72 protein-coding genes (1 of these 72 running past the window's edge) are annotated in these 53747 nt (G+C 69.8%); 52 read left to right on the top strand and 20 right to left on the bottom strand.

Annotated elements, in window-relative coordinates; translation table 11 throughout:
• From ABZY12_RS22830 to ABZY12_RS22795, 8 genes are all read right to left on the bottom strand, one after another.
• Window positions 1–864 carry the 5' portion of a hypothetical protein gene (locus ABZY12_RS22830; protein ID WP_356893132.1) on the bottom strand. It extends 270 nt beyond the left edge of the window, so only the first 864 of its 1134 coding nucleotides appear in the window; it begins with the start codon at window positions 862–864; its stop codon lies beyond the left edge, outside the window.
• On the bottom strand, window positions 861–1367 hold the full coding sequence (locus tag ABZY12_RS22825) for a hypothetical protein (RefSeq protein WP_356893130.1): 507 nt from the start codon (window positions 1365–1367) through the stop codon (window positions 861–863). The genes ABZY12_RS22830 and ABZY12_RS22825 overlap by 4 nt, the downstream gene beginning before the upstream one ends.
• On the bottom strand, window positions 1367–1714 hold the full coding sequence (locus tag ABZY12_RS22820; protein WP_356893128.1) for a hypothetical protein: 348 nt from the start codon (window positions 1712–1714) through the stop codon (window positions 1367–1369). The genes ABZY12_RS22825 and ABZY12_RS22820 overlap by 1 nt, the downstream gene beginning before the upstream one ends.
• Entirely contained in the window at window positions 1711–2016 is a 306-nt protein-coding gene (locus ABZY12_RS22815; RefSeq protein WP_356893126.1) for a hypothetical protein, read from the bottom strand. Before ABZY12_RS22815 ends, ABZY12_RS22820 begins: the two co-directional genes overlap by 4 nt.
• A complete protein-coding gene (locus ABZY12_RS22810) occupies window positions 2013–2618 on the bottom strand; it encodes a hypothetical protein (RefSeq protein ID WP_356893124.1) in 606 nt (201 codons plus the stop codon). The genes ABZY12_RS22815 and ABZY12_RS22810 overlap by 4 nt, the downstream gene beginning before the upstream one ends.
• Entirely contained in the window at window positions 2615–2929 is a 315-nt protein-coding gene (locus ABZY12_RS22805; RefSeq protein ID WP_356893122.1) for a hypothetical protein, read from the bottom strand. The genes ABZY12_RS22810 and ABZY12_RS22805 overlap by 4 nt, the downstream gene beginning before the upstream one ends.
• Window positions 2926–3414 (bottom strand): NUDIX hydrolase, encoded by a 489-nt coding sequence (locus ABZY12_RS22800; protein WP_356893120.1) that lies wholly within the window; start codon window positions 3412–3414, stop codon window positions 2926–2928. Before ABZY12_RS22800 ends, ABZY12_RS22805 begins: the two co-directional genes overlap by 4 nt.
• A gap of 97 nt (window positions 3415–3511) precedes the next feature.
• Complete coding sequence (locus tag ABZY12_RS22795; RefSeq protein WP_356893118.1) at window positions 3512–3985, bottom strand: hypothetical protein; 474 nt, start codon at window positions 3983–3985, stop codon at window positions 3512–3514.
• Window positions 3986–4194: 209 nt separating this feature from the next.
• On the opposite strand from ABZY12_RS22795, the gene ABZY12_RS22790 reads away from it, so the two are divergent.
• Entirely contained in the window at window positions 4195–4452 is a 258-nt protein-coding gene (locus ABZY12_RS22790) for a hypothetical protein (RefSeq protein WP_356893116.1), read from the top strand.
• Here ABZY12_RS22790 and ABZY12_RS22785 read toward each other — a convergent pair.
• The 6 genes from ABZY12_RS22785 to ABZY12_RS22760 form a co-directional block, all read right to left on the bottom strand.
• Window positions 4445–4987, bottom strand: coding sequence for a DUF6042 family protein (locus ABZY12_RS22785; RefSeq protein WP_356893114.1), 543 nt, complete (start codon window positions 4985–4987; stop codon window positions 4445–4447). The two genes, ABZY12_RS22790 and ABZY12_RS22785, sit on opposite strands and share 8 nt — an antisense overlap.
• Window positions 4988–5087: 100 nt before the next feature.
• A complete protein-coding gene (locus ABZY12_RS22780) occupies window positions 5088–5345 on the bottom strand; it encodes a hypothetical protein (protein WP_356893112.1) in 258 nt (85 codons plus the stop codon).
• 102 nt (window positions 5346–5447) lie between these two features.
• Window positions 5448–5702: a hypothetical protein gene (locus ABZY12_RS22775; RefSeq protein ID WP_356893110.1), complete on the bottom strand. Its 255-nt coding sequence runs from the start codon at window positions 5700–5702 to the stop codon at window positions 5448–5450.
• Window positions 5702–5914, bottom strand: coding sequence for a hypothetical protein (locus tag ABZY12_RS22770; RefSeq protein ID WP_356893108.1), 213 nt, complete (start codon window positions 5912–5914; stop codon window positions 5702–5704). Before ABZY12_RS22770 ends, ABZY12_RS22775 begins: the two co-directional genes overlap by 1 nt.
• 144 nt (window positions 5915–6058) lie before the next feature.
• Window positions 6059–6664, bottom strand: coding sequence for a hypothetical protein (locus ABZY12_RS22765; protein ID WP_356893106.1), 606 nt, complete (start codon window positions 6662–6664; stop codon window positions 6059–6061).
• 125 nt (window positions 6665–6789) lie between these two features.
• Complete coding sequence (locus ABZY12_RS22760; protein ID WP_356893104.1) at window positions 6790–7044, bottom strand: hypothetical protein; 255 nt, start codon at window positions 7042–7044, stop codon at window positions 6790–6792.
• Window positions 7045–7160: 116 nt separating this feature from the next.
• Here ABZY12_RS22760 and ABZY12_RS22755 point away from each other — a divergent pair, with 116 nt between their 5' ends.
• Window positions 7161–7613, top strand: coding sequence for a hypothetical protein (locus ABZY12_RS22755; RefSeq protein WP_356893102.1), 453 nt, complete (start codon window positions 7161–7163; stop codon window positions 7611–7613).
• A gap of 157 nt (window positions 7614–7770) precedes the next feature.
• Here ABZY12_RS22755 and ABZY12_RS22750 read toward each other — a convergent pair whose 3' ends face one another.
• The 5 genes from ABZY12_RS22750 to ABZY12_RS22730 all read right to left on the bottom strand — a co-directional run bounded on the left by ABZY12_RS22750 (window position 7771) and on the right by ABZY12_RS22730 (window position 13578).
• Window positions 7771–9711 (bottom strand): hypothetical protein, encoded by a 1941-nt coding sequence (locus tag ABZY12_RS22750; protein WP_356893100.1) that lies wholly within the window; start codon window positions 9709–9711, stop codon window positions 7771–7773.
• 83 nt (window positions 9712–9794) lie between these two features.
• A complete protein-coding gene (locus ABZY12_RS22745) occupies window positions 9795–11267 on the bottom strand; it encodes a hypothetical protein (protein WP_356893098.1) in 1473 nt (490 codons plus the stop codon).
• A gap of 182 nt (window positions 11268–11449) precedes the next feature.
• Entirely contained in the window at window positions 11450–11701 is a 252-nt protein-coding gene (locus ABZY12_RS22740; protein ID WP_356893096.1) for a hypothetical protein, read from the bottom strand.
• 264 nt (window positions 11702–11965) lie between these two features.
• The gene (locus tag ABZY12_RS22735; RefSeq protein ID WP_356893094.1) at window positions 11966–13231 is read right to left on the bottom strand and encodes a helix-turn-helix transcriptional regulator; all 1266 of its coding nucleotides are present in this window, start codon (window positions 13229–13231) and stop codon (window positions 11966–11968) included.
• On the bottom strand, window positions 13228–13578 hold the full coding sequence (locus tag ABZY12_RS22730; RefSeq protein ID WP_356893092.1) for an antibiotic biosynthesis monooxygenase: 351 nt from the start codon (window positions 13576–13578) through the stop codon (window positions 13228–13230). Before ABZY12_RS22730 ends, ABZY12_RS22735 begins: the two co-directional genes overlap by 4 nt.
• A gap of 193 nt (window positions 13579–13771) precedes the next feature.
• Between ABZY12_RS22730 and ABZY12_RS22725 the strand changes: the two genes are divergently transcribed.
• The 13 genes from ABZY12_RS22725 (at window position 13772) to ABZY12_RS22665 (ending at window position 22650) form a co-directional block, all read left to right on the top strand.
• Window positions 13772–14050 carry a hypothetical protein gene (locus ABZY12_RS22725; RefSeq protein ID WP_356893090.1) on the top strand — a complete coding sequence of 93 codons (279 nt, stop codon included), beginning with the start codon at window positions 13772–13774 and terminating at the stop codon, window positions 14048–14050.
• Complete coding sequence (locus ABZY12_RS22720) at window positions 14047–14226, top strand: hypothetical protein (protein WP_356893088.1); 180 nt, start codon at window positions 14047–14049, stop codon at window positions 14224–14226. Before ABZY12_RS22725 ends, ABZY12_RS22720 begins: the two co-directional genes overlap by 4 nt.
• On the top strand, window positions 14226–14648 hold the full coding sequence (locus tag ABZY12_RS22715; RefSeq protein ID WP_356893086.1) for a hypothetical protein: 423 nt from the start codon (window positions 14226–14228) through the stop codon (window positions 14646–14648). Before ABZY12_RS22720 ends, ABZY12_RS22715 begins: the two co-directional genes overlap by 1 nt.
• 83 nt (window positions 14649–14731) lie before the next feature.
• Window positions 14732–15040: a hypothetical protein gene (locus ABZY12_RS22710; protein ID WP_356893084.1), complete on the top strand. Its 309-nt coding sequence runs from the start codon at window positions 14732–14734 to the stop codon at window positions 15038–15040.
• 46 nt (window positions 15041–15086) lie between these two features.
• Window positions 15087–15329, top strand: a complete 243-nt coding sequence (locus ABZY12_RS22705; protein WP_356893082.1) for a hypothetical protein — start codon at window positions 15087–15089, stop codon at window positions 15327–15329.
• A 68-nt stretch (window positions 15330–15397) separates the two neighbouring features.
• The gene (locus tag ABZY12_RS22700; RefSeq protein ID WP_356893080.1) at window positions 15398–15700 is read left to right on the top strand and encodes a hypothetical protein; all 303 of its coding nucleotides are present in this window, start codon (window positions 15398–15400) and stop codon (window positions 15698–15700) included.
• A complete protein-coding gene (locus ABZY12_RS22695) occupies window positions 15697–15840 on the top strand; it encodes a hypothetical protein (RefSeq protein WP_356893078.1) in 144 nt (47 codons plus the stop codon). The genes ABZY12_RS22700 and ABZY12_RS22695 overlap by 4 nt, the downstream gene beginning before the upstream one ends.
• Window positions 15841–15886: 46 nt before the next feature.
• Entirely contained in the window at window positions 15887–17398 is a 1512-nt protein-coding gene (locus ABZY12_RS22690; protein WP_356893076.1) for a DUF2637 domain-containing protein, read from the top strand.
• A 16-nt stretch (window positions 17399–17414) separates the two neighbouring features.
• Complete coding sequence (locus ABZY12_RS22685; RefSeq protein ID WP_356893074.1) at window positions 17415–17597, top strand: hypothetical protein; 183 nt, start codon at window positions 17415–17417, stop codon at window positions 17595–17597.
• Between the two features lie 180 nt (window positions 17598–17777).
• Window positions 17778–19457, top strand: coding sequence for a hypothetical protein (locus ABZY12_RS22680; RefSeq protein WP_356893072.1), 1680 nt, complete (start codon window positions 17778–17780; stop codon window positions 19455–19457).
• A gap of 105 nt (window positions 19458–19562) precedes the next feature.
• Window positions 19563–21815 (top strand): hypothetical protein, encoded by a 2253-nt coding sequence (locus tag ABZY12_RS22675; RefSeq protein ID WP_356893070.1) that lies wholly within the window; start codon window positions 19563–19565, stop codon window positions 21813–21815.
• A gap of 12 nt (window positions 21816–21827) precedes the next feature.
• Entirely contained in the window at window positions 21828–21992 is a 165-nt protein-coding gene (locus ABZY12_RS22670) for a hypothetical protein (protein ID WP_356893068.1), read from the top strand.
• A gap of 22 nt (window positions 21993–22014) precedes the next feature.
• Window positions 22015–22650 carry a hypothetical protein gene (locus ABZY12_RS22665; RefSeq protein ID WP_356893066.1) on the top strand — a complete coding sequence of 212 codons (636 nt, stop codon included), beginning with the start codon at window positions 22015–22017 and terminating at the stop codon, window positions 22648–22650.
• 232 nt (window positions 22651–22882) lie between these two features.
• Here the strand turns inward: ABZY12_RS22665 and ABZY12_RS22660 are convergent, their stop codons facing one another.
• Entirely contained in the window at window positions 22883–23581 is a 699-nt protein-coding gene (locus ABZY12_RS22660) for a hypothetical protein (protein WP_356893064.1), read from the bottom strand.
• 107 nt (window positions 23582–23688) lie between these two features.
• On the opposite strand from ABZY12_RS22660, the gene ABZY12_RS22655 reads away from it, so the two are divergent.
• The 37 genes from ABZY12_RS22655 to ABZY12_RS22475 all read left to right on the top strand — a co-directional run.
• Window positions 23689–24249, top strand: coding sequence for a hypothetical protein (locus ABZY12_RS22655; RefSeq protein ID WP_356893062.1), 561 nt, complete (start codon window positions 23689–23691; stop codon window positions 24247–24249).
• On the top strand, window positions 24236–25840 hold the full coding sequence (locus tag ABZY12_RS22650) for a terminase family protein (RefSeq protein WP_356893060.1): 1605 nt from the start codon (window positions 24236–24238) through the stop codon (window positions 25838–25840). Before ABZY12_RS22655 ends, ABZY12_RS22650 begins: the two co-directional genes overlap by 14 nt.
• A gap of 594 nt (window positions 25841–26434) precedes the next feature.
• Complete coding sequence (locus ABZY12_RS22645) at window positions 26435–28321, top strand: hypothetical protein (RefSeq protein WP_356893058.1); 1887 nt, start codon at window positions 26435–26437, stop codon at window positions 28319–28321.
• A gap of 65 nt (window positions 28322–28386) precedes the next feature.
• Window positions 28387–29238 carry a hypothetical protein gene (locus tag ABZY12_RS22640; RefSeq protein WP_356893056.1) on the top strand — a complete coding sequence of 284 codons (852 nt, stop codon included), beginning with the start codon at window positions 28387–28389 and terminating at the stop codon, window positions 29236–29238.
• A 104-nt stretch (window positions 29239–29342) separates the two neighbouring features.
• Entirely contained in the window at window positions 29343–30077 is a 735-nt protein-coding gene (locus tag ABZY12_RS22635; protein ID WP_356893054.1) for a hypothetical protein, read from the top strand.
• Window positions 30078–30090: 13 nt separating this feature from the next.
• Entirely contained in the window at window positions 30091–31155 is a 1065-nt protein-coding gene (locus ABZY12_RS22630; protein ID WP_356893052.1) for a major capsid protein, read from the top strand.
• A 3-nt stretch (window positions 31156–31158) separates the two neighbouring features.
• Entirely contained in the window at window positions 31159–31560 is a 402-nt protein-coding gene (locus tag ABZY12_RS22625; protein WP_356893050.1) for a hypothetical protein, read from the top strand.
• A 91-nt stretch (window positions 31561–31651) separates the two neighbouring features.
• Window positions 31652–32254 (top strand): hypothetical protein, encoded by a 603-nt coding sequence (locus ABZY12_RS22620; RefSeq protein ID WP_356893048.1) that lies wholly within the window; start codon window positions 31652–31654, stop codon window positions 32252–32254.
• Window positions 32251–32580, top strand: a complete 330-nt coding sequence (locus ABZY12_RS22615; RefSeq protein ID WP_356893046.1) for a hypothetical protein — start codon at window positions 32251–32253, stop codon at window positions 32578–32580. Before ABZY12_RS22620 ends, ABZY12_RS22615 begins: the two co-directional genes overlap by 4 nt.
• Window positions 32577–33422 carry a hypothetical protein gene (locus ABZY12_RS22610; RefSeq protein WP_356893044.1) on the top strand — a complete coding sequence of 282 codons (846 nt, stop codon included), beginning with the start codon at window positions 32577–32579 and terminating at the stop codon, window positions 33420–33422. The genes ABZY12_RS22615 and ABZY12_RS22610 overlap by 4 nt, the downstream gene beginning before the upstream one ends.
• Window positions 33422–33643 carry a hypothetical protein gene (locus ABZY12_RS22605; protein ID WP_356893042.1) on the top strand — a complete coding sequence of 74 codons (222 nt, stop codon included), beginning with the start codon at window positions 33422–33424 and terminating at the stop codon, window positions 33641–33643. Before ABZY12_RS22610 ends, ABZY12_RS22605 begins: the two co-directional genes overlap by 1 nt.
• 3 nt (window positions 33644–33646) lie before the next feature.
• Window positions 33647–33850: a hypothetical protein gene (locus ABZY12_RS22600; protein WP_356893040.1), complete on the top strand. Its 204-nt coding sequence runs from the start codon at window positions 33647–33649 to the stop codon at window positions 33848–33850.
• The gene (locus ABZY12_RS22595; RefSeq protein ID WP_356893038.1) at window positions 33847–34248 is read left to right on the top strand and encodes a hypothetical protein; all 402 of its coding nucleotides are present in this window, start codon (window positions 33847–33849) and stop codon (window positions 34246–34248) included. Before ABZY12_RS22600 ends, ABZY12_RS22595 begins: the two co-directional genes overlap by 4 nt.
• Window positions 34248–34685, top strand: a complete 438-nt coding sequence (locus tag ABZY12_RS22590) for a DUF6093 family protein (protein WP_356893036.1) — start codon at window positions 34248–34250, stop codon at window positions 34683–34685. Before ABZY12_RS22595 ends, ABZY12_RS22590 begins: the two co-directional genes overlap by 1 nt.
• Window positions 34682–35080, top strand: coding sequence for an HK97 gp10 family phage protein (locus tag ABZY12_RS22585; protein ID WP_356893034.1), 399 nt, complete (start codon window positions 34682–34684; stop codon window positions 35078–35080). The genes ABZY12_RS22590 and ABZY12_RS22585 overlap by 4 nt, the downstream gene beginning before the upstream one ends.
• Window positions 35077–35529: a hypothetical protein gene (locus tag ABZY12_RS22580; RefSeq protein WP_356893032.1), complete on the top strand. Its 453-nt coding sequence runs from the start codon at window positions 35077–35079 to the stop codon at window positions 35527–35529. The genes ABZY12_RS22585 and ABZY12_RS22580 overlap by 4 nt, the downstream gene beginning before the upstream one ends.
• Window positions 35530–35635: 106 nt before the next feature.
• Window positions 35636–36427: a hypothetical protein gene (locus tag ABZY12_RS22575; RefSeq protein WP_356893030.1), complete on the top strand. Its 792-nt coding sequence runs from the start codon at window positions 35636–35638 to the stop codon at window positions 36425–36427.
• 97 nt (window positions 36428–36524) lie between these two features.
• A complete protein-coding gene (locus ABZY12_RS22570; protein WP_356893028.1) occupies window positions 36525–37079 on the top strand; it encodes a hypothetical protein in 555 nt (184 codons plus the stop codon).
• Window positions 37034–37477, top strand: coding sequence for a hypothetical protein (locus ABZY12_RS22565; RefSeq protein WP_356893026.1), 444 nt, complete (start codon window positions 37034–37036; stop codon window positions 37475–37477). Before ABZY12_RS22570 ends, ABZY12_RS22565 begins: the two co-directional genes overlap by 46 nt.
• Before the next feature lie 18 nt (window positions 37478–37495).
• Complete coding sequence (locus ABZY12_RS22560; RefSeq protein WP_356893024.1) at window positions 37496–40951, top strand: hypothetical protein; 3456 nt, start codon at window positions 37496–37498, stop codon at window positions 40949–40951.
• The gene (locus ABZY12_RS22555) at window positions 40944–41846 is read left to right on the top strand and encodes a hypothetical protein (protein WP_356893022.1); all 903 of its coding nucleotides are present in this window, start codon (window positions 40944–40946) and stop codon (window positions 41844–41846) included. Before ABZY12_RS22560 ends, ABZY12_RS22555 begins: the two co-directional genes overlap by 8 nt.
• A 12-nt stretch (window positions 41847–41858) precedes the next feature.
• Window positions 41859–42797, top strand: a complete 939-nt coding sequence (locus ABZY12_RS22550; RefSeq protein WP_356893020.1) for a hypothetical protein — start codon at window positions 41859–41861, stop codon at window positions 42795–42797.
• Complete coding sequence (locus ABZY12_RS22545) at window positions 42794–43885, top strand: hypothetical protein (RefSeq protein WP_356893018.1); 1092 nt, start codon at window positions 42794–42796, stop codon at window positions 43883–43885. The genes ABZY12_RS22550 and ABZY12_RS22545 overlap by 4 nt, the downstream gene beginning before the upstream one ends.
• 2 nt (window positions 43886–43887) lie before the next feature.
• A complete protein-coding gene (locus tag ABZY12_RS22540; protein ID WP_356893016.1) occupies window positions 43888–45189 on the top strand; it encodes a hypothetical protein in 1302 nt (433 codons plus the stop codon).
• Between the two features lie 144 nt (window positions 45190–45333).
• Window positions 45334–45459, top strand: a complete 126-nt coding sequence (locus tag ABZY12_RS22535; RefSeq protein ID WP_356893014.1) for a hypothetical protein — start codon at window positions 45334–45336, stop codon at window positions 45457–45459.
• Window positions 45459–46541, top strand: coding sequence for a peptidoglycan-binding protein (locus ABZY12_RS22530; protein WP_356893012.1), 1083 nt, complete (start codon window positions 45459–45461; stop codon window positions 46539–46541). Before ABZY12_RS22535 ends, ABZY12_RS22530 begins: the two co-directional genes overlap by 1 nt.
• A gap of 34 nt (window positions 46542–46575) precedes the next feature.
• Entirely contained in the window at window positions 46576–46935 is a 360-nt protein-coding gene (locus ABZY12_RS22525) for a hypothetical protein (RefSeq protein WP_356893010.1), read from the top strand.
• Between the two features lie 35 nt (window positions 46936–46970).
• A complete protein-coding gene (locus ABZY12_RS22520) occupies window positions 46971–47291 on the top strand; it encodes a hypothetical protein (protein WP_356893008.1) in 321 nt (106 codons plus the stop codon).
• Window positions 47288–47995, top strand: a complete 708-nt coding sequence (locus tag ABZY12_RS22515) for a collagen-like protein (protein ID WP_356893006.1) — start codon at window positions 47288–47290, stop codon at window positions 47993–47995. The genes ABZY12_RS22520 and ABZY12_RS22515 overlap by 4 nt, the downstream gene beginning before the upstream one ends.
• 14 nt (window positions 47996–48009) lie before the next feature.
• A complete protein-coding gene (locus ABZY12_RS22510) occupies window positions 48010–49845 on the top strand; it encodes an SGNH/GDSL hydrolase family protein (RefSeq protein ID WP_356893004.1) in 1836 nt (611 codons plus the stop codon).
• Window positions 49846–50001: 156 nt separating this feature from the next.
• Complete coding sequence (locus tag ABZY12_RS22505; RefSeq protein ID WP_356893002.1) at window positions 50002–50208, top strand: hypothetical protein; 207 nt, start codon at window positions 50002–50004, stop codon at window positions 50206–50208.
• Between the two features lie 63 nt (window positions 50209–50271).
• The gene (locus ABZY12_RS22500) at window positions 50272–51249 is read left to right on the top strand and encodes a hypothetical protein (protein ID WP_356893000.1); all 978 of its coding nucleotides are present in this window, start codon (window positions 50272–50274) and stop codon (window positions 51247–51249) included.
• 109 nt (window positions 51250–51358) lie between these two features.
• Window positions 51359–51619 carry a hypothetical protein gene (locus tag ABZY12_RS22495; RefSeq protein ID WP_356892998.1) on the top strand — a complete coding sequence of 87 codons (261 nt, stop codon included), beginning with the start codon at window positions 51359–51361 and terminating at the stop codon, window positions 51617–51619.
• A 173-nt stretch (window positions 51620–51792) separates the two neighbouring features.
• Entirely contained in the window at window positions 51793–52023 is a 231-nt protein-coding gene (locus ABZY12_RS22490) for a hypothetical protein (RefSeq protein ID WP_356892996.1), read from the top strand.
• A 3-nt stretch (window positions 52024–52026) separates the two neighbouring features.
• On the top strand, window positions 52027–53190 hold the full coding sequence (locus ABZY12_RS22485; protein ID WP_356892994.1) for an integrase: 1164 nt from the start codon (window positions 52027–52029) through the stop codon (window positions 53188–53190).
• Window positions 53187–53522 (top strand): hypothetical protein, encoded by a 336-nt coding sequence (locus tag ABZY12_RS22480; protein WP_356892992.1) that lies wholly within the window; start codon window positions 53187–53189, stop codon window positions 53520–53522. The genes ABZY12_RS22485 and ABZY12_RS22480 overlap by 4 nt, the downstream gene beginning before the upstream one ends.
• On the top strand, window positions 53519–53747 hold a 229-nt coding region (locus tag ABZY12_RS22475), incomplete at its 3' end, for a hypothetical protein (RefSeq protein ID WP_356892990.1). The genes ABZY12_RS22480 and ABZY12_RS22475, both read left to right, overlap by 4 nt.

Genomic DNA, 53747 nt, shown 5'->3' with positions numbered 1-53747 from the left:
CGCTTCGAGGGAGGTCTTGGCGCCGAGGAGGGCGGGGACGGCCTGGCTGTAGGCGAGGAGCGACGCCCGGGCGATCTCGCGGGCTTCGGTCCCGTCGGCTTCGGCGTCCCAGAGCCGGTCGTACAGCTCGGCGAGGGACTGTTCGGTGTGGTCAGCGAGCGGGATGCGGTGCTCGGGGTCGGTCAGCGGCGGCGCCGGGGGCAGGTCGCCCTTCACGGTCAGGAGGTGCTCCTCCCACAGGGCAGCGACGAGGCCGTGCCAGCGCTGCGGCGTGGCCATCCATCCGCAGGCACAGTCCACGGTCCACCGGCCGGAGACGGTCTCCACGCGGCGGGGAGCGTGCGCGGTGACGAGGTCGGTGTGGTCGGGGCAGAAGTAGCGGCCGCCGCGGGGGTGGATGCTGCCGTTGCCGAGCTGCCGCCATCCGTCGCCGGACCAGGACGACCGGGCGGGGGGTTCGCCGGCCATCCGGGCCATGAAGTCGAACTCGCGCAGACACCCCGGAACGAGGCAGCGCCGAAGCTGGGGCGCGTTGAGGTGGGCTGCGAGGGCTGCTTCGGCTTCCTGGAGCTGCTGGCGTAGATCGGCCTGCTCAGCGTCGGCGACTGCCATGAACGGTTCGACGTACGACTCGGACGGGATCCCGACGATCTTCTCGACGGCGCGGGTGTAGCGGGCGAGGCGGTCGGGGTCGAGGACGGAGCGTGCGTGGTGGGGGCAGTTCTGGTTTCGTTCCCAGCCGACGATCATGTCGTCGGTTTCGTTGCCCCACAGGTAGCGGGTGCCGCCGTCCTCGTCTCGGGCCAGGGGGCTGCACTGGCAGCCGTCCGCGCCGAACGGAGCGGGGGGTGTCGGCTGGGTCACGGCTGCTTTCCTTCCCAGCGGTCGATGTGGGCTCGGGTGTCGCCGAGGATGTCGGCGGTCGGTTCGGCCCAGGGTGTGGCGGCTCCGGTCGGCACGGTGGGGGTGGGTTCCCAGAACTGGACCTGGACGTCGTGCAGGACGTCGACGGGCGGGGTCCACAGTCCGAGCGCACCTGAGGCCGGCACGGGCCGGGGGAGCGGGCGTACGTCGCGGAGCTGCCAGTGCCAGCCGTCCGGCTCGCCCCACGGCGTGCAGCAGTCGCCGGCGGCCTGGTGGTAGGAGTCGAGGACGGCGGTGCCGAGGATGGCGCTGCGGGTGTCCGGCCACGGTGTGCTGGTGAAGTCGGAGGCGACGACCCCGGAGGCGTGCGGGTCCTTCGCGGCGTGGATGAGGATCGTGGTGCCCAGGTGGGCGGCGGGAATGGGCCGCGTACGGTTCTCGGTCCGCTTCGCCCCCCACACGATCGCGTCGGCGTACGGCTGCCGGACGGTCAGGGCGCGCATCACATGCCTCCCTCGTCGGCGAGGTGCTTGCGGTAGGCGATGAGCGCGGAGGCGAGCGCGGACTGGTGGATGTCGGAGAAGAAGACTGCCGCGTGCTCCCCGAAGGCGTTCCGGGCGTCCTGGAGGGTGACGTTGTAGGCACCCCACGCCGCTTCGAAGGAGTCATTCTCGCGCTCGTCCTGGATGGCGGCGCGGTGCTCGGGGGTGAGAAGGGCGCGGCATCCGGAGCAGGGGACGCCGTTGGGGTGGCCGGGGCTGCGGCAGGGGCGGGTGCCGTCGGCCTGGAGGTCGTGAGCTTCGATGGGGTGGGAGCACGCCCAGCAGTGGGTGGGGGCTTCGTCGGTCACGGGGTGGGCTCCTCGGTATTCGGGTCGATGCGTCGGATACGGAGTTGCGGGGCGGGTTCGGCGGCGCGGCGTTCGGCTTCGCGCCAGGAGCGGACGTTGTTGAGTGTCCGGCGAGGGTGCACGGTCCACATCCAGGCCAGGGCGACAGCGAAGATGACCTGCGCGGCCCAGTTCGCGGGGTTTCGCCAGCCGCCTCGGGCGTGGGCCTCGGCCCAGGACAGGAGTCGCGGCCCGGGCCCGTACCGGCCGGCGACATATCCGACAGCGAGCGCGGCACCTGTGGCGACCAGGGCGGCGGTCACAGGGCGGCCGCCGCCTCAGGAGCGACAGTCCACGGTTCGCCTTCGGCGTCACGGTAGACCAGCTCTGGTGTGCTGTACGCCGAGGAGAGGCCGATGTCGCGAGCCTGCTGTTCGTTGCGGTACTGCTGGATGTGCTCGATGCCGTGGGATCGGATGCGGGTGGCCCACTGGCGCTGGCCGCGCCACAGGTACCAGCGCAGCTCGACCGGCAGGTGGTGGAACCAGGTGCTCTCGGGGGCGTGGGACGGGTATCGGCTGACCATGGTGGCGGCCGGGGCGCGGCCGCGCAGCGCGCCGCAGGAGCAGCTGACTTCGACGCTGGCGTTGTAGCCGTAGCCGTTGGTGATGGGCTGGTGGCCAGCGAAGGCGTCGGGGTGTTCGGGGCACAGGTGGAGGCTGAAGCTTCCGTAGCAGCGTTCGCTGTAGGACAACTCTCCACGTCGGCGTCGGGCCGGGTAGGGGCTGATTTTGGTGACGGGGATATGGGCGGTGGACTTCAGCTTGGTCCAGCCGTCGGGCGGGGTGATGTTGTCGTGGCCGATGCCGTTGGTGTGGCAGCGCGGGGCATCGCAGAGGAAACGGGTGAGTGTCTCAGTGCTCATCGGGCGTTCCAGTTGTCGGTGGCCCAGACAAGGACTCGGATCAGTCCTGCCAGGACAACAACGGAGGCCCAGACCACAGCCACGGCAGCCCATCCCCCTGCGTCGTAGTAGGCGCCGGCCGAGACGCCCACGATGAACAGCAGGGTGATGGCGACGGCCAGCGTCCGGGCGGTGATCCGCTTTAGGTGGGCGCGGTTTTCTGCGCGGTTCTCGCGGTGCCGGGCTTCGCATTCCGGCGAGGTGCAGTCCTCGATGATGCCCTTGTGTTCGGTGTCGCCGTATCCGGCGGGGTGGGGGCCGTAGTGCGTCACTGCTGCTCGTCTCCCCGGCTGTCGATGTCGGCGATCCACGCGCACTTGACCGCGATGTCCTGGATCAGTTCGGCGCGGAGCTTGGCCGGGTCCGACTCGGCGAGTGCCTCCAAGTGTTCCTCGTGGGCGATGTCCCGCCAGGTCACCAGGTCGCGTTCGGCCATGGACTGGCAGGCATGCCGGGCGCTCGCTGCGCGCTCGTCGTCTCCCGTGATGCCGGTTCCGTCGGGGTGATGCTGATCGCCCCACTTGGCGAGCTGTCGCTGGCGTTCGGTGTCGATCTCGGCCATGAGGGCGGCGAGGCCGGGGGTGCGGGGCATGGCGTTCTTGGCGACCCAGACGCAGGTGCGGACGGTGAGGTCGGCGGCGAGTTGGTCGGTGCCGCCGGGGCCGAGGTGGATCGAGGTTTCGCGGATGAGTCGTTCGATCTCTCGTTGGAGGTCGACGAGGGCGGCGATGGGTTCGTTGGGGGCGGAGTTCGGCACGGGGCGGCTCCTGGGGAAGGGGGAGGGTTCCAGCGTTGCGCGTTCGACGGGGCCGGTCCCTGAGTTGGCCGGGGACCGCGCCTTTGGTGCTCGCCCGTCAGGCCGTCGGACTACGGCGGGCGAGCATGCGGGACTTGATCTGTGCCGAAGTCGGCGGCACGTAGGAGTGCCAGCCGGCCTCTTCCGTGTACTGGCGGCCGTGCGTGCGCTGGTCGATGGAGCACCAGTGGCAGCTGTTGGGGTTGCCGGGTTCTGCGGCTTCTTTAGCGGTGTCGAGCTGTTCCTGCGGCTCGGAAGCGGGCGTGTGGGTGGCGGGCGGGGCCTCGGGGAGGGGGCGGCCGTCGTTGTCGACGAACTCGAGGCCGTGGAACCCGAACATGCCGAGGTTGTAGGTGCCGTCGGGCCGGTTGGTGCCAAGTTCGCCCATGTTCTCGATGCCCATGCGGTGGGTGCGCCGGAGGATGTCGCAGGCCTGGCCGTCGGGGCAGGTGGACGGGTGTGTCCAGTCGCACTCGTGGCCCTCGGGGGTGGTGGTGACGGTGTAGGGGTGGGCGTGGTGCGGTCGCGCCATGGGTCGCTCCTGGGGAAGGGGGAGGGCTCCAGCGTTGCGCGGTTCGGCGGGGTTGGTCCCCCTGCCTTGTGGCGTGCTGGCGAGCCCTAACCCTACCGTGAACATAGTGCATGTGCAATATGTTGAGGGGGTGGCTTAGCAGCTCTGCACCCCCACCTTGCTGCGTGTCAGGCCCCTTCCCGGCCCGCCCTCCCAGGACAATCAGCGCCATGACGACGGACCCCGCCGCCCACCCGGCCTGGTGCGACAGCGACTACTGCACCGCGGCCGTTCCCGACCACCCGGAGGACGCGCACCATTCGGCGCAGGTCGAACTGAGCAAGGACCTCGACGCCTACCTCCGCCAGCACGTCGGCGAGTCAGAGCCTCAGCTGGTCTTCCTTCACGACGGCGTCCCCATGGCCCACTGTTCGCTTCACACGGCAACCGAACTGGCAGACCTGATCCGCACCGCGCACCTCAGCTGAGGCGTCCTTGCATCGCCCGCAGCCGGGCCAGCCCGGCGTTCCGGGTTCGCGCGAGCGGCAGCACTTCCTCCGGGAGCGGCAGCACCTTCGGCATCGCCCACACTCCGTCTGCCTGGGAGGCGAGGCCGAGTGCGACCATCACCTCGGCCAGCTCCCGCGCGGTGGCCGGCACCTCGAGCCCGGCCGCGACGAGGACGTCGGTGCTCGCGGCCTGGAACTCGGCGACCCACGCCCGGACTCGGGCTTCTTCCTCCGAGGTGTCGACGCCGTCCAGGTCCTCCGGCTCCAGCCACATCACCGGCGAGTCGAGACCGTCGGGCATGGACTCGAACGCGCGGGGCGCGCGAGCGATGAGGGTGCGGAAGACGTCATCGATCGTTCCGGTCATCCCCTCGTGGGCGGCGGTGGCGTACAGCGTCGCGAGGGCGCCGGCCTGGTGCCGGGGTAGGACGTGGCCCCAGCCGGAGGGGTGCCAGTCGTCACGGACGACGAACTCCTCGAGCGGCGGTCCGTCGGCCGGGTCGGGTATCGGCATGCTGGGCTCCCCCGGTGCGCGCGGTCAGGCGTGTGGGGGTCATCATGCCGTCCGCGCCGGGCTGGCCGCGAGCAATCCCAGGGCCGTCTTGTGGCGGGGGCTACAGCATCGTCAGAAGCCAGGTGCCGATGGTGGTGACGGCGAAGAACGCGATCCAGAAGCCCGGCAGGTTGAGCTTCGCGTCTTCCCGGCTGGTGCCGTACCAGGCGGCGGACCGTACGACTGCCGACGGCTGAACCGGCGCGAGAGCCTTCACGAGCTCCTCGGCGCGCTCCTTCTGCTCGGGGGTGGCGACCGGGCGGAAGCGTCCCTCCGGGTCGGCGCCGGGCCGGGTGTACTTACGTGAGCGCGAGGCCATCGCTACCCCCTGATGTCGCGGATGGTTCAGTGTGCCGCCGCCCCTGGGGCCTTGTCTGCCCGAAGCCCGATCCGGTGACCACCGGCCCGCGCCTCAGAAGAGTCAGTCGACCTCGACGTAGGCGACGAGGATGACCGTGCCGATAACCGTGGGGATGTACAGCACCCGGACCCGGTCGTCGCGGTACTCCCACTCCAGCTTGCCCTCGAGCCGGGCGCCGATCCGGTGGTCGAGGGAGAGGCGAACGATCGCCGCGTCGAGGACCTCGCGCTCGGCATCGGTCATCGCGTGGATCTGCTGCTCCGCGACGTCGTGGAGGACGACGTGCGCCCGCCAGGGGCCGTGCTTCGGCGGCATCAGGCGGCGCCGGACGTACGGGCCGCGTCCGCGTCACCGAGCCCGTACCGGGCCTGGATGTCCTCGTACGGAGTGACCCTCGCCAGGTCGATTCCCTCGGCCGCGAGCTGCTCCAGCGCGTAGGCGAGGAGACCTTCGCCGGCTGCGGCCCGCTCCCGGGCGGACGCACGAAGTTGCTGCTGCTCGTCCTCGTCGAAGATGAGGTGCGCCATCGGGTCCCCCTCGGGCGGTCGGGTACGCCCCGAGGCTAGCGCAGCGGGTCCCGGCCCGGCGCCTGGTCCTCAACGAACCGGTCGATCGCCGCGCCCCTCGCCCCCGTCCAGAGCGCGGATCGGGGGCGAGGCGCGGAGGGCCGGTCAGTCGGTCAAGAGAGCGGCGATCAGTTGCCGGGCCGCTGCGATGGTCAGCCGCTTCGAGGCGGTAGTGGTCCGCTCCCTGAGTGCCCGCGGTGCGATGTCGGTTCCCTCGACCGCCTTCGCGAACTCGGCGTCGAACCGCTCTTTGCCCACCTTCTCTGCAAGGCTGGCCAGGTACTTCAACTGCTTCGCCGTGGCCGGCGTCTTCCGGGACGCAGCCTGCCGCTTGGCGCTCTCCTCCCGGATCTTCCCGTAGTAGGCGTCGTTGGCCGCCTTGCGTGCTGCCTCGGCCTCCGGGCTGCGGCAGGTGACGTGGACCTGCTCGTGCCATGTCTGCGTTCCGGGCTTCCCCGTGACGGCCTCCCACAGGGCGTTGGCCGTGAGGGCGGTCTCGTCGACCCCTTCGGTCAGGCCCGGCCCGACCAGGCCGTAGTAGCCGGTCTTCCCGCGCGGGATGATGGTGAACCCGGCCGGGATGGCATGGGCGGTGAGCCAGTCCTGTCCGCAGCCGCAGTGGGTGGCGTGGTAGCGGGACCACTTGCTCTCGAGGGGTTCGTAGACCAGGCGGTCGCCGTAATACTTCGGGTCGCGCGCAAATCCTGACATCAGTGCCTCCCCGTCAGCCGGTCTGCCGGGCCAAGCATTGCAGCACCCACCGACAGCGCGCTGGCGCTCGCCGCCAGCGCCCCCGTCCAGAGCGCGGAACGGGGGCGAGCGGTGGCCAAAGGAGGCTACTCGGAGGTGGGCTCCCCGCGCAGCGCCTGGCCCACATGCGCGGGGCTCAGGCCGATGGTGTGGGCGATCGTCTTCTGGTCGATGCCCCGACCGTGCGCGGCGCGCATGGCGGCGTTGCGGTGGGCGACGATAGCTTTCCGGCGGTCACGGGAGGCGACCGTGCGCTGGAGAAGGCGCGCCCAGTGCAGGAGCGCGCGGCCGGTCCACAGGGTGAAGGGTCGGGGTTCGGGTGCGGTCGGGTTGGCCAACATGTCCCCCTCGTGATCGACACGGGTGTCAGCACCGAAGGTGACGGGGTACCAGGTCCGGCCACAAGGGTGCGAAACCGGCCGTGGGAACGGGTGAGGCTGGTGGGATGATCCGCCGTATGAGTGAGTGGGGGATCGCCCTTATCGCCGCCGGGTCGGCCATCTTGGGCAGCATCGTGACCGGGTTCTTCGCGTGGAGGGCTGGCCACCGGCAAGCCGCTGCCGCCGAGGCCGCGGGCCTGGCGCAGGCGAACGCGCTGATAGCCACCGTCCAGGCCACCCTCGATGAACAACGCCGCGCCCGTGCGGTCGACCAGAGGCGCCAGGTCTATGTGCAGCTCCTCGACGCCTGCCAAGCCTTTCAGGTGGGCCGGGACCCAGACGCGGGCGTGCGGATGCACAGCGCACTCCACCTCGTCTCGTTGGAAGGGCCGGTGGATGTGGAGGAGACAGGCCGGCAGTACGCCGCCGTATCAGGCGTTCGAGCGCCAGACGCGGAGCAGCGCCGAAGAATTGATCGACGTCGTGATCGGTACATCGAAGCTGTCCGCCGCGCGCTCAACGAGACCTGACAGCCGCTGGCCGCGCCGCGCTCGCCGACGAAATGAGGGCCCGGCACCGGCTGGTGACGGGCCCAGGGGCGTGGCGGTCACGAGCACTCGCGGTGCCGGCTGACCTCCTCGACGCTCCGACGCAGGGCGGGGCACGTGACTGGCCCTTGGCTGTGGGTCACAGCTTCTGGCATACCTCGCAGAGGCCGGTGCCGTACATTCTGCGTCCGCATTCGACACAGTCGTTGATGTCGTCGTCGGAGTGTGCTGCTGGCCATTCGGGTCGAGAATCTTCCGGCCAGCCAGTGGTGGGAAGCGGGGCGGCGACGGGTCCTGCGTCTACAAGAGCTGTGGCTGCCCTATGTGCGGACAGGACCAGAGCCTGGTGCTCTTCGTCGAGGTTCTGTGGGTTCAGGGTGCTGCCCGTCTGGAAGAAGACGACGGTCCCGTTGACGATGCCGTAGCCGCCGCCGAGTAGTTCGACCATCCTGGTTGCCACGGGGTTCTGCCTGTGCACGGTGCTGTCGGCGAATACCGGGACGAAGGCGTCCAGGTAGTCCACACCGTCGAGGGGAAGTCGCTCCGCCATGTTGTAGGGGTGGCCGGCGACCTGCTGCATCTCGGCTCTGGTGCCTGTCAGCACGGTCAGCTTGCCCTCGGGGGCGACCGCGATGAAGGTCAGGGGGTGGCCGGTGCGCTCGGGCGTGCCAGCGAAGAGCTTGGAGAAGTCGAACGTCGGTGTGCCGCCACTGGTGTCCACCGAGGCTTCGGCCATGTCGTCGTCGAACTCGACGTGCTTCGAGGCTTGCTCGTTCATCCGTTGCTTGAGGGCACGGAACTCCCTTATCGGGGCTTCGGTCTTTTCGTGTTCGGCGAGGAAACGATGCGCGGTGGCGCGGGCGGCTGGACGCGGAACCCAGTTCGGGACGTCGTACTCGAGGACCGGGCGATCCTTGGCGTAGCCGAAGCGGCGCTCCAGGTTGGTAACGGCGGCCTTGGCGACACTTCCTGGGCGAAGTCCGCGGGTGCGCTGCCCCCAAGACACTGCGCCGGCCATCGAACTCCAGGCGACGGCGATGAGCTGTTCGAGGCTGAAGCCTTCAGAGCGGGCCTTGCGCATGGACGCGAAGGCGTCCGGCAGTCGTTCTTCCGCGATCTCGGTCTCGTTGTAGTGCCGGACCAGGTAGCCGTTCATGTAGGCGACGGCCATGTTGGCGTCGATGTCGATCAGTGCTTCATGTACGCCGTCGATGTTCTCCGTAAGGAACTGCTGCATGTCCACCCGCGCCTCCTCCAGGCGCTCGGTCATTTCCTCGCCCATCCATGCCGGGAGGGTCCAGGGCGTTTCGGTGATGTACACGCCCGTGACGTTGTCGTTCTCGTCGAAGGAGAAGTCTCCGATTGTGGCGGGGAGCGTCGGGACCGCCCAAGCCCCGCGGAACAGCTGCCGATATGCCTCTACGTCCGAGGAGCGCTGGCCGGTGAAGGTGTAGTCGAGGTTCTTCAGAGCACCGACCGAGGAGGCACTGGATTTCTCCATGATCTCAACCATGGACAAGAGCGTGAGGCCAGCCAGTACGGTGCCGGGAGACTCTGAAGCGATAGGAACGGCCATCTGCTTGGCGACCCACTGTGAGGCGTTCTCTACCTGGCGTGCGTCGCGTTCCTTCTGTCGGGCCTTGGCCTGCTCCCGCTCTGTGACAGCGGCAGCAGCCGTAGCGGCTCGGCAGTTCCCGCAGTCGATGCGCGCGTTCACCGGAGTCGTGGGGAAGTCCTCGCCCCAGTGCCCGGTCGCTGTCATGTCGGACCTAGTAGAGACGGTGGTCGGTTCGGCGCAGCTCGGACAGAGGATCGTGAGCAGCGCCAGGGTGGAGGCTGCCTTCACGCTCTTGTAGACGTGGTTGGTGGACCCGATCGCGGCCACCGGCCGCGCCCACGTACCGGGCGTCGTGAACTCCCAGTACGCCCGGCACATGTCCGCGGTCTCGGCTGGCGTTCCAGGCTCCAGGAGCAATTCCGCCAGTGGCAACTCCGTGCTTGGGTAGAAGATCCGCTGCGGCGCTGTGCTCTTGAGCCCCTGTCCGCGCTCGCGCTGCCGACGTCGATTTCGCTTCCCCATGGCGTCCCCTCCCACGACCGGAAACGTCAGCCTATCGGCGCATACCGACAACCGGACGTGATCACAGAAGAGGACGGCAGGGGTCAGAACGGTGGGCCGGTGACGTAGGCGTCCACCTGGTCAGGCGTACCGTACTGGGCGGCAAGCTGTGCCCTGATGCGGGCAGTCTCCGCAGCATCCTCGTCGACGGCGGACACGGGATCCTCGACCAGACGCTCGTGGGCAGCCTGCTCTTCCCAGGACGCCAGAACGGCTGCTGCGGCCTCTTGGGCGGCGGCTGCGTCCGCGCGGCACTCCGCGCAATACGGGTCGCCTTCCCGCGCCACGATTGGCCTTCGGCACGCCGGCTCGACGCACTCTCGGTACGACGGGCCCGAGGTGGCGCCACGCTGCGCCGGCAGCGGCGCGGAAGGCTGACTCCCGCGCTCCTGCCGCTTCCGTGCCTGCGCGGCCTTCCAGTCGGCCGCACGGACCTCGCACAGGCGGCATTCCTCACCGGTGTCGATGTCCCGTCCGTTCTCGCACCGAGGGTCTGCGCAGGCGTATCGGTCGCCGCGGCGCAGCGGCCGCACCATGCCGATCGCAGCACCGACCGGGTTCTCGAGGGTGCCGGTGTGGAACTTGTCGGCGTACCCGTGGTGAATCCACCGGTACAGGATCCGCTCGCCGATCTGCTCCGGCGTCCGGCCGTCGGTGGTCATGGCGGACAAGATCGCATCCGAGATGGTCGGCAGCTCCGGCAGGTCGTTGCCGAACTCCGGCGGGTAGTAGGCGCGGACCTGGCGCACCACGTCCAGCTCGGCCTTCGTGTGCTTCGCCTTCCGGCCCGCGGCCGCAGTCTTCTGGGTGGTGGGAGAGGGCTTCGTCTTGCCGGACGCGGCGGAGCCGCTTTCACGTGCGCCCGCGCTACTACCTGCAGAAGAAGAGCTTCGCTCGTCCACGGGGCTACGCCCCGAAGGGGCATCAACGTCTCGTTCAAGTGGGTCTGGTTGCTCTGGGTCTGGTTGTTGGGCGGTGGGCGATTCCCCACCACGCGACCTGGGTTTTTTCCCACCACCGGAGGTGGGTTTTTTCCCACCTCCGGACTGACCTGCGGGAACACCCTCCGCAGCGTCCTTGAGGGGCTGAGAGCGCTTGGCCTTCACGTCCGGGTTCGCCTCGTAGAACTCGGCCAGCGAAACCAGCCCGGAGTACCCCTCTGGCGGGTTGAACCGGACCCAGTACCGGTAGCGCCGCCGCATGCCGCCGGCGTATCGGAACTCCTCGAACCTGATCGCGCCCAGGTCGGCCAGCTCCTGCCGGTACTTGGCGACGTCTCGGTAGTCCTTGAGCACCATCGCCTTCGCGAGCGCCTTCTGGGACGGGAATGCGATGCGCTTGCCAGGGGTCCGGTTGTTGATGTGCTCGGCGAGGAAGGCGTACATCCGGTAGGCCTGCGCGCTGCACCCGCTCAGCAGGACCCACACAGGCACCGGGGTGTAGAACGTGGGCCATTCCTCAGGGATGACCTCATCCGAATCGTCGTTGACGTCGAAGCCGAACGCCTCTCCGCTCACTGGGTCACCGCCGTAATACGGAGGATCACAGAGCGTGTGCTTGCCATGGTGCTACTCACTGCGGGTACTCTCGACACCGAGATACCTCTTTCACCAGGTGGGTCTTGATGCAGCGGGCGACCACCCGCTGTTGCGCTTGAAGGGCCGGTTGAGCTGCGAACTCACCGGCCTTTCGCGTGTTCTCAGGCAGGTTCGGACGGCTGAGGGCCGTCGCTGTCGAGCTGCCGGTAGACGGTGCGGAAGAACTCGAGGAACGGTTCCGTGGCCATGAGCACGGCCTTGCCGGCCTTCCCGTACGGGTGCGGCTTGTCCGGGCCGAACGGCCACGCGGCGGCGTACCGATCGGACGTAGCGATGTGCCGGACGCCCTCGCGGGTGATGCTGTCGACGATGCCCAGCTTCATGAGCAGCTCGGCGCCGGACGTGAAAGTCACGGCGGGAGGCAGGCGTGGGTCGTCGAGGTCTTTGGGGTTGAGGGGGCTCATCGGGCCCCCTGGTTCACGCACGCACTTGGCACAGCGCAAAGTGGAAGCGTTAGGCTCACGCCTGGACCCTTCTGCTGGATGGGTTCACACATGGCCGCGGGTTGTCTTCGCAGGACAGCGGCCATAAGGGCGGTCGGCCGGTGTGATGACCGGTCGGCCGTCTTTGACGTCTGGGATGTGGCTACTGGCCCATCACGTCACTCCTCTCAACGACTACTCCAGGGCTTCCGCTCGGGCCGCCAGCTGCATCAGTTCTGGTGGGGCGCCCGGGCCTTCGACGAGGACGAGCTCCCGGATGGCTTTCCGGGAGGCGACGTGCGTACGGATCGTCTCCGGGTCCAGGGCTTCGGCGCGCAGCAGGCAGGCGAGGGCTTCGCCTGTGTGGCGCCGCTGCGCGTGGGCTCGCCCCAGGTCCATCAACAGCCTCCCTTGGCGTTCGGGGGAGAGGCGCTCGGCATCGATCGAGAGACCGATGTCGAGCGCCTCACCCGCGTCCCCCAGTTCTACCGCTGTCGACACGGCCTGGATCTCGACGTTGGTCACGCCGAACTCGAGGTTGAAGTCGTTCCGGTCCTCGCCTATCCGACGTGCCACCTGTCGGGCTGCTTCGATCTCGGTCCGGGCTCCGGCGCGGTCGTGCCCGCCGCGGGCGTGGACCAAGGCCAGGGCCAGGTGTAGAGATCCGAGGACGGACATGCCTTCGACCGCGAGTTCACCGCGTTCATCGAGGATCTTGAGTGCCTCGATGGCGGTGGTGGCGGCGTGCTCCGCCTGCCCAAGCATCCGGAGCCGGACGAATGCGTGAACCATCCGGAAGACCCCTGCGCAGACATGCAGCGGATTCCCGGACAGCTCCGCCGCCCAGATGGCGCGGTCGGCGGCGACCCACGCAGCGTCGGCAGCGTCCTGGCGGACGAAGGCCGCGGCGAGGGCCTGGTAGGTCCGCGCCAACAGCAGGTACGCCGTCTCACGCTCTTCAGGAGTCACAACCCGAACCGTCTGTTCAAGGTCCGGCAGCAGCTCGGTGAGGCGAGCGCTGACGTCAGCGAACTCCCCCGCGTGCGTGAGCTCCCACATCTCGTCGACGTCCGAGGACAACTCCTCAAGCGTTCTGCGAGGGGCAGGGCGCAGCGCACCCAGGATCGTGCCCACCGCCGGATGCCCAGAGATCAGCTGACGGGCCTCATCCAGGTCGTTGGACTTGTACACAGGCGGCTGCACCGGCGGCGGCTCGGCCGGCCCCGGAGCACCAGGCTTCAGCTGCTGGACGGAGACACCCAGAGCATCAGCCAGATCCTGCAGGACATCGAGACGCTCCACCTTCTGGACTCCGCGTTCGACCTGCGACATCCAGCTGGACGTCTTCTGCATCCGCCCGGCCAGCTCCGTCTGGGTGAATTTGCGGGCCTGTCGGAGCTTCTGAATGTGCCGGCCGAATGCGCGGTCCTTCGGGTCTACCTCCTTCCCCTTGGGCTTCACGTTGCCTCCGGTCCCGTCGGCGGCCGCTTGCCGGCCGTCTCGTGCATGAACGTCACCTCGACGTTGGTCAGGTATTGCTCGCGCTCCTTCAGCATCTGCCGCGTGTGCGGCTGCTTCTCGTGAGCCTGGAACGCCGACTCGTCCTCGTACAGCTCGTAGAAGACCCGCACCAGCGGTTCGTCCACCGGGGTGTGGCTCACGTAGACGAGCGTTCCGGGCTCTGTGCGGATGCCCTCAAGCGTGCGGGCCACGAGGGCGTCGAACTGTGCTGCTGCGTCGGCGTCGCGAGTGGTGAACCGCACGGCGAGTGCGTATCCGCTCTTCACTGCTCCTCCTGAATTCGTCATGCGCACAGTCTCACACTTGAAGCGTTAGTGCTAGTCGCACTGAAACTTCTTCGATCGTGTTGACTCGCACTGACAGTGCGAGTAGCGTCGGTCACGTCGCCACACGGCGGCAGCAGAAAGGGCCCGGTGGTAGCACACCGGGCCCTCGATGCCAGACCTGCCCTACCTGCACTACCAGGAGGCGTGATCCGACATGAACAAGGATCGCACGAGCATCACCGCCACCATCCCCCCGACTCCTCCCGACATCATGGAGGCGCTGCGCCGGGTTCGTTCGGACCGCGTGGTCCGGCCGGCCCGCCGGACGCTCGCCGAGATGGCCCCCGGCTACCAGCGGCAGCCGCTGCTCCGCCTCGTCCCGCAGACCGCCGCGTACGAAGCGCCGTGCCTGTTCTGCGACAGCTGGACCTGCCCCGGCAACTGCCAGCAGTTCGCCCCGGCCCCGGCGACCGAGATGGCGGCCGCGTCGTGACCGCGCAGCGCGGGGACGACACCCCGAACCCGTTCCTGGTCGCCGAGATCGAGGACTTCTTCGCCTCCCTCGACCCGCTGGACCTCCTCGACGACGTCTTGAACTCCGAAGTCCCCGGACGCGCAGCGGAAGCGTACGAGCAGCTCGTGACTGGCGACTGGGACGGGGAACTGTGATGGGCGTCTACCCCTGGCACCACATCCCGGGTGAAGCCGCGCCGGTTCACACCGCCGACAACGAGGTTCCGCCGCTCGACGATGAACTCGCTGGAGCGCTCGACGACCTCGCCGGGATCCACCCCGGGATCGACATGATCCGCGACGGGATCCGCCTCCTCGCCGTCGACCACCTGAGCGCCGACCAGACGCAGACCGTACTCGCGACGATCGCCGGAACCGGGGGAGTCGACGTCCTCGAAACCCTCGCGCTCCTCGTCGCCCGGCTCACCAACCCGACCAGCAACCCGGCCCTCCGCGACCTCGACCCCGAGACCGCGAAGGAAGTCCAGCGCCGAGGCGAGTTGTACGGCCACGACACCGCCGACTACGCGCCCCGCGAGCACACCAGCGAAGCCGCCGCCCTCATCGAAGGCACCTGACCCACCCCGTACGGCACGCACCACCCCTCCGGGGGCCCGGCAACGGGCCGGGCCCCCACCCCACCACTTTGAAGGAGCCTTCCATGGGCCTGTTCAGCCGTAAGGCGCCCGAGACCGCTGAGGAGCAGTACGTCCGACAGGCAGCAGCCCGGCAGGCCGAGATCGCCCACAAGCAGGCGTACGCCGCCGACCAGGAAGCGCAGAAGCACCAGATGACCGCTGACGTCTACGGGCGGCCCGACCGCGACTACACCGACACGGACAAGGCGAGCCGCGCCATCAGGGACCGAGACCGCGCTCTGGACCGTCGGGACACCTTCAGGCAGGCAGCCGCCAGGCAGCAGCAGATCGCCGATCCAGCCCCGTCGAACACCAAGCGTCGCTGGTTCTGAACCGCCACTCGCACCCTCCACTCTGCCACTTCGAAGGAGCCCCGCCGTGACCACCACCGCCGAGTCGACCCCGGCCCCCACTCCGGCTTCGCAGGGCACCCACCACTGGGTCATGACCCTGGAACACCCCAAGTACGGCTCCGCCAGCGCCAACGGAACGTGGACCCCGCCCGCCGGATACACCCGTCACGACGCGTTCATGACGATCCGGCGCGACCTCACCAGCCGCAACCCGCAGTTGGAGTCCGCCAACGTCGTCTTCTTCTCGATCGAGCGCAACACCCTCTGACCCCTCTCCCCGCGGGGTCCGGCGGGAGCCGACAACGGGCCGGACCCCCAACTTCGAAGGAGCCTTCCATGGCCTCGCGCACCGCCGACCAGATCACCCTCGTCGCCAGCACTGCCGCCGGTGCCGTCATCACCTACCAGGTGTGGACCTCCGACGCCTCCCCGTTCACCACGAGCGCGGTCGCCCTGTTCGCCCTCGTCAACCTCGCCTGGACCCTCGACGCCCTGCGCCGCAACCAGGCCAAGCACACGATCGCCTGCCCCGAGCCGGGCTGCGACGTCCAGATCACCATGACCGGCGCCAAACCCGCCGAGCAGGTCCGCCTCACCGCCCTCGCGACCGACCACTCCCGCCACGGAGGTACCCGATGAGCCCCGCCGACTTCCGCGCCGCCCACGGCGACCCCGCCGACTGGTGCGGCCCCGAGATCGACGAGTACCTCGACAACTGCCTCGCCGAACTCCCCACCCCCACGCCGGCCCCGGCGCAGGTCCTGCCGGTCGCCGCCTGACCCCCACCGCGCCGTTCCTCCCCCGAACCGGAAGGACACCGATCCCGTGACTACGACCCCGGCCGGCCCTCAGCCGCCACAGCCCCCGATCGTCGGAGACTGGCAGCCCCTGCCCACCGCCGGGGCCGCCCCCCACACCCCCGAGAACCTCACCCGCACTCAGAAGATCCTCATCGGCGTCGTCGCCACCGCGGTCCTCGTCATCGCGGCCCTCGGCTTCATCGGCTCCTACACCGCCGTCACCAAGCTCGCCCGCGCGAAGGGCTTCGGCGACTTCTCCGACGCGTTCCCCATCGCCGTCGACGCCGGCATCATCGCCTTCCTCGCCCTCGACCTCCTCCTGACCTGGCGTCGCATCCCCTACCCCGTCCTGCGGCACACCGCCTGGGGACTCACCGCCGCCACCATCGCCTTCAACGCCGCCGCGGCCTGGCCCGACAAACTCAGCACCGGGATGCACGGCGTCATCCCGATCCTGTTCGTCATCGCAGTCGAAGCCGCCCGGCACGCCGTCGGCCGGATCGCCGACATCACCGCCGACAAGCACATCGAGTCCCCGCCGCTGTCCCGCTGGTTCCTCAATCCTCTGGGCACCTTCGTCATCTGGCGCCGGATGCGACTGTGGAACATCCGCTCCTACGAGACCGTCATCGACCTCGAGCGCCAGACCCGGGTCTACCGCGCGCAGCTCCGCAAGCAGTACGGCCGCCGCTGGCGCCGCAAGGCGTCTGCCGAGCAGCTCCTTGTCCTCGACCTCGTCGCCGACGGCATGAGCGTGGAGGAGGCCATCGATCTCCCGTACCAGGAGGAGAAGCGAAGGGCTGAAGCCGAAGCGAAGCGAGTCGCCGAAGCGCAGGCGAAGTCCGAAGCCGAAGCCGAAGCGAAGCACCAGGCCGAACTCCGAAAGGCCGAAGTCGAAGCGAAGCGACGAGCCGAAGTGGCCGAAGCCGAAGCAGCCGAAGCTGAAGCGAAAGCCCGAACCGAAGCGGCAGCCGAAGCCCTTCGCCTCGAAGTCGAAGCGAAGCAGCGAGCCGAAGCCGAAGCAGCCCGCATCCTCGTAGCCGAAACCGAAGCGAAGCTCGCCGCCATCGCCCGCGAGCAGCAGCAGGCCGAAGCCGAAGCCGAACTGAAGCGGGTTCAGCAGGCCGCCGAACGGCGCCGTGCCGAAGCCGAAGCGCGCAGGCTGGAGGCCCAGGCGCACGCTGAAGCTGAGCGTCGTGCCCGTGAGGAAGCGGCCCGCCGCAAGGCGCAGCGCATCGCGGCCGAAGTAGCCACCCGAAGTGACACCACTTCGGGTTCGGGTTCAGCTTCGGGTTCGGACGTCGAGGCCGCTTCGGACTCCACTTCGGGTTCGGGGCCCCGGCCGATCGGCGGCCAGAGGTCGAAGCGCCAGGCCGAAGTCGAAGCCGTCCTCGCCCGCCTCGTCGCGGCCGGCGACCCGAAGTCCGTCTCCCTCGACGACGTCATGCGCGACTTCAACCTGAAGCAGACCACCGCCTACGACCGCCTCTCCACCGCCCAGGACCTCTACGCGAAGTCCCAGGCCCGAAGTGCCTGAACCCGAAGGAGCCACCGTGGACGCCGTGATCCCTGTACTCCCCGAAGCGCCTTCCCAGACCGGAGCCACGCCCGCTCGACGCCCGCTTCCCGTCCTGGACATGGACGAGGTATGCCGCGAGCTCGCCGAGGCGCTTGCGCACATCGAAGTCCTGCCGTTCCTGTACCCCGACGAGATCACTCCCGGTAGCAGTACGTAGCTGTTGTGGCCGGTGTTGTTGCCCACCGTCACACCGAGACAGAGCCCCCTGACAGGAGCCCGTACCCCTTCTGATCAGGCACAACAACCGGCAACAACAGGGCGACAACAACAACACCCCACAACAGCAACAACAGCCGTCTTCACGGAAAGTGACACCTAGGCAGAAGGAAGAACCGCCGTGGCCAGCACCGACTTCCAGCTCATCCCGACCCAGGACACCGCGTCCGTACCGCTCGACACCGAGCCCGGCGAGCCGGTTGCGGTGCCCACCCCCACGACGCCGGCCCCGGCTTCTGCGGCTGTGGCGGCTGCCCGTGTCGACCACACCGCAGGTGGCCTGCCGGCGATCCCGCTCGCGCTCATCGCCTCGAACTCCACCGTCGCCGGACTGTCCGCGGCCGCCATCGTCGGCGGCCCGGTCGCCCTTGCCGCTGCGGGCGCCGTGGTCGCGGCCGGGGGAGTGGCCGCCGCTGTCCGGTCACGGAAGACACCCAAGAAGACGTCCCCCCGCGGGGCCCGTGCGGGAGGCGCTACGAACCGTGCTGTCCGTACCGGTTCGCCGTCCTCTGGCTCCGGCTCCGGCGCCGGGCGCCGGGGGTCCTCGTCTGGTCGGGCAGCAGGCCACCGTGGCGCGGCCACTGCCTCCCGCTCCCGAGCGTCCAAGGCCCGTACGAGCCCGCTGAAGACCGGCCCGAAGCCTGCGTCGAAGACCAACGGCCTCAAGTCCGCTGGCGGCGCCGGGCGGCTGGGGCAGATCAAGCAGCTGCGGGCCGCCCGGAAAACCGCCGCCCCCAGCCGGAAGGACGCCCGGGAGCAGACCACCGCTGCACGGCGCGCGCTGCGGGACCAGAAGCGGGCCGCGAAGCAGGCCAGTACGGCGGCCGCGAAGACCACGGGCACAACCGGTGGCACGAGCGGCGGGAGCGGCCGGGCCGCTGCCACGCGAAAGACGCGGCCCGGCCGTGCGGTGGCAGACGGCCGGCGGCAGCAGGAACGTCTGGGCCGGATCAGCAACGCCGCCCGGCGGCGCGCTCAGCGCGCGTTCCAGCAGGCGGTGCAGAACGGGCGTGCCCGGCAGGACCAGCGGACGGCCACCCGGCAGTCCCGGATCCAGGCGGCTCGCCGCCATGCGCGGGCCGCCGCCCACCTCATGCGCCAGAAGGTCGCCGCCCGGGCCCGGTTCGCCGTCCGCGCCGCCGGTGCCGCGGCCCTCGCCGCCCCGATCGGCCTGCTCGGCTTCCTGACCAGCCCTCTCGGCCGGAAGCTCGGCTGGAGCTGGATGATCCACCCCGGCCGGCGCCTCTATGCGCGTCTCACCCGCAACGCCCGCTACGACCTGCGCGCGCGTCTCGAGGACGCCCAGAACACGTACGCGTACGACACCGACCCGGAGAACGCCGACACCCCGGCGCTGATCGCCGCCGATGTACCGCGCGGCCCCCGCCGCACCGCCACCCCGACCACGCTGACTGGAGAGCCCGCCGTGTCCGAGAACCTGAAGTTCCTGTTCGACGAGTCCGCCTCTGAGATGGAGGCCGCTGCCGCAGCGTACGAGCCGGGCGGCATGATGCACGTCTACCAGACAGTCCAGGGCATGCCCGCCGGGATCCAGTCGTGGGCGAACACCTTCAAGATCCTGGCCGAGAAGTCCGACGACGTGTTCCCGCTCGAACCCGCGGTCGGCGAAGCCCTCAGCGAGGTGTTCGAGCACCTGCAGAAGGCCGCAGCCGCCGCCGAGGAGGTCCGGGTCGTCTTCCAGCGCGAGCACGAGCACGACATCGAGCGTCTGGAAGCCCCGCGTAAGAACCTCGAGGCCGAGAAGGCCTGGGACGCCTCCTCCAACGAGGACTACCTGTAACCCGCGGCTTCCCGGTGGGGCGGATCGCCGACCGCCGCCCCACCCCGCCCCCGCCCTTCCCTCTTCATCGACCGTGACGACCCACTTCCCTGGAGAACCGGCCCCGTGACCAGCGAACCGCAGCGCCTGAACCTGCAAAAGCTCCCCGCCCCCACCGGCCAGCCCAAGCCCCAACGGCGCACCCGGAACGACTCCCGGCTGCCCCCGCTGGACTGGGCCGCCACCCACGGGCCGGTCACCGGCGCCCTGTCCGCCACCACCGGAGCCGCCGCCGTCACCCTCCTCGGCGCCGCCACCGGCATGCCCGAAGCGCTCCCCCTCGCCGTCGGCGCCGCCGGCGCGATCGGCCACGGCATCGGACACACGATCTTCCGCCGCCTCACCGCCCGCACCGGCATCACCCGCGCCGCATCCTGGCTCCTCGCCGGAGGCTGGTGCACCTGGGCCATGACCACCGGCCCCCTCACCTGGGCCGCCGCCGGAACCCTCACCGGCCTCGGCGTCGGTATCGGCGCCATGGCCTCCAACGCCGCCGCCCACGAAGAAGTCGCCGAACAGGAACGGCTCACGGCCGAAGCCCGCGCCGTGGCCGCCGAGATGGACGCCAAGCGCCGCGCGATCGCCACCGAATGGGACGAGCGGATCAAGCGGATCACCGGCGTGGACGTGCGGATCTTCGCCGTGGAGATGTGGGCCAACGGCGCCGGGTTCTCCCTCGCCGGCGAACTCCACGGCGCCACCTGGCACCGCATCGCTCATCACGGCAAGCACCTCGCCGCCGACGCCCGCCTGCCCCGCGGCTGCACCGTCCACGTCGAAGAAGGCGACATCCAGGGCCGCGTCGTCCTCGACATCACCACCGTCAACATCATGAGCGACATCGTCGACTACCCCACCGACTACAGCCCCCTGTCCATCCTCACCGGCATCCCCTGGGGCCTGCAGCCCAACTCCGAACCCGTCGTCGTACGCCTCCGCGAAGCCTGCGCCCTCATCCTCGGCCCGCCCGGATCCGGCAAGTCGACGTTCCTCGACGGCATCCTCGCCGGGTTCGCCCGCTGCCCGGACGTCATCACCTTCGTCATCGACCTCAAGGCCGGCGCCGTCGGCCGCCCCTGGGCCCGCCCCTGGATGGAAGACATGGGCTACATGAAGCCCACCACCGGAACCCAGCCCGCCCCGCGCGGCACCCGCCCGGGCGTCGACTGGATCGCCTCCACCCCCGCCGAGGCCCTGCTGATGATGCGAGTCGTCATCGCGATCAACGCCGCCCGCCAGCACGCCTACCAAGACCTCATGGACGCGAAGAACACCACCCTCCTGCCCGTATCCCGCGACATCCCCCAGATCGAGGTCGTCATCGACGAGGGCGCCGAACTCCTCTCCGCCCCCACACGCGGCGACCAGATCATGAAGGAACTCCAGGAGCTGGTGAAGAAGACCATGCGCACCACCCGCGCCATGGGCGAGCGGCTCGTCCTCACCGCGATCGACGGCAACGTCTCCGCGATCGGCAACACCGAGGTCCGCAAGTTCTCCCCCGTCGGCGTCGCCCTCACCTCCGGCGAGTCCGTCACCAGCAACATCAGCAAGCTGTTCAGCAACGTCAAGGTCGACACCGCCCAGCTCAACGAGAAGGGCGCCGGAGTCATCGGCCAAGCCGGCGCCGACGGCTTCGACCCCGGCCCGTTCAAGACCTGGCGCACCAGCCCCAACATGGTCCGCGACGTCGTCCTGGCGACCAACGACCGCCGATCAACCCTCGACCAGGTCTCCGCCGACGCCGGAGGCGACATCTACGCCCAGCGCTGGTCCCCGCAGCGAGCCGGATGGCTGTGGGGCGCCCCCGAATACCGCGACCCGGAGATCACCTTCGGCGACGACGACAACGACGACGACACCAGCACGAGCCGTCCCGCCGCCCCGCGCCGTGCCACGTCCACCGGCGGCGGACTCAACCTCTCCTACAAGCGCAACCAGCAACCCCAACTGCCCGACGACGACGCCGACGCCCTGGCCGACAAGCTCATGCAGGAGATCGACGCCAGGTTCGGCACCACCGACGAACCCACCCCCACCCCGCAGGGCCTGAACCTCTCGTACAAGAAGAACACCGACCCCGACGCCGGAATCGACCCCCGCCACGCCTTCGTCCGCCAGCTGATCCGCAGCGCCGGCACCGACGGCCTCTCCACCCAGCACCTGTGGGAAGCCCTCACCCGCAAGTACGCCGACGGCTGGGACCGCACCGTCGTCACCACCTGGCTCAGCAAGGACGTCCTCGCCGGCGTTCTGCACCGCAAGGGCAAAGGCATCTACGGCCACGGCCCCACCCCCACCACCGACACGACCGAGTAGGACCCAACCCCCGTGAACGACCCCGCGCCACAGCCCGACAGACGCCTTGAGATCACCGTCCCTCTCCCCGAGGGCCGGGACCTCGTCGCCTTCCTCGACCCCGACCTCCCGCAAGAGCACAGCCCGCTCCGCCGCGCCCTACGCGCAGCCCGCATCCCCCTCGACGACAGGGACTGACCCCCATGGAGACCCCGAACCGATGCCGACCACCACCGCACTCACCCCCGACGACCTGGACTTCGAGGCCGCCGCCCTCTACGACACCTCCGCCTGGCAGCAGATCGTCGCAGGCTGGCCCGCCACCGCCCCCGACCCCACGATCCGTACAGCGACCGAACATCCCGTACAACGCGACGAGGCAGGGGACTGGCGCAGCCTGCTGACCGTCCCCGTCGAACAGCTCATCACCACCGCGCTCGACACCCTCCCCGCGACTCCGCCCGCCGAGCGGCCCCTGCCCGGCCGCCTCGGCGCCGCCCTCCCAGACCGCCTCCACACCTGGCGCCGCATCGGCCAGAGCGACATCCGGCCCTCCGTACACCTCGCCTACGCCCGCCAGATCCTCACCGAATGGGGCTGGCAGAACCAGCCCTACCGCCTGCGGAACACCCGCGGCGCCCGCTGCCTGTGCGGCGCCCTCCTCACCGCCCACCGCCTCGGCTACGGATCCACCGACACCATGCACCGCGCCGGCGCCTGGATCCTCACCGAACTCCGCACACAGGGCTGGACCGGACTCATCGGCCCCTGGAACCGCACCCCCAGCCGCACCGCCGACCACGCCCTGGAACTCATCGGCGCAGCAACCCGCCGGGCCGCGCACGCAGGCGAATAGCCAACCGGGACCGCGCCGCCAGGGGGAGGGGGGAAGCGCCCCAGACAGATCGACGTTCATCCGTCAGCATGATTCTCGTACGGCCGGCCTGGGAGCCCCGGTGTCCCCGCGCCCCTTCCAGGCCAGGCCGTGCCACACTCCACATGCGAGCCCGTACGTCCCCCCGTCGCACCGGCTCCCGGCCCCACCAGCCACCCCCCCCCCGACTGGTGGGGCCCTTCCACATCCCGGCCTACTTCACCGGCTTCCACACCGCACAACCCTCGGACGTGAACTGCCCATCCGACGAACGGATCGTCACCGTGATCGACCGCGCCGACGTCGCGAAGTTGTTGTCGATGATCTCCCCACTCTCGGACGTCCGCTCCCAGTAGCAGTTCTCCATCTTCCCCTTCGACTGGTACGTGCCCGGCGGGATCGTCTCCTCGTCCTCCCCCATGGCCGGCTTCGACGACACCACATACGTACCGCCGGTGTACCAGCGGTCGTACTTGCCCGAGACCGCCTGCTTCACAGCGTCCGTCCACTTCGGACACAGCTTAGGGACCCCCACCTGCAGGATCGCCTTCCCGTCGCCGTCCAGGTTTCCGGACTCAGCCAGCCACTGCGGCCGCGACGCCCCATCAACCGCACTCACCGGCAGCGACTCACAAATGTCCTTCACGAACGCCGACGCCGACGTGTAGATGCCGGCGTACGTCCAGCCCTTCTCGTCCGCTAGTTTGTCGATCTCGCCCTCGGGCCCCTCCAGATACACCGGCTCCGGTGTTGTCGGCAGCGGTTCCGGCGTCCACGCCTCCGTCGTCGGCGCCGGCGTCACACTCGCTGGACCCTCCGCCTTCGCGTCACCACCCCCGCCCCCGCACCCCGTCAGCAGCACCACCGCGGCAACACCAGCCGCAACTGTCCCCACCCCACGCACGCTTCTCATACCGCGCAGAATGCCACCCCACCCACCACCGGGGGGACCGAAACCCGCACGCCGGGGGATCATGTAAACAGGCGCGGGGCCTGACCAGCAGCGGGAGCCCCACCGCCATGCCCCTGTCCAAGGCACACGAAGCAGAAGTCGCCGAACGCCGCGCCGCCCTCGTCAAGCTCCGCCGCCAAGCCGTCCCCTTCGACGACCAGCGCATCCTCGACCTCGGCTACTCCTCACCCGGCCACGCCTCCAAGGACCTCATCCGCGCGCTCGCCCAGCGCCGCGACGACCAAGCCGCCGAGGTCAGCATCTACCGGCAGCAGGAGAACGAACGCCTCGACGCCCTCCTCGAGGCCGCATGGCCCAAGGCCACCACCCCGAGTCCCGTCTACGACCGCGAAGGCAACTACATCGGCGAAGAGATCGATTTCAAGGCCGTCGACGTCGTCCTCAAGCTCATGGACCGCCGCGCCAAGCTCAACGGCCTCGACATGCCCGTCAAGACCGAGGTGTCTGGACCCGGCGGGGGAGCGGTACGCCTCGACGCGGTCGGACTGGCCGAGCTGAACCACCTCATCGCCACCGCCGGCGACCCAGACCCCGACGACCTCACCGACGACGGGGAGGACGAGGACACGGCGTACGTCGACGAAGAGGACGACGATGACGACGCTTGACGTTGCCCCGGGCATCGACCCGGACGTCGTCTCCGAGGCCGAGCAGCTGCTGCGGCTGACCGCGGCCTACCGGCAGATGAACCGGGCCGAGCGGCGCCGTGTCGCCCGCCGAGCCAGCCCCGAAGTCCGCACAGCTCTCGCCGCGGCCGAACGCACCATGGCACTGGAGCGCTCCCCGGGCTCCATGGCCGCGATCCTCACCGACGGCCGAGAGATGCAGGCGCCGCACCTCGCCCTCATCGACCAGCTGTTCAAGCGCATCGCCCGAGGCGAGCGTGTGAAGGCGCTCATCACCATGCCCCCGCGGCACGGAAAGTCCCGCCGCGCCGCCCGCTGGGCGCCGCTGTGGTACCTCGCACGGCACCCCGACCACCGCATCATGATCGCCTCCTACGGCGCGGACCTCGCCGAGGAGCACTCCAGGTGGATCCGCGACGCGATCGTCACCTACGGCCCTCAGATAGGACTCGCCCTCCACTCCGGCTCCAAAGCCGCGGGCCGGTTCGACCTCGCCGACCCCCAGACCGGGGACCGGCTCGAAGGCGGCCTCGTCGCCGCCGGTGTCGGCGGAGGACTTACTGGCAAGGGCGCCCACCTCGCCATCGTCGACGACCCGATCAAGGACGCCGCCGACGCCGAATCCCCGACCATGCGCCGCCGCCTGTGGGACTGGTGGACCGCCGTCCTCAACACCCGCATGGAACCCGCCGGGTCGATCATCGTCATCCAAACCCGGTGGCACGAGCAGGACCTCGCCGGCCGGATCCTCGAAGGCCAGGACACCTCCGACTGGATCACCCTCGACCTCCCCGCGATCTGCGACACCGAAGACGACCCCCTCGGCCGGCCCGTCGGCGCCGCCCTGTGGCCCAAGCGGTACGGCCGCCGCGCCCTCGCGAACATCCGCAAGGCCGTCGGCGAACGCGTCTGGTGGTCCCTCTACCAGCAGAAACCCCGCCCCATGGAAGGCGGCGTGTGGAAGTGGCCCTGGATCACCGACCACCGCATCACCCCCGTCCAGTTCCGCGGCGTCGACCTCTCCCGCATCGTCGTCGCCGTCGACCACGCCGGCGGAGCCGACGACACCAACGACGAGACCGGTCTCATCGCCGCAGGACGCACCACCGACGGCCACCTGTACGTCGTCGCCGACCGCTCCGGCCGCATGGGCGCCGACACCTGGGGCCACGAAGCCTGCCGCCTCGCCCTCGAAGTCGACGCCGACGCCATCGTCGTCGAGGACAACTTCGGCGGCGACATGGCCAAGCAGATCGTCACCCAGGCCTGGAAGGAACTCGCTGAGCGCGGCGAGACCAAGGGCCGGCTCATGCCCGCTGTCATCGAAGTCCACGCCAAGCAGGGCAAACGCCTCCGCGCCGAGCCGATCGCCCAGCTGTACGCCCAGGGACTCGTCCACCACGTCGGGGAGCATCCCCGCTTCGAAGGCCAGCTCGTCACCTGGATCCCCGGCATGGACTCACCCGACCGCATGGACGCCGGCGTACACGCACTCACCGAGCTCGCCGACCCCGCAGCGGCGCCGGTCACGGGGGGTACGTACGGCGACAACCGGCTCCACGGAAGGCGATGAGCGGCAGGAGCGACGTCATCCGTCATGACTGCGCCGGACTCAAGTTCGGCACTATTCGCCTGACGGACGACTTGGGAATAAGTCGTCTGCACGAGATATTCGCGAGTCTAATCAGGAGACACAAAGTTAGTTAAGACGCCCCGCAAGGTAGTACCACCCTTGTAGATTGGCATCTGCCCAACCCAGCGTACTAACCAGTGCGCTGGGGTGTGGGTACGACGAAGCCCCGAGGCGGCATGCCGCCCCGGGGCCGGGTTGAGGCCCTGAGCTGGGTCCTCAGTCGCTGTAGTACTGAATCAGCAGGTTGCAGCCTGCCGAAATCAGAAGCGACCAGAGGGCGTCCCAGTTCGGGGCCCTCTTCTTGCGCGGCTTACGATGCCGAGCCATCACTCTCCTTCCTTCGATGGGTGCGAAGGAGAGATCAGCTCATGACACTGGGTCACCGCAGCACGAACATATGACGCCGCCGTCTCCCGTGTACGGCGATCTCCGAAATTTCCCATCTCCGGTTCGGACTTGGTAGCGGGGGATGCCAGCGGAAGGTGGGCCGTACGCTGATCACATGGCGCGGGGCCTGTCAGCGGAGGCGTGCCCGTGGGCCTGTTCAGCGGCGTCAAGGACGTCATCATCGACGCGTGGGGCTGGCTCAACTACAAGCCGGTCTTCTCCGACTCCCTCGGGATGCCGAACCGGCGCGCGTTCCACGAGGCTGTGGCCTCGTGGGTGCCGGCCGCCGACGAGCGCCGCCTGGCCGCGTACAAGCTGCTGGCGGCCTACGACAACAACCAGGTTGCCGAGCTGACCGAGATCCGTGACGGCGAGGCCGCCCGTGAGCGCCGCGAGTTCGGCGACCCGTCCATGTTCGTCGAGACGATCGTGTCCAACGTGATGGGGCGCGAGCAGCACATCGTCGTCCCCGGCGCCGACGCCGACCCCGATACGGACGGCGAGGCCGCGGCGAGCGCGGCGGCCGCCGAACGTGTCCAGACCCTCTTGCGGGACTGGGCCGAGAAGGAGCTGCTCACCATGCGGGTGCTGCAGACCGAACGGAAGGCGGTCAGTCTCGGCGACGGCGTGTACCTGCTGTTCTGGGACCCTGACAAGCAGCGCGTCCGTGTCCGTACGTACGACCCCGGCTTCTACTTCCCCGTCCTCCCGGAGGATGGCGACGGCTCCGAGTTCCCCGACCGCGTCCACCTCGCCTGGGAACTGCCCGAGGACAAGAAGCGCGGCCTCAAGCCGCGGCTGCGGCGCATCACCTACGAGCTGGACTGGATCCGCCCGGCCACCGGCTCAGGCGTCGACCGGACCGGCCGGCCCGTCCGCGCGCCGCTGATGTCCGACCCGACCGACGACAGCCCCGCCGCCCCGATCCTTAGTCGCGGCGACCAGGTCGACCAGACCGGCGCGATCTCCCGCATCTACCCGTGGAACGACAGCCCGTCGTACCGCACCTGCTACCTCACCGACGCAACCTGGGACCTCGGCGACCTCAAGGGCAACGTCGACGTCGACTCCCTCCCCATGGACAAGGCCCACTTCGCCACCAGTCCGACAGGCGAGGTCCTCGACCACCTCGACCTCCTTTTCGACTTCCTGCCGATCGTCCACGTCCCCAACACCGTCCCGCCTGCCGAGGAACACTGGGGCCAGTCCTCCCTCGCGAAGGTTCTGCAGGTCTTCGACGAGATTTCCGGCACCGACACCGACTCCGCGAAGGCCTCGGCCACCACCGGCTCCCCGATCATCGCCGTCTCCGGGCGGCAGTCCAGCGGCAGGCAGACGCAGCTGTCCGTCGGCCCCGGCATGGTCCTCGAGCTCGGCGACACCGGCCGCATGGACGCCCTCGACACCTCCCCGCAGCTCGCCGAACTCCGCAACCACGGCCACGACCTCGCCGACCGGGCCGCGAACATCGCCCGGCTCCCCGCCGTCTCCCTCGGCACCATGGACCCCTCCCAGGTCCCCTCCGGCTACGCCCTGGAACTCTCCCTCGGCCCGCTCGACTCCCTCATCAACTCCATGCGCCTGGCCCGCACCCACAAGTACGCCCTGCTGCTGAAGTTCACCCAGCGCCTCCACATCGCCGGCCAGCACCCCGACTGGACCGGCGTCCGCCCCGTGCCCGCCCTGCTCGTCTACGGCCCGTACACCCCCACCGACAAGGCAGCCGTCCTCGAGCAGGTCACCACCGCCTACAAGGCCGGGGTCATCTCCCTGGAGACCGCCGTGCGCACCCTGAACGAGTCCGGCTGGGCCATCGCCGACGTCGAGCAGGAGATCACCCAGATCCAGTCCCGCCAGTTCGAGCAGGCCCGGTTCCTCGCGGATGCGACCGGCTCCACCGACGCAGTCGGCGACTTCCTCGGCCTCGACATCACCCCCGACCCGGCGCCCCCGGTTGTCCAGCTCCCGCCCGCCAACGAGGACGGCGACACCCTCACGGACCCGGCGCAGGGGAGCAGGGGGAACGACTCGTGAGATCTGTGGTGTCCTTGGATCAAGGCGCGGGGCCTGAAGAACTGTCCTTGGGAGGACCTGCCCTCATGCGTCGCCCCGCGCAGACCCGCACCCCCGCCGCCTCGGCCTGGGCCCGCCCGTACACGGGCATCGAGGCCCTCGCTGTCTTCTACAACGGCGACCCCGCCACGCCGCCCGTGGCCGTTCCCACTCCTGCCGAAGTCGCCGCCCGCGCTCAGCAGCACCAGCCTTCCGTGGCGCCGGCCGTGACGCCGCCCGAGCAGCGCGTCATCAACGACGACCGGGAACTCCTCATCGACAAGTACACCGGGCAGCCCATGACCCAGGGCCGCTTCTCCGTCATCATGACCCGCGAGAAGGAGAAGGGCCGTGCCGCCGCTCTGCGGGAGCTGTGCGAGGCGTCCGGGATCCCCTTCGACCCGGACACCTTCGACCTCAAGGAGTTTGGCAAGCTCCTGAAGGATGCGGAGGAGACTCGCAAGGCGCAGCTCAGCGAAGAGCAGCGCCGAGCCGAGGAACTCAACAACCGGGAACAGGAGCTCGCTGCCCGCCTTGCGGCCGCCGAGGCCAAGGAGCAGGCTGCGGCCGCCCTCGACCGCGAGACGAAGGTCCGTGCCGCCCTCGCCCGCCTCGGCGCGTACGAAACCGACCAGGACGACGCCTACGCCCTCGTCAAGGACACGATCGCCGCGGACGCCGACGACGCGGCCATCACCGCGGCCGCCGAGGCTCTCAAGGAGCGCCGGGCTGGGCTCTTCGGCGGCACCCTGGCCCCTCAGACCCTGCCGCCCGCTCCCGGCGGCGCCCCGGCTGGCGGGCCGCCCGCCCGCACCCCCGTATCGGGGAAGGACGCCGTCCGCGCCGCCGCCCGAGCCCGAGCCATCCAGATGGGCCTGCGCACCGACGACGCAGCCTGACCCACAAGACCAGCACCACCCGAGGGACCACGCCCTGACCCCCGTGGACGGCACCACACCAGGTGCCCGCACCTATCCCGCGCTCACGCGAAAGGGGTCACGGCGTGGACATCCAGCCGTACACCACCAGCGAGACCCTTGCCGTCGGCCGCCCGTGGCTGATGAGCATGCTCGGCATCGAGGCCAACCAGACCGTCACCCTCGACCTCACCGCCTTCGACGAGAACCTCCACTGGACCGAGGCCTCCGCCTACCAGCCCGAGCGAAAGCTGAAGTCCGGCATCCCGCTCGCCAAGATCACTGCATCGGGCCTGTACGCGCCGTACGCAGCCGTCACCAACGAGGTCCAGTCCGTCACCATCACCGGCTCGCCGACCGGCGGAACCTTCACCCTCACCTTCTCCGGTCAGACCACCGCGGCGATCGCCTACAACGCCACCGCAGCCGCCGTGCAGACCGCGCTCGAGGGCCTCAGCAACATCAACCCCGGGGACGTCACGGTCACCGGCAACACCGGCGGCCCCTACACGGTCACCTTCGGCGGCCAGTACCTCGGCGACAACGTCGCGCAGATGACCGCCACCGCCTCCCTGACCGGCGGCACGACCCCGGGCGTCACCGTCGCCACCACCACGGCGGGCGGCACCGCGACCGCGTCGGACGGCACCCAGCTGTTCGCCGGATTCCTCTTCACCGAGGTCAGCTTCTACGCCGGCTCGACCAAGGCCGGCGCGCCGCTGATGGTCCACGGCCAGATCGACGTCGCCAAGCTCCCGGTCGCCTTCGACCCGAAGGACGTCCCGGCCGGCTCCAACACCCAGTTCGTCTACAAGGTCTGAGAGGGGACCCCCCATGCCTAACGACATGCTTGAGGTCCTCCTGCGGGACATCAACCCGACCGCGATCAACGCGTTCGTCCGCGAGATCCAGACCCCGGCCGACTACCTGCTCACCCAGTCCGTGATCCCCGAGCGGACCGTGAACTCGGTGAAGTGGCAGACCCGCGGCTCCCGCCGCCGGATCGCGGCCGCCACGTACCGTGCGTGGGACGCCCAAACCCGGGTCGCGACCCGGAAGATCGAGCGCTGGGCGACCGAGGGCAAGCTCCTCCCGCTCGGCCAGAAGTACATCATCGGCGAGCTCGAGACCATCCTGGAGAACGTCCAGCGCGGCATGGACAGCCAGGACCTCGTCGACTCCATCTACCAGGACGCCGCCGCGCACGTGGAGTCCATCAAGCACCGCATGGAGCTCGCGGCCGGCGACCTCCTGACCGACGGGAAGTTCACGCTCACCGGCGAGAACGGTCTCACCCTGGAGGCCGACCACAAGGTGCCGGCGGCGAACATGCCGACCGCGCCGACCGCGTGGACCAACCCGGCTGCGGACATGCTCGGCGATGAGATGCGCTGGATCGAGGTGCTCCGCAAGAGCGGCGCCCCCCGGCCCTCCCGGGCGCTCACGTCATACAAGACGATGTCGCTGCTCATGAGCAACGACTCCTACCGGGCGGCGTACTACGGCAGCGTGAACTCCGCATCCACGATCCCGACCGCAGTCCTCGCCCCGAACGAGGTCAACGTGGTCCGCGGCCGGTACAACCTGCCGCCGATCATCGACTACGACGTCACCATCCCGCTTGAGGACGGCACTGACGTCCGTGTTCTGCCGGAGAACATGTTCTTCCTCCTCCCTCCGGACGCCCGGCAGATGGGCGAGACACAGTACGGTCTGACCGCCGAGGGGATGGTGCTGTCCTCGGGGGGCAACCCGTCCATCGACCGGGAAGAGGCCCCCGGCATCATCGTCACCTCCGGCTACCAGGACGACCCCGTCCAGGTGTGGACGAAGGGCGCCGCGGCCGCGATGCCGGTCATGTACACCCCGGACATCCACATCGCCGCGACGGTGTGGTGACCCATGGCCGCCCAGCTGAAGAGCACCGTGTACGTCCAGGACCCGGACACGCACCAGACCATCGAACTGGCCCCGGGTACGAGCCCGGAGCCGCGTCTGGCAGCGCTGGTGACGAACCCGGCCGCGTGGGTCGACGGGGAGCTGCCCCGTCTGAAGACCCAGACCAAGACGGAGGGCGAAGGCGGCCCTTCCGGCGACGGCCCGGACGGCGCCTCTGCCGACGGATCGGGACCCGATTCCGGCGACGGTGACCCCACCGACCCGGACCACACTCCCGACGACGTGAGCACCCAGCAGGCTGCGCCCGTAGTCGAGGAGAACAAGCCGGCCGCCCGCACCACGGCCAGGAAGACGGCCGCGAAGAAGACGGCCGCGACCGCCGCCGAGGGCACCGGCGGTCAGTAAGCGGAGTACGGGCCCGGACCCCGGTGGGGGCGCCGGACCGGGCCCGTACCTCGCCCACCCCTTCCCGGCCTGCATCCCCAGGAGGATCCGCATGACCGCCATCTGCCTTGAGCTTCACACCGTGCTGGTAAGCGGGGCGCCAGGGCACTCGCCCACGCGACAACTGGTAAGCCTCGGTATGGCCAGCGCAGACGGAAGGCGGTTCTATGCAGTCAACGCAGACGTACCGCTCCAAGTCGCCATCGAGCAACTTCCCCGCAAGGTGTGGAGTGCGCTTCCTCTCCTCCAGGACCCGATTCTTCTCGACCGTCTCGACCCCGATGTGGTGCCGCTCAAGGAGATGAAGGCGGCGTTCGAGGCGTTTCTAGGGCAGCTTGAGGAGCCGGAGTTCTGGTCGATGCACGGGAACGCGGATCACTCGTCCCTCACCGACGTGTTCGGCTACGACGTCGAGGCCCTCCTCCCTGACCATTTTCCTCGCTGGATCTCAAGCGTCCGGGAGTATCGAGCGCGTGTCCTGGACCGGGTCGGCCAGCAGAACCCTGAGCGTCTGCGCCACCTCCAGCAGACGGGGGAGGGCGTGCTCTGGCCCCTGTTCCTGCCGACTCGGTGCGCCTTCAAGAACGCGCACCGAGTTCTGACGATTCTCCAGCGGACAGAGCAACTGGCCGGGCAGAGCGAGGTGAGCCGATGACCGAGGCCATCCGCGCCTGGCTGCTCGCCCAACTCGGCGCCGCCACCGACCTCACCGACCTCGAGTACCGCTACGCCCGCCTCGGCACCGCCCGGGCCGTCGCCATCGAGGTCCTCTACGAGCGGATCGCCAAGCTCCGCACGCAGCCCACCTCGGTCAACCTGTCCGGCGTTGTGGCCGTCTCCTACACGGAGAACATCAAGGCGTACGAGCGGCAGATCGCCGCCCTGGAGTCCGGCCAGCCGCCGTCCCCCGACGACCCGGCCGCAGACCCGACCGCCGGGGACATCGGCACCATCCACCTCATCGCCCGGGCCCGGCGATGACCACCCCGCTACGGCGCCGCTCGCTGCGCGCCCGCCTCCAGTCCCTCATCGCCGACGCCACCACCCGGATCACCGCCGCCTGGCGGATCCTCACCACGGCCCAGACCCGGCTCCTGGCCGCGCTCGCCCAGATCCGGCCCGGCCGCAACGCCCCGGCCCGCATCCGCGCCGCAGTCCTCGTCTTCCAGCAGGCGATCGCCGCGTTCGACCGCGCCGTCGCCGCGTTCGCCGCACGATGGGCCGCCACCGACCTGCCCGCCGCCTACCGCGACGGGGGCCTTGCCACCTTCGACCACGTAGGCCGCCCGCACCGCGCCTGGACCTGGACACCCCGTCACCAGGCCGCCATCACCAGCATCACCGCCCAGTACTACAGCGACCTCATGGGCCGCCTCGCCGAAGCCGTCCGCCGCGCCCGCGCGTTCCTCCGCGCCGCCCAAGATGCTGCCCGGGCCCGCATCGGCCGGTTCACCGTCCCCGCCTTCGACCGCGCCCAGCTCACCCGTGACCACCCGCTCGGCACCGTCATCTACTCGGGCGACGCCCGGCACCCCGTCGAATCGTGGGCCCGAGCAGCCCTGTCCTGGCAGGCCGTCACCACCGCCAACGCTGGCGCCATCCGCACAGCCGCCGACGAACTGCGCTGTGACTGGATGGAGGTCCGCGACGGCCCGGACTGCGGCTGGATTGATCACCAGGACCCCGACCGTGCCCACGGAACCCTGCGCACCGTCCAAGACGCCCTCGCCCACCCCGTGGCGCACGCCCACTGCCAGCGCGAGTTCTACCCCAGGCCGGACATCATCTCCCGCCCCGACTACGCCTTCGGAGGACCCTCCTGATGCGCATCACGCTGAGCACCTCCGACAAGACCGTGCAGCTGGTGACCGGCAAGAACGAGAAGGTCAGCGTCCGCGCCGCCGAGTCCGCAGTCCTGCGCATGTTCCACGCCCTGCCCGGCCCCGCCCCCGAGCCGGCCAAGCCCCCGATTGGATTCGCCGTCGACTCCGACACCGAACGGGCCGACCCGGAACCTGCAGCAGCCGACGAGGACGAGGAATAACCCATGTCAGCCCAGTTCTGGAAACGCCTGCACCTGGCCCTCTTCGTCGTCTGGCTGCTCCTGCTGCTCCCCACAGTGCTGTGGTGGAAGACATCCATCCCCTACCTCGTAGGCATGTCCTGGTACGCCATCGCCATCGGCCACATCAGCTCCTGGCAGGCCGCGCGTGCGGAACGCCAGGAAGAGAAGAAGGAACCCACGCGATGAACGAGGTCCCCAGCGCGCCCATGAGCCTGTCCAGCACTCCCCGCCACGTCCACATCACCACCGACGGGATCACATCCACCGTGCAGATCGGTGACGCCGACCTGTCGGACCAGTTGCGCGCCTTCACCCTGGAGCAGCGTCTCGGGCAGCCGCCCATGCTCGTCCTCTACGCCGTACCGCACCGCGACGGAGCCGTCTTCGAAGGCCTGGCCCACGTCGTCGTCGGCGAAGAACAGCCCGACCCGGGCCAGATCATCGCGGACTTCCTCACTTCTCTCGACCCGCAGGCGCTGGAGCAGGCCGCGCTCTACCGCGACGACCTCGGCGACGAGCGGTACGCCCTGACCCGCGCGATGCTCGCGCAGGCCGCCGACTGGGCCCGCGGGAAGGCGACCTGATGGCCGGCCTCGATGACGTCCTCGCCGACATCGGCGCGTGGGTGGAGGAGAACGTCCTCCTCGACACCGTCCGAGTTGCCCTGCCCGGCGTTGGCGAGCCCGTCCTCAACCCCACCACCGGGCAGCTGCAGTACCCGGTGGGCAGCGTGCTGTACGCGGGCCCGGGTGCAGTCCAGCCGGCCGCCGGGCAGCCCACCAACCCGGTCGTCGACGCGAACCTGCCGTGGCCGCAGGCCACCCGTTCCGCCTACCGTCTCCTCACTCCGCTCACGGCGCCCGTGCCACCGAAAGACGCGATCGTCACCGTGACGGCCGTGCACAACCCGGCCAACACCGCCCTCCTCGGCCGCAGCTGGGTTTGCGCCGACCAGGGAAGTGCGGGTACCGCCGAGGCCGTACGGATCACCCGGCTCGACCAGCAGCGGAGCCCCGCATGACGACCATCGGCCTCGACGAGCTCGGCGACCGCCTGGACGCGGCCGCCGATGCACTCGAACCGGTCATCCAGCGCCGCATGCGGCACGTCGGCGCCCAGGGTGTGGCCGCGATCCGCCGCAATGCATCCGGTCGGCCAGGCCCCAACGTCATCACCGGCGCCTACCGGGCGTCGTGGCAGGACGCCCACCGGCCGATCCCGCACGGTGCGATGTGCACGCTGGGGACCACCAAGCCGCAGGGGCGTCGCCTGGAGTTCGGGTTCTACGACATGACCGACAGTCTCGGCCGGCACTTCTTCCAGCCCCCGTTTCCGCACGTGCAGCCCGCGCTGCCGTTCATCGGCGCCGTCCTGCGCGAGCAGATGGGTCTGGTCGTCGAGGAGGTCTTCGCGTGATCGACCGCCGTCTCGTGACGAACGCGTTCGTCGCCATGCTCGCCGCCGGCACCGGTCAGGCTGTCGGGCGGGGGAAGGCCCCGGCTGGGGTGAGCGCCCCGCCGTACTACGTCGTCGACGCGCTCACGACTGAGCTGTCCGGGGCGCCGCTCGCCGACGAACACGAGGACGCCGCGCTCGTCTACCAGGTGACTTCGATCTCCGGCCCCGACCCGGCCAAGCCCGACTCCGCCGGGGCCCTGGATCAGGCCGAGTGGATGGCGGACAAGGCCCGCCGAGTCGTCCTGCAACGCCATCCCACCACCGGCCTGTGGCTGTATCCGCTCGACATCGCCGGCTACAAGGTGAGAGGCCGTGAGCTGGAGACCGAACCGGGGGGAACGAATGATCCAGCCGATGCCATCATCAGTTACGTACAGCGGTTCAGGCTCGACCTGACCCCCGCCTGACCCACCGGTCAGGCGCGCACGACCGCACCGCGGCGGGACCCCACGCGGACGCCACCACGACAGGTGGCCGCCAGCAGCCGTACGCAGCACCCAAGGGGTCCCCACCATGCCGCGTTTCTCCCGCAAGGGCGTCACGAAGATCCTGTTCGCGGAGACCATCGCGTCCACCGCCTACATCCCCACCCGCGCCGAACTCAACGGCGCGACGAAGCTCACCAAGCAGATCGCCGCCGTCGAAGGCTTCGCCCTGGAGAACCAGGAGATCGAAACGCCGGACCTCGAGTCGACGTTCACCTCGAAGATCCCCGGCGACGACTCGGCCGCCGACTCCTCGCTGACGTTCTACGAGGACGACACCTCCTCCACGCTAGAGGAGACCCTCGCCAAGGGCACCACCGGCTACGTCATCATCCTGCGCAAGGGTGACATCCCCGCCTCCAAGAGCATGGATGTCTACCCGGTCCGCGTGGCGAGCAAGAGCGCCGCGATCACCGTCGACAACGAGTCCGCGAAGTGGACCGCCCGCTTCTCGATCACCGACACCCCGGCGCTCGACGTCGCCGTCCCGGCCGTCGGCACCGACGAGGTCCAGACCGTCACCATCACCGGATCCCCGACCGGCGGCACCTACACCCTCACCTTCGACGGGCAGACCACGACCGGCATCGTCTACAACGCGACGGCGTCCGCGGTCCAGTCCGCCCTGGAGGCCCTGTCCAACGTCGAGGCGGGCGACGTCGTCTCCGCGGGCGGCCCGCACCCGGACACCCCGGTCACGGTCACATTCGGCGGCCAGTACGACGGCGAGGACGTGCCTCAGATGACCGCATCCGGGGCCAGCCTCACCGGCGGCACCAGCCCGGCCGTCACGGTCACCACGACCACCCCCGGCGGCTGACCCCGCCCACCCCCCCAGTTCCCGGCCGGGCACGACGTGTTCGGGAAGGGGCGCGTAGCGCCCGGCCGGGCCCTTCCCCTGATGGAGGACCACCCTCATGCCCAAGACCACCCCCACCGTCGAGCCGCCGGCCGCCGCCGTGGCGAAAGACCCGCACTGGGCCGCGACAAGGCAGCGGCTCCGTGCCCGCCAGCGTCCGGCCGCCCGGCTGACGATCTGCGACGACGACACCGTCAAGCAGGCCCTCGCCGACGCCCGACGCCGCCACGACCGGGCCGCCCAGCACGCCGAGGCCAACCCCGACGACCAGGTCCTCGCCGCCGCCCTCGCCGGAGCGGAGGACAAGCTCGCCGCCGCGCAGGCCGCGTTCGACGAGACCGCGATCGTGCTGCGCTTCCAGGCCCTTCCCCGGATCGAGTTCGAGGAGATGAAGGCCGCGCACCCGCCGACCGAGACACAGGCCGAGGACGGCGCCTTCGTCAACGTCGAGTCCCTCGGCCCGGTCCTGATCGCCGCGGCGTCTCTCGACGGCATCACCGAGGACGAGGCCCGCGACTACCTCGCCACCTGGTCCGAAGGCGAAGCCACCCAGCTGTTCCAGGCGGCGTGGGACATCCAGTCGACCATCCGGGCCGACCTGGGAAAAGGCTGACCCACGATGAACGCCTGCGCGCCGAGCTGGAGCTGTGCCACCAGTGGGGCATCCCCCACTCCCAGTTCCTCGGCGCCGGCACCGGCCGATGGACCCTGCGGGACCGGGAGAAGGCACTCGCGTACCGGGACTACCAGCGGACCCTGTGCCCGCAGTGCGGCACCCGCTACGACGACTGGGACCACGGCCACGACGACGAGGAAGACGCCTACGCCGTCACCGTCCAGCGGTGCGTGGGCTGCCAGGTCATCGCCGACAAGCAGGCCGAGCTCCAAAAGGACGGCACCGACCCGCACGGGCTGAAAGTCGGCCTCCTCCCGGTCGCCGTCAAGGAGGCCATGGACAAGCAGAAAGCAGCCCGCCCCCGGCGGTCCTACGACGAAGACGACGACGAGTAGCGGAAAGGAGGCGCGGCGGTGGCCCAGTGGAATCTGTCGGTCGACCTTCGAGGACGAGACCGCAACCTCGGTCAAACCCTGCGGAACAACGCCGCCCGCGCCCGCGACCTGGGCAGCGCGATCCGCGACGCCCAGGGCAACATTCGCGACTTCGGCCTCGCCGCGCGTACCGCCCGCAACCGCGTCCGCGGTCTGGCCGACGCCGCCACCGACGCGACAGGCAACCTTCGGCAGCTCGGCAACCGCGCCGACCGGGCCGCCCGACGGATGCGCCGCCTCGCCGACGAAATCCAGGAAGTCGAAGCACGCCTGGCCGCCCTCAATGGCGACGTCCGGATCGCCGTGCAGGTCGACGACCAGACCGGCGGTACCGCGCTCGCCCTGCGGCAGGTCCAGGACGCGGCCCAGGACACCGCCCGCGCACTGCGTACCCTTCGCGGGCGCGCCGCCGCGACGGCCGCCGCGTTCGACGACCTGCGCGCGCGGGCCCTGCTGGCCGCCGGGTCCCTGCGCAGCCTGAACACCGCCGCCCGTGGCGCGGACGGGCGCCTCGACACCCTCAACGGCCGGGCCCGCACACTGCACACGTCCGTCACCGAGCTGAACGGCGCGCTCGGCCGCACCGGCAGCCTGATGGGCGGCCTCCAGGGCCGGATCGGCACCGTCGGCAACGCGACCGGGAACGCGACGGTGCGGACCCGGCAGCTGATGGTGGCCGCGGTGGCGCTGGGGACCGCGCTCCTGCCGGTCGCCGCCGCCACCGCCCCCATCGCCGCCGGCCTGACCGCGGCCGGTGTGGCCGCCGGGGTGTTCGGTGTCGCGATCGCCGGGCAGATCAAGGCCCTCACCGACGCGGCGGAGGCGCAGAACAAGTACGACGAGGCTGTACGCGAGCATGGCCCCCATTCGGCCGAGGCGGCGAAGGCGGAGCTCGAGCAGGTCCGGATCCTGAAGGACATGCCGGCCGCGACGCGGGAGGCGGCGGCCGCCTATGAGGTTCTGACCGAGGACTACAAGGCGTTCTCCAACAGTCTGGCCGGCGACACGATGCCGGTCGCGACGAAGTCGATGGCGATCTTCTCCCGGCTCCTGGAGGACGCGACCCCGCTGGCCAAGGGTGCCTCCCGCGAGGTCAACCGGTTCATGACCATCGTGGGCGGCGGGCTCGCCAGCGAAGAGTTCGACGAGTTCATGAACGACTTCACCACCTTCGCGGTGGAGACACTTGCCCGCGCGAACTCCGGCATCGTCCGCCTGTCCCGGGGCCTGAACACCGGCGAGATCGGATCAGATCTGCGCGAGTTCATGGCCTACGCCCGCCAGAACGGGCCGCTGGTCGCCGACGCCCTGTCCAACCTGTTCTCGGCGCTGATGAAGATCGTGGCCGCTGCCTCCGACGTCGGAGTCAGCATGCTCACCGTCGTCAACGTGTTCGCCCAGCTCATCAACGCGATCCCCACCGACACGCTGGCCACGCTGCTGCAGGTCGCGGTCGCGTTCAAGGCGATCCAGCTCGCCGGCCTGGCCGTCGGCGTCGTCGCCCCCGTCATGGCCGCTCTCGCGACGAACACGAGCCGATTCGTCCGAGCCGCCAGGTTCGGCGGTGTCACCTCCGCCCTGGCCGGTGTCACCCAGCAGCTCACCGCGATGCAGCGTGCCTCCGTCGCGCTCGCTGTCCTCACCGTCGTCGTGATGGGCATCAGCCACCTCGCCGACGAATCCCGCGGTGCGCCCCCGGAGGTCGACAAGCTCACGACCAGCCTCAAGAACCTGGCCACGGCCGGGAAGTTCGCAGGCGAACTGCAGAAGACGTTCGGTGACGTCGACGGACTGGTCGGCAAGATCGGGAAGCTCGACAAGGCGTCGAAGGGGATCGACGACTACGTCAAGCGCACCTCCATCGGCATCGACGCCATCGACGATCTGAGGCGGAAGATCCGCGGGATCGGCGACGACCTCATCAACGGCGAGGATTCCTTCAACGCCCTGACGGACGACTTCAAGGGCCTCGACGAGGCGATGGCGCAGCTCGTCACCTCCGGGCACGCCGACGTCGCGGCCAAGGACTTCGACATGATCGCCGCCGCCGCGAAGAGGGAAGGCCGCAGCGTCGACGAGGTCCGAGCGCTGCTGCCCGGCTACCAGGCCGCTCTCGACGACGTGGCGGCCGAGCAGGAAATCACCGCCCGCTCCATGGGCGTTTTCGGCGCCCAGGCACAAGAGACCAAGCAGAAGCTCGACGCGCAGAAGGCGTCCGCGGACGGTCTGCGGGCCGCGATCCAGGCACTCAACGACGTCAACCGGGCCGCGCTCGGCGGAATGATCGGCTTCGAGCAGGCCATCGACGACGCCGCCGAGGCCGCGAAGAAGAACGCCGGCGCGCTCACCATGACCGGCGGGCAGCTCGACCTGAACTCGCAAAAGGCCCGCACGGCTGCCTCCGCGCTGCAGGAACTCGGCACGAAGACCGACGAGGCCGCCGCCGCCGCCCGGGAGTCCGGCGCGTCCTGGAAGACCGTCAACGGCATCTACGACCGCGGCCGCACCGCGCTGATCAACACCGCCATCGCGATGGGCCTGCAGCGCGGCCAGGCGATCCAGCTGGCTGAGTCCATCCTCAACATCCCCGACGAGCACACCACCCGGGTGGAGATGGACCGCGCCGACGCCCTCGCCGGGCTCGACGCCGTCATCGCGAAGATCCGCGCCACGCCCGGCGCGAAGTCGGTGACCGTCCGCGCGCTGACCAAGGAGGCCATGGCCCTCCTGAACACGCTCGGCTACACGACCAAGACCCTCCCGGACGGCCGGGTGGAGGTCGTAGCGAAGACCGGCACCGCGCTGACGAACATCGCCGCCGTCCAGCGCGCCCGCGACGCCCTCCAAGACCGCACCATCACCATCACCACCCGCGACGTCCGGATCACCGAGTCCATCCACAGGCAGCAGACCCAGCGCAACGTCGTCCCCTACGCCAACGGCGGCCTCGTCGCGCACGCCGCCGACGGTCTGTTCGTCCCCGGCTACGCCCCGCGCGTCGACACCGTCCCCGCAGTCCTCTCCCCAGGGGAGGGTGTCCTCGTTCCCGAGACCGTCCGCAAACTCGCGGCCGCCGCCGGCATGGGCGAGGCCCGCACCATCAAGGCCCTGAACTCCTGGGGCCGCTACGGCACCGCCATGCAGCTGAACACCAGCAGCGTCGGCCCGCAGCGCTTCGCAGACGGCGGCATCACCCGGCACGCAGGCGGCAGCATCGGCTCCTCGCCCCTCGCCGTACGCGACGCGATGGCCCGCTACAGCGTCGGCATGTCCAGCCTGGCACCCGCCCACCGCGGCTCCAGCGCCGGTAGCGGCGACACCTACCACTTCAACGTATCCGTCCTGCGCACGGACGCGCCGCTGGACGCCATGGCCGCCCAGGTCGGACGGCAAGTCCGCCGCGCCCGCAGGGGAGGGGTGGCCTCCCGTGGCTGACCTCACGCTCACCACCGGACAACTCGACCTCGGCGGCATCGTCATCGGCAAGAACACCGCCGTCCAGATCATCGACATCACCGGCCTCGGCCGGCCCCCGGTCCGCGACAACGACCACGCCCAGCCCAGCGCAGACGGCGCGTGGCCGGGCCCGGACTACTTCGCTTCCCGCCAGGTCCAGATCGACGCCGCCATCAAAACCCCCGGCGACCGGGCCGCCGCCCTCGACCTGCTCGCCGCACTCCAGCAGCCCTCCCACACCCCGGTCGTACGGCTCGCAGCAGGCACCACCCAGGCCCTGCGGATCTCCTGGCCCGGGCGGCCCGTGAAGCGGCTCGAAGGCCGCCTACGGCGCCTGGACGCCGAAGTCGGCCGAGCCATCCACGGCTACATCCCCCTCGACATCGAATGGGTCGCCACCGACCCCACCTGGTACGCCGACACCGAGACCACCACCGAACTGCCCCTCGGCTGGCTGACCGGCGGCGGTTTCACCGCGCCCGTCACCGCCCCGATCTACGTCCAGGACGGCACGGTCGCCGCCGACCGGCCCGGCTGGGTCACCAACAACGGTGACGCAGACGCCTGGCCCGTCATCCGCATCACCGGCCCCTGCACCCAGGCGACCATCACCCACGTCGAAACCGGCCGGGTCCTCGCCCTGCCCACCCTCAACCTCACCGCCGGCCAGTGGGTCGAGATCGACACCCGCCCCGGGCATCGCACCGTCACCCGCGAGAACGGCGGCAACGCCACCACCCTCCTCAGCCCCGCCTCCCGCATCGACCTGTTCTCCATCCCGCCCGGCCAGTCCGAGATGCGCTGGACCGCGTTCGACCACACCAACACCGCCCGCCTGCGCCTGACCTGGCGCGACGCCTACACAGCCCTCTGAGGAGACGCCACGATGGCCCTGATCCCGCAGCCGATCCTCGTCAACGGCGCCGAGCACTCCGCGCAAACGTTCCGTCTCCTCGTCAAAGACCTCTCGCGCGGCGCCGAAGGCATCACCGAGGGCCCCGACCTGAAGGTCACCCAACTCGGCACCCCCGGTGCAGCGGTCCAGGTCGCCTCCGGCACCGGCGTCATCCGTGGCCGGGTCAACGTTTTCCAGGGCTCCTACTCGTTCGCCAACCTCGCCGCGACCAGCGTCGACATCGCGGCCACCGGAGGCAGCCCCCGATCCGACCTGCTGATCGTCCGTATCGAGGACCCCGACTACGAAGGCACCCTCGACCCGGCCGTAGACCCGATCGTCTACTTCCAGGTCATCCCCAACGTCTCTCCCAGCGCCACGACGATCCCCGACGGCCGCACCGGGATCCCGCTGGCCCGGATCGACATCCCCGCCAACACCGCGACGATCACCGACGCCTACATCAAGGACGTCCGGAAGATCGCGAACGCCCGCCGCGACCGCAACCTGTACCCGCAGTCACCCACGTCCATCAGCAACGAAGTCGGCGGCACCACCCCCACCTACACCAACCTCACCACCGCCCCCGGCTGGCCCATCCCCGTCCCCACCTGGGCCTCCACCGCCAAGATAAAGATCGACACCGGGCAGATCCGCTACTCCTCCGGCAACTTCACCGGCGTCATGCGCGCCACCTTCGGCTCCTCCCTCACGGTGCAGAACATCCTCCTCGACGACAACCAAGGCGGCGGCATCCGCCGGGCCACCGTCACCATGGCCGACAACCTGACCATCCCCGACGCCTACCGCGGCACCACCCAGACCCTCCGCGTCCAAGTCGGCGGCGCCCCCGGCAACGCCGGCCTCGTCTCCGTCGACTCCGCCACCACCCTCATCGCGGACGTCGAGTTCTTCGAGGCACCCAGGTGACCCGACGGATCCTCACCCAGCACGCCCTGACGGGGCAGTGGCTCACCCATGCCCTCCCGCTGCAGGAACTCGCCTACGGCCCCGACCTGAACGGGCCCGGCTCCCTGACCGGCAGCCTCGCCCCCAAGCTCCTGTCGCAGAACACGACCCTCGTCGACCCCGGCACCACCCTCATCTACGTCGAAGAAGACGGCCGGATCACCTGGGGAGGGCTGGTCTGGGACGTGCGCACCGCAGGCCAGACCCTGACCCTCGAAGCGGCGTCCTGGTCCTCCTACCTCCACCACCGGCACGACCTGCACGGCCAACTCCAAGGCCGCGGCCCCTACACCGGGACCGACCGGTGCAAAGTCATCCGCGACATGTGGACCTACGCCCAGTCCGTCGCCGACGGCAACCTCGGCGTCCTCGTCGACCCCACCACCTCCACCTCCCTTGTGGGCACCACCACCGACCCGTACAAATTCGACGTCTGGGAAACCCCCAACCTGGGCGAACGCCTCGACGACCTCGTCTCCGGCGACGCCACCCCCGACTACACCTGCACCACCGAATGGAACCCGGCCAAGACAGGCGTCATCAAACGCCTCAGGCTCGGCTGGCCCCGCCTCGGCGCCCGCCGCACCGACATCTCCTTCACCACCGGCGTCAACATCATCGAAGACCCCGAAGTCCAACTCGCCGGAGACGACTACGCCCAGGTCGTCATCGCCACCGGAGCAGGCGACGGATCCGCCAAACGCCGCCAGACCTCCGCCGTACGCAACGGCCGGCTACGCCTGGAACACGCCCTGGACCTTCCCGACATCAAAGCCAACGATGTCCTCGCCGCCCGCGCCGCCGCCGAACGCTCCCAACGCGAACACCTCGGCACAGTCGAACAGATCACCCTCCGCAACACCCCCGCCGCCCCGTTCGGCTCATGGCAGGTCGGCGACGACGTCTACACCCGCGTCCACAACGCCTGGACCAGCTACACCGGCTGGTGCCGCATCACCGGCTGGACGATCCGCCCCGACGCCCCCGGCGGCCCGCAGGCCGTCATCAACCTCAAGCCCGCCAGCATCTACCAGTACGGAGGCATCTGACCATGGACGTCGGAGCCAAGCTCACCGAACTCGACCGCCGCCTGAAGGCCATCGAACGCGCCTCCCGCCTGTCCTCCGCCTCCCTGGACGACACCGCCCTCGAGGTCCGCGACACCACCGGATCCCTCCGCGCCCTCGTCGGGCAGCAGGCCGACGGCACCACCGCCGTCAACGTGGTCAACGGCCCCACCCCGCCCGCCCCGAGCCCGCCCTACGTCGCCTCCGTCCTCGGCGGCGTCGCCGCAGCCTGGGACGGCGCCTTCGCCGACGGCGCCGTCCTTCCCTTGGACTTCTCCCGCGTCGAAGTTCACGCCTCCAGCACCTCCGGTTTCACCCCGACCGCCGCCACCTTGCAGAACACGATCGAGACCCCACAGGGCGCGGTCGTCACCATCCCCACGGAAACACCCCTCTACGTCCGCCTGGTCACCCGCAACACCTCCGGGACCGCCTCCACCGCATCCGCCCAGAACGGCCCCATCGCCCCGGCCCTGATCGTCGCCGACGACGTTGCCGACGGCATCATCACCGGCAGCAAGCTCGCCGCCGACGCCATCGACGGCAAGATCATCACCGGCGCGACGGTCCAGACTGCGGCGGCGGGCCGCCGCATCCGTCTCGCCCCGGACGGCCGCATCTATCTCTACTCCGGCGCCACCACCGAGACTGCGCCCGCTGAAATCTGGGGTGATGTCCTGGACTTCGGCGGCGGCCAGTTCAGCGGCATGTTGAAGATCAAGGCACCCCGACACGCCGAATTCGAGCCGGCCGAGATCGACATGTACGTCGACGAGACCGGCCAGCAGCGGTGGGTCATCGGCCCCATCCTCGCCTACAACGACCCGGTCGACGGCCCCGGCACGATCGTCTCCGGCCCGGTATTCACCGACGGCCTTTCGTGCGACACCCTCTCCGTCGCGTCCACTACCTGGGACGCTTACACCCCCGTCGTCACCGGCGCCGGTACCCCGACGTACACCACCCGCACCGGCTGGTACCGGCAGATCGGCGACGAGGTGTACTTCTGCGCCTACATCGTCATCGGCGCCACGGCGGGCACGGGCAGCGCCCTCATCACCGTCACCGCGCCCACCTTGATCGACCGCACCACCCGCCAGATCGTCCCCGCCAACGGGGACGGCATGAGCGGAAACTCCGGCTCTCTCCAAGCCGTCGCGCTCCCTGGGACCGTCACGAACGTCTTCGACCGCATCCGCAACTCCACTGGCACGAACGTCACCGGCTCCGCCCTCGTCACCGGCGCCACCCTCACCATCCAGGGCTCCTACCGCCGAGCCGCGTAACCAGGGGGAACGAAACCTCCGACGATCCGTACGCTGATCACAGGGCGACCCTCCGCCCACGGCTCCATCCCCCGAGGGACCGCACCAGCAAGGTGCGCCGAAGTCCACCAGCTCTGGGCGCGGGGAAGATCTGGAGCACGGGCCATGCCCGACACCGACACGACCGAAGACTCGGCCGCCCTTCCTGTCCACGACGGCGACACGCCGCCCGAGGATCAGGTGAGCGGCATGGCCACAGACGACGACCTCGACGACCGTGGTGACGTCTGATGGCCCGCATGCCCGGCGCCCAGTGGCGCCCCGTCCCGAACTGCAAGAAGGGCGGCCAGCAGGAGGTCCGAGGCGTCGTCGTCCACATCATGGCCGGCACCCTCGCCGGGACTGACTCCTGGTTCCGCAACCCTGTCTCGCAGGCGTCCAGCCACTTCGGCACTGGTAAGAAGGGCGCCCTCTACCAGTGGGTCGACACCGCCGACCGCGCCTGGGCCCAGGCCGCCGGAAACACCTCCTGGCTGTCCACGGAGAACGAGGGCCGCGGCGGAGACTCCCTCACCAACGCCCAGCTCGACCGGAACGCCGAGATCCTCGCCTGGGCCCACAAGACGCACGGTGTGCCCCTGCAGGTCGCCACCAGCCCGAGCGGCCGCGGTCTCGGCTACCACGGCATGGGCGGCAAGGCGTGGGGCAACCACCCCTCCTGCCCCGGAACGAAGATCGTGGCCCAGCTCGACGAGATCGTGAAGCGCGCCGCCGCGATCGTCGGCAAGAAGCCCACCCCCGGCGCCGGCAGCGGGAATCCGTCCACCGGCGGAAGCACCGGCAGAACCCCGGCCCGCTACAAGGTCACCATCAACGGCCTGCAGTACGGCTACGGAGCCACAGGCACCCACGTCACCAAGGTGGGCCAGGCCCTGGTCAAGCGGGGCTTCGGCAAGCACTACAAGTCCGGCCCCGGCCCGACCTGGAGCGACGCCGACACCCGGAACTATGCGGACTTCCAGAAGTCTCTCGGTCTGAAGGGTGCGGACGCCGACGGCGTCCCCGGGGAATCGAGCCTCAAGAAGCTCCTCGGCACACTTCCGTCCAAGACTCCGGCCCCGCAGTACGAGCCGTTCCCCGGCGCCGCGTTCTTCAGCCCCGGCCGCCGCCACCCGATCATCACCGCGATGGGCCGCCGCCTTGTCGCCGAAGGCTGCTCCGCGTACGCGGTCGGACCCGGCGACCACTGGACCGAAGCCGATCGCCGCTCCTACCAGCGCTGGCAGAAGAAGCTCGGCTACACCGGCGCGGACGCCAACGGCATCCCCGGCAAGACCTCGTGGGACCGACTGCGCGTCCCCAAGCAGCTCTGACCCCGCACCACCCACCCCATCAAGGAGACCCCTCGTGAAAACCCCCCTGATCCTCGGCCGTGAACCGGCCGCCTGGCTGTCCCTGGTCGCAATCCTCGTCAAGCTCGCCGCCCTGTTCGGCTGGGACGCCTCCCCGGAGACCCAGGCCAACGTCAACGCCTTCGCCGCCGCCGCGATGGGCGTCCTCATCGCCCTCCTCGTCCACGACGGGCTCGGCGCGGCCATCATCGGCCTAGCGCAGGCCGGCCTCGCTGTCGCCCTCGGCTACGGCCTGGACTGGTCCTCGGAGAAGCAGGTCGCCGCCATGACCTTCGTGACGATCGTCGTCGGTATGTGGGACCGCACTCAGGTCACCGCGAAGGTGCCGCCCAAGCGCGCCCTGCCGACCGCCTGACTTCTGTCCCCACCTGCATGGACTGGACCCCGTGAATGGACCCGACCACCGTCACGCTGGTGGGAGCGCTCGTCGCTTTCTCCGGCGTGCTGGCGACCGCCGTGGTGGCGTACGTGGGCAAGCGCGGGGAGCTGTCTCTCAGCAGCCTGAGCACGCTGACCGACGAGCTCCAGGAGGAGCGCAGCAGCCTGAAGGAGGAGCGAACGCTCCTCAAGGGGGAGCTCGTCGAGAAGACCGCCGCGCTCGTCGCAAAGGACGCGGCCCTGGCCGAAGCCTCAGCTGGCCGGGCCGCCGCCGAGGCGGAGATCGCCCGCCTGCGCCTGATCATCACTCAACTCGGAGGAGATCCCGGATGAGCCGCACCGAGCGGTTCCTGGCCGCCCGCTGGCGCGGCCTCGCCACCCTGTGCGCGCTCGTTGCCCTCTTCGGGATCGCATCCATCCTGTGGGCCCGCATGGATGCCCGCGATCGGGCCTACAACGAGCTTGCCACCGAGGCGGACCTGCGCGGCAACGCCGTCACCACCCTCGCCACGGACGTTCGCAAGCTCCGCTCCCAACTCGAGTCCGAGGGCAAGACTCCGGTCGCGCCGGACCCGACCGCCGCGGTCGATGACCTCCCTGACCGAGCGGCCGTGCCCGTCCCGATCCCCGGGGCGAAGGGCGAGAAGGGAGACAAGGGCGATCCGGGAGAGCCCGCCCCGACACCGTCCCCCGGCGCCAGTGGACTTCCCGGAGTCGATGGCAAGCCAGGCCGTGACGGCGTCGATGGTGTCGACGGCAAGGACGGATCCCCGGGCCAGAACGGGAAGGACGGCCGCGACGGCACCAACGGCGTGGACGGCAAGGACGGCCAGCCCCCGGCCGGTTGGACGTGGACCGACCCCCAGGGCGTCACCTACAGCTGCGTCCCCGTCGACAACTTCGACCCGGCCGCGCCCCGCTACACCTGCACCTACACGTCATCCCCGGACCCGGACCCCGACCCGGCGCCGCCCGGCCAGCAACGCCAATCCGTCCTGACCGTCCTCGGCCTCGCCCCCGACCGCCGCCGCTACTGAGCAGGAGCACCCTCGTGCCGTTCCCGCCTGACCTCCCCACCACCCTGGTCACGTACACCGCCGCCAGCCCCGCCGGCGGCGGCCCCGCCCAGGGAACAGTCGAGTTCGCTCCCGTCGCGCCCGTCATCAACCTGCCCGACCACGGCGTCGCGTTCACCGGCCGCGGCACCTACCAGTTCGACGCCCAGGGCCGCCTCGTCGACGGCGACCAGGTCGGCGTGCGCCTGCTGCCGTGCGACATCCCCGGCGCGAACCCGGCGGAATGGGTGTGGCTGGTCACCGTGAACATCGTCGGCGCCGGACCCCGCCGCTTCTACATGAGCCTGTCCGTCACGCAGACCGAGGTCGACATGGCCACCCTCGACCAGGCAGACCCCTCCCGCTCCCACTACGTCGTCGTCCCCGGCCCCCGCGGCGAGCAAGGACTCCAGGGCGCGCCCGGACTGGTCGGCCCGCAGCCGCCCCTCGGCGCCGCCGGTACCGGGCCGAACGTCGCGCTCGCGTCCGACGACCCGTCGACCACCGATGCCCGCACCCCGCTCCCGCACGCCGACAGTCACGCCTTGGGCGGGTCCGACCCGCTCACCCCGGCCGCGATCGGCGCGGAGACCCCGGCCGACGCGCAGGCGAAGGCGGACGCCGCGAAGGAAGCAGCCGACGCCACGGCGGCCGCCCGGTACCTGCCCCTCACCACCTGGCGCCGCCGCGACCTCCCCGACCCCGTCACCACCGACGCCCTGCACACGGGGACCGCGCCCTCCATCTCCACCGCGCAGACCACCACGCCCACGACCGGGTACATCAAGTACGCCCCGGCCGGAGTCGCCCTGACCGGCTCGGACGTCACCGGACCCTTCCGGTACGCGGGCGCCGGCGGCTTCCAGACCGGCGCCTCCGGAGCCGACGTCAACTACGTGAAGCCCACGAGCCGCTACCCGAACACGTACGCCTCCGGGCAGTCCGTGTGGTCCGTGGAGTTCGGCACCGACGCCGCCGTCTTCCAGCTGCGTTTCCAGCACCAGAGCGCCGCGATGTACCGGCTCACGATCGACGGCCGCCGCGTCACCGATCTCATGCAGCCCGTCGGCGGCACCACCGCAGGCTCCGGCCACATGATGACCATCGACCTCGGCTCCGCCGCCCCGCGCCGTATCCGCCTCGACTTCGCCACCGTCCCCTTCGGCGGGATCTACCTGCCGCCCACGGCCACCATGTGGCAGGTCCCCCTCGAAGGCGGCCGTCTCATGGCGCTGGGCGACTCCATCACGGACGGCTCCGCGCAAAACACCGGCGGGGGAGCGGGCACCTGGTTCGCCCGCACCGCGCGTCTCCTCGGCTCCACCGACGCCTGGGAACAGGGCCGCGGCGGCACCGGGTACATCACCGCAGGCAGCTACGCCACGTTCGCCAACCGGCTCGACACCGACGTCATCGCCTGGAACCCGGACCGGCTCATCATCTGGGGCGGCTACAACGACAGCGCCGGATCCCAGGACGCCATCGCCACGGCCGCGGGCGCGCTGTTCGACGCGATCCGTACGGGCCTGCCGGGCTGCGACGTCCTCGTCATCGGCTGCTGGGCACCGACCGGTTCCCCGGGAGCGGGTGTCGTGAACACCGACACGACCCTGCGGACTGCGGCCGCCAACGCCGGCTACCGGTTCGTCTCCCCGGTCACCGGCTCCCTGTACGACACCGCGGGGACACTCGTCGCCACCCACGGGCCGTGGATCACCACGGCCAACGCCGCGTCGTACGTGGGGGCTGATGGCGTGCACCCGAACGACGCTGGCCACCTGTACCTGTCGCGGCGGATCGCCGCCTCCTACCGGGAGTTGATACCCGCGTGAGCGGGGGAGGGGCCACCCCCTCCGTGTCCTATAAAAGTTCACCAAAAATAAGGGGATCAAGCAGCTCACACCGCTGCGCACTCGTTCCGGCGAACCCGCCCCGACATAGCACCAAGCGCGGGATCCCCCGCGCCTTCGGGCCGCTATGGTGCCGCCATGGCACGGGACCTCAGCAGGGGCGGCCGCCGTACAGGCCGGCGCAGTCGAAAGCCGTACGCGTGGGAGCGCGGCCTGGTCCCCTCGTCGATCCCCGCTGGTGAGCAGACGCGGCACTGCAAGGCGTGCCGAGCGGAGGCCCTGGCGAAGGAGCTGAAGTACGGGTACTGCGGCAACTGCTGGTCACCCGCCGAACCGGCGGACTAGGGTCACTCGGCTCATGTTCGTCCGAGGCAGTGCCCGCAGGGCTCCCTCCCGCATACTTCAGGGATGAAGGAGCCCGATGCCTCCCAGCCGTCTGATGACCTGCCCGCGAGCAACTGGAAGCGCCCCCTGCCGGCGCCTCATCCCCCGCTGCGCTTCTCGCCAGGGTCGATCCTTGCTTCTGCCATAGCCCGAAGGCAGCGGGAAGTTGCGGCGGTTAGCAGGCAAGCCTCTGAGCTGTTCTCCGCACACTTGGAGAGAGACGCTGCTTTCCGCAAGTTGCTCGCCAAGATGGCGGAGCAAAATCTGCGTTCTCGCCTCCAGGTCATGGGAAAGGTCTGGTCTGACGTCGCAGAGGGTTTTCGGGCTCCCAACTGGCCGCCGGACGCCGATGTCTATGAGTTGATCAGCATCATGGAAGGGGGAATTCCTCTGGTATGGATCCCGCCGGCGCAGGTGATTGATGACCTGGTTTCAGCAGATGCGGAGACACGGTCCGAAGTCCTCGTGGCCAGTCGAGACGCAGTCCTCAGGTCGTGTCGAGACCGGCTGGGGGAAGTGGCGGGTCCGAACCTGGCGCACTGCGTGAAGCTGCTCGTCGAGTCTGTTGATGTGGCTGAGCATGGTTCGTGGGGCGCTGCCCAGGCGCTGGCCGCCTCAGTCTGGGACACGCTGATACGAGGTTTGGCGCGGAATTCGGTTGAGTTGCAGAAGCCGAGTCGCAGGGGCCCCCGTTTCGAGTATCCGCACTTTCGCGATCAATTGCCGCGCTTCTCGGATGACACACTCCTATCTCGCGTACGTTCAGTCTGCGTCCTGGAACCCATTCACTCCGCTCTGACGGCTTTTCACGGCGGTGTGGTTCCGGAGGTGTACTCACGGCACGCCACAGCGCATGCCACCTCCCCTCGTCAGTACACGGTGGCGAACAGCCTCATCGCGATGATGCTCGCGGTGAGCTTGATCCGTGAGATCGAAGAGACTGGGTGGGCGTGCACGATCGAGGACGACGAGTCGCCCGACAGCGACGAACCTGCCCTCTGAGCGTTCACCAGCGAGATCGACCTTCCTGCTTAGGATCGTTCTGGGGGAAGCGCATAACGTGTGCTAAGAGTCGAGGATGCCCGCGTTCGGCTCCCGTAGGCTCGTCAGCATGAGCCAGGCCGTGCGCATCTGCTGTCACCCCATCCAGAGCGTGGACCACGATCCGACGACGCTGCGCCTGTACTGCCGGGCGTGCACTGGTGCGTTGAGCGCCCCGCTGCGGCATCCCATGACGTACAGGCAGTTCCCCAAGTGGTTGGGGGATGTGCTGGCGTCCCTGCCGGATGACGAGTCCGGCGCCCAAGTCGATCGGATCTTCGGCGCCATGAACGCGAACCTCTCGCGTGCCGCCAGTGGGACCCTTCGGTGATCACCCTCGTATAATTTCCCTTATACGAGGCTGCTTGCCGGAGCAGCCCAGAGAGGGGAGACCCCGCTGTGACTACCCTGCCCCCGCGCGTCGACTGGCACGGCAACGAACGACCGGCATCTGCGATGGAGACTAGCCGGGCCGAAGGAACCGCAGCGCGCATTCGCCGTGAGGTGGCCGAGATCCGCACTGCCGCCGAACAGCTCGCAGGCGGCGGCCCGTTCGAGACGGCCGTCTCCGAGTTCCTTGCAGTCCAGGCCACCATGCTCGAACGCGCCGGAGGTACCGCGCAGCGCGCCGACTCCATGCGCCGGGAGGAGGACACCCTCGACGAGCCCGACACCTTCCCCAGCCCCGCTCGCAGCGCCCTCCTCATTGCCCGCGCGCACCTCGGCAAGAAGTGACGCATGAGCGACGAAGTTGAGGTGGTCGACGCCGAGCTGGTGGACGACGACCACCTGCCCGCCGTCATCGGTCTGGCCCCGGCTGCCCGGCCGGTGGTAGACCGGCACACCATCCTCATGCCGGGCGAGACCCTGCCCACGGCGGACGACCAGCCCCGCTACACCGAGCGGGACCTGTACGTCTCGGAGGAGACCGCCGAGCGGCTGAAGAACCATGCCCAGCCGAAGAACACCAACCGCAACTACCGGTCCCAGCGCGGGATCTTCGAGCGCTGGTGCGAGGACATGGGCCGCGTCGCCCGGCCGTGCACGACCGCGACCTTCATCGAGTACGTCGCCTCGATGATCGCCCGGGACGCCTCGCCGAACACGATCTCCGCGCACATGTCGGCGATCCGTACCTGGATGCCCGACGACAAGAAGCCCGGCACGGCGGTCGCGCGCGGCATGCTGAACGAGCACCGGAAGGACTGGGGGAAGCGCAAGGGCGTCCGCAAGGCGCCGGCCATCACCGATGACATGCTCCGGGCCATGGTGGAGACCTGCGACCTGCGGCACCCCATCGGCATCCGCGACCGGTGTGCCCTTCTCCTGGGCCGCGGCGCGCTGAACCGGCGGATCGAACTCGCGGACCTGGCCGTGCCGGAGGTCCTGGTCGATGACGACTTTGTGACTCTTCTGATCGCGTACTCCAAGACGGACCAGGCGGGTGTGGGCGTGCACACCGACATCCCGGCCGAGCCGGGCGACCCGCTGATGTGCCCGGTGAGGGCGACGCGGGACTGGCTGAACATGCTGCACCGGCTCGGCGTACGGGAGGGGGCGTTCTTCCGCGCGCTCACGGTCGCCGGCACGCTGCAGTCCCGGGCCACCGCGACCGAGCGCGGCGACTTCGTGACCGGCGACGCCGTCAACGACTGGGTGCGGGGCCGTGCGCACAAGGCAGGGCTAGAGAACTGGCAGAGCATCACCGGTCACGGTCTGCGTCGTGGCGGGGCGCAGGCCATCGCGGACGCCGGGGGCGATCCGACGGACCAGGGCCGGTGGAAGCCGGGCTCGGCCGTGGTGAAGCGGGAGTACTTGGACCGTGCCCGGTCACGGGCGGAGAATCCGTGGCTGCAGGTACAGGCGAAGCGGCGCGAAGAGACCAGGGGGAGTGGGCAGTGACGAGAAACCCTATGGCGAGGGAGCTCGCAGAGAACTGGGAGGAAGTCGGCCCGGTCCTGGAGGCGATGCTGGCCGCCGCGCGCGAGGGCTTGGCCCGCTCCGAGTGGAAGATCGGGGATCCGGACGAGAAGTTGCTGCTGCCGATCATCGGGGCGTTGACCGTCTACTTCGGACGCGAGCTGGGCGTGGCCGACATGCCGCCGACGGAAGAGATGCTGCGGTCCCGGGTGGCGCGGGAGCTGCGCGACGTCGCGGCCCGGCACCCGGCCGGGAGCGCGCGGCGGGCGGCGTTCCTGGAGGCTGCTGGAATCACAGAGCAGGGCAGCGGGTGAGCACCCGCGTGTACAGCGCTCCGTCGGTTCGGCAGCTCGCCGCGGTGGTGGAGCGGATCGCGCCGCGGGACCGGGCGTTGTGGGAACGGCGGGAGCCGGCCCCGGCGGCGGGTGGGCTGCTTCTGCCGGTGTCGGGGGCGCGGGCGGACCAGCTGTGGATGGTGGTGGGGATGCTCGACCGTGCGGTCGGGCGCAAGGAGATGCCTGACCGGGCCGCTCGTACGG

This window comes from Streptomyces sp. NPDC006551, assembly GCF_040611675.1.
In the GTDB taxonomy this organism is placed as follows: domain Bacteria; phylum Actinomycetota; class Actinomycetes; order Streptomycetales; family Streptomycetaceae; genus Streptomyces.
The sequence above is the reverse complement of the archived record's forward strand: the minus strand, read 5'-3'. Positions and strand labels throughout refer to the sequence as shown.

Excerpts from the sequence above, each read along its gene's own strand:
- ABZY12_RS22770 (WP_356893108.1), bottom strand. The coding sequence starts at position 5,914 with ATGGCGCACCTCATCTTCGACGAGGACGAGCAGCAGCAACTTCGTGCG.
- ABZY12_RS22540 (WP_356893016.1), top strand. The coding sequence starts at position 43,888 with ATGGACGTCGGAGCCAAGCTCACCGAACTCGACCGCCGCCTGAAGGCC.
- ABZY12_RS22655 (WP_356893062.1), top strand. The coding sequence starts at position 23,689 with ATGCCCCTGTCCAAGGCACACGAAGCAGAAGTCGCCGAACGCCGCGCC.
- ABZY12_RS22640 (WP_356893056.1), top strand. The coding sequence starts at position 28,387 with ATGCGTCGCCCCGCGCAGACCCGCACCCCCGCCGCCTCGGCCTGGGCC.
- ABZY12_RS22585 (WP_356893034.1), top strand. The coding sequence starts at position 34,682 with ATGACGACCATCGGCCTCGACGAGCTCGGCGACCGCCTGGACGCGGCC.
- ABZY12_RS22625 (WP_356893050.1), top strand. The coding sequence starts at position 31,159 with ATGGCCGCCCAGCTGAAGAGCACCGTGTACGTCCAGGACCCGGACACG.
- ABZY12_RS22570 (WP_356893028.1), top strand. The coding sequence starts at position 36,525 with ATGCCCAAGACCACCCCCACCGTCGAGCCGCCGGCCGCCGCCGTGGCG.
- ABZY12_RS22600 (WP_356893040.1), top strand. The coding sequence starts at position 33,647 with ATGTCAGCCCAGTTCTGGAAACGCCTGCACCTGGCCCTCTTCGTCGTC.
- ABZY12_RS22785 (WP_356893114.1), bottom strand. The coding sequence starts at position 4,987 with ATGCCGATACCCGACCCGGCCGACGGACCGCCGCTCGAGGAGTTCGTC.
- ABZY12_RS22530 (WP_356893012.1), top strand. The coding sequence starts at position 45,459 with ATGGCCCGCATGCCCGGCGCCCAGTGGCGCCCCGTCCCGAACTGCAAG.
- ABZY12_RS22485 (WP_356892994.1), top strand. The coding sequence starts at position 52,027 with ATGAGCGACGAAGTTGAGGTGGTCGACGCCGAGCTGGTGGACGACGAC.
- ABZY12_RS22725 (WP_356893090.1), top strand. The coding sequence starts at position 13,772 with ATGAACAAGGATCGCACGAGCATCACCGCCACCATCCCCCCGACTCCT.
- ABZY12_RS22715 (WP_356893086.1), top strand. The coding sequence starts at position 14,226 with ATGGGCGTCTACCCCTGGCACCACATCCCGGGTGAAGCCGCGCCGGTT.
- ABZY12_RS22590 (WP_356893036.1), top strand. The coding sequence starts at position 34,248 with ATGGCCGGCCTCGATGACGTCCTCGCCGACATCGGCGCGTGGGTGGAG.
- ABZY12_RS22660 (WP_356893064.1), bottom strand. The coding sequence starts at position 23,581 with ATGAGAAGCGTGCGTGGGGTGGGGACAGTTGCGGCTGGTGTTGCCGCG.
- ABZY12_RS22535 (WP_356893014.1), top strand. The coding sequence starts at position 45,334 with ATGCCCGACACCGACACGACCGAAGACTCGGCCGCCCTTCCTGTCCAC.
- ABZY12_RS22695 (WP_356893078.1), top strand. The coding sequence starts at position 15,697 with ATGAGCCCCGCCGACTTCCGCGCCGCCCACGGCGACCCCGCCGACTGG.
- ABZY12_RS22710 (WP_356893084.1), top strand. The coding sequence starts at position 14,732 with ATGGGCCTGTTCAGCCGTAAGGCGCCCGAGACCGCTGAGGAGCAGTAC.
- ABZY12_RS22650 (WP_356893060.1), top strand. The coding sequence starts at position 24,236 with ATGACGACGCTTGACGTTGCCCCGGGCATCGACCCGGACGTCGTCTCC.
- ABZY12_RS22495 (WP_356892998.1), top strand. The coding sequence starts at position 51,359 with ATGAGCCAGGCCGTGCGCATCTGCTGTCACCCCATCCAGAGCGTGGAC.
- ABZY12_RS22610 (WP_356893044.1), top strand. The coding sequence starts at position 32,577 with ATGACCACCCCGCTACGGCGCCGCTCGCTGCGCGCCCGCCTCCAGTCC.
- ABZY12_RS22505 (WP_356893002.1), top strand. The coding sequence starts at position 50,002 with ATGGCACGGGACCTCAGCAGGGGCGGCCGCCGTACAGGCCGGCGCAGT.
- ABZY12_RS22750 (WP_356893100.1), bottom strand. The coding sequence starts at position 9,711 with ATGGGGAAGCGAAATCGACGTCGGCAGCGCGAGCGCGGACAGGGGCTC.
- ABZY12_RS22790 (WP_356893116.1), top strand. The coding sequence starts at position 4,195 with ATGACGACGGACCCCGCCGCCCACCCGGCCTGGTGCGACAGCGACTAC.
- ABZY12_RS22665 (WP_356893066.1), top strand. The coding sequence starts at position 22,015 with ATGCCGACCACCACCGCACTCACCCCCGACGACCTGGACTTCGAGGCC.
- ABZY12_RS22615 (WP_356893046.1), top strand. The coding sequence starts at position 32,251 with ATGACCGAGGCCATCCGCGCCTGGCTGCTCGCCCAACTCGGCGCCGCC.
- ABZY12_RS22795 (WP_356893118.1), bottom strand. The coding sequence starts at position 3,985 with ATGGCGCGACCGCACCACGCCCACCCCTACACCGTCACCACCACCCCC.
- ABZY12_RS22730 (WP_356893092.1), bottom strand. The coding sequence starts at position 13,578 with ATGACGAATTCAGGAGGAGCAGTGAAGAGCGGATACGCACTCGCCGTG.
- ABZY12_RS22810 (WP_356893124.1), bottom strand. The coding sequence starts at position 2,618 with ATGAGCACTGAGACACTCACCCGTTTCCTCTGCGATGCCCCGCGCTGC.
- ABZY12_RS22825 (WP_356893130.1), bottom strand. The coding sequence starts at position 1,367 with ATGCGCGCCCTGACCGTCCGGCAGCCGTACGCCGACGCGATCGTGTGG.
- ABZY12_RS22520 (WP_356893008.1), top strand. The coding sequence starts at position 46,971 with ATGGACCCGACCACCGTCACGCTGGTGGGAGCGCTCGTCGCTTTCTCC.
- ABZY12_RS22775 (WP_356893110.1), bottom strand. The coding sequence starts at position 5,702 with ATGCCGCCGAAGCACGGCCCCTGGCGGGCGCACGTCGTCCTCCACGAC.
- ABZY12_RS22550 (WP_356893020.1), top strand. The coding sequence starts at position 41,859 with ATGGCCCTGATCCCGCAGCCGATCCTCGTCAACGGCGCCGAGCACTCC.
- ABZY12_RS22700 (WP_356893080.1), top strand. The coding sequence starts at position 15,398 with ATGGCCTCGCGCACCGCCGACCAGATCACCCTCGTCGCCAGCACTGCC.
- ABZY12_RS22515 (WP_356893006.1), top strand. The coding sequence starts at position 47,288 with ATGAGCCGCACCGAGCGGTTCCTGGCCGCCCGCTGGCGCGGCCTCGCC.
- ABZY12_RS22575 (WP_356893030.1), top strand. The coding sequence starts at position 35,636 with ATGCCGCGTTTCTCCCGCAAGGGCGTCACGAAGATCCTGTTCGCGGAG.
- ABZY12_RS22595 (WP_356893038.1), top strand. The coding sequence starts at position 33,847 with ATGAACGAGGTCCCCAGCGCGCCCATGAGCCTGTCCAGCACTCCCCGC.
- ABZY12_RS22755 (WP_356893102.1), top strand. The coding sequence starts at position 7,161 with ATGAGTGAGTGGGGGATCGCCCTTATCGCCGCCGGGTCGGCCATCTTG.
- ABZY12_RS22500 (WP_356893000.1), top strand. The coding sequence starts at position 50,272 with ATGAAGGAGCCCGATGCCTCCCAGCCGTCTGATGACCTGCCCGCGAGC.
- ABZY12_RS22760 (WP_356893104.1), bottom strand. The coding sequence starts at position 7,044 with ATGTTGGCCAACCCGACCGCACCCGAACCCCGACCCTTCACCCTGTGG.
- ABZY12_RS22620 (WP_356893048.1), top strand. The coding sequence starts at position 31,652 with ATGACCGCCATCTGCCTTGAGCTTCACACCGTGCTGGTAAGCGGGGCG.
- ABZY12_RS22765 (WP_356893106.1), bottom strand. The coding sequence starts at position 6,664 with ATGTCAGGATTTGCGCGCGACCCGAAGTATTACGGCGACCGCCTGGTC.
- ABZY12_RS22780 (WP_356893112.1), bottom strand. The coding sequence starts at position 5,345 with ATGGCCTCGCGCTCACGTAAGTACACCCGGCCCGGCGCCGACCCGGAG.
- ABZY12_RS22630 (WP_356893052.1), top strand. The coding sequence starts at position 30,091 with ATGCCTAACGACATGCTTGAGGTCCTCCTGCGGGACATCAACCCGACC.
- ABZY12_RS22605 (WP_356893042.1), top strand. The coding sequence starts at position 33,422 with ATGCGCATCACGCTGAGCACCTCCGACAAGACCGTGCAGCTGGTGACC.